Below are 56,128 nucleotides of genomic sequence, written 5' to 3'. Positions count from 1 at the left end.
CGCCGCTCCTGCGCGCGGCCCGCTGCTCGGCCTTGAACCGCTCCATGTCGGCCTTCCAGCGGTCCCGTTCGGCCCGCAACCCGCTGACCTGGCAGCTGATGCTTCTCATCAAGGGCATGTCCAGCTCCCCGTTCAGACGGTTCGGGCGGATCGACGGTACGAGACCACAGCGTACGAACCGAACGCCAGCAGCCAGGCGATCAGCACCGCCACCGCTCCGAGGTCCGGCGCCCGGCCCTCGGTGACCGAAACGCCCAGCTGCGCGAAGCGGCTCGTGGGCGTGTACGCCGATATCGAGCGCAGCCAGCCGGGGAAGAGGGCGAGCGGGAACCACAGGCCCCCGACCACCGCGAGCCCCAGATTGCACACCATGTTCGCGACACCCGCGGTCTGCGCGGTCATCCGGTAGCCGTTGCCGAGGCCCAGCAGGGTGAAGGGGACCGAGCCGAGCCACAGCAGCACGGCCGTCGCGGCCCACTGCCAGGCGTCCAGCCGTACGTCGTTGACCAGGCCGCCGGCCGCCAGCACCGTGACGATCGCGGGCAGCACCGTCACCGAACCGGTCAGCGCCCGCCCGAGCACCACCTCGCGCGGTGTCATCGGGGTCACCCGCAGCTGCCGCAGCCAGCCGGTCACCTTGTCCTCGGCGACCCCGCCACCGGTGTTCAGCGCCGAGCCGACCGCGCCGTACGCGGCCATGCCGACCATCGAGGCCGTCTTCCACGTGCCGTCGTCGTCGCCACCGCCGAGGTTGGTGAACAGCAGATACATCATCACCGGCATCGCGACACCGCCGATCACGAACCCGGTGTCACGCAGCGTCCGGCGCACTTCGAGCCGCAGATAGTCGAACATCACACCTTCTCCCGACCGTGTGAGGTGAGTGCCATGAACGCGTCGTCCAGGGACGCGGGGACGACCTCCAGGCCGCGTATCGCGCCCCGTTCGGCCAGCGCGATCACCGTCGCGTCCGAGTCGTCCGTACGCAGCCGGGCCCGCTCCCCGCGCACCTCCACGGCCACCACACCGGGCAGCAGCGCAAGGCCCTCCGCGGCGTGCCCCGCCAGGTCGACGGAGACCAGATTGCCGCCCGCCGACCGCTTGAGCTCCTCGCCGGTCCCGTTCGCGACGATCCGCCCCCGGTCGATGACGACGATCCGGTCGGCGTGCGCGTCTGCCTCCTCCAGATAGTGCGTGGAGAAGAGCACGGTGTGGCCGCGCCGGGCGTAGGCCCGCATCGACTCCCAGAACGCGTGCCGTGCCTCCACGTCGAGGGCGGCGGTCGGCTCGTCCAGGACGATCAGCGCGGGATTCCCGGCGAGCGCCACCGCGAACCGCACCCGCTGCGCCTGCCCGCCGGACAGCCGGTCGACGCGCCGCCCGGCCAGTTCCGGGATGCCCGCGAGCCGCAGGGCCTCGGCCACCGGCAGCGGCGCGGGATAGCGTCCCGCCACGAAGGAGACGAGTTCCTGGACGGTGACCCGCGGCACCGGCCGGGTGTCCTGGAGCATCGCGCCGACCCGTCCGGCGCGCACCGACTTCTCCGGACGGCCGCCGAAGAGCGCGACCGAGCCCTCGTCCGGCTCGTCCAGACCGAGCAGCAGCGAGATCGCCGTCGACTTGCCCGCGCCGTTGCGGCCCAGCAGCGCCACCGTCTCGCCGCACGCCACGTCGAGGTCGAGACCGGCCACGGCACGCACCTCGCCGAAGGTCTTGGCCGCGCCCCTGAAGGACACGGCCGGTGGTGCCCCCGTCGTCCCCGGCCCCTCCGACGTTCCCGCCCTCGTCCCCGCGGTGCTCCCCGCGGCCGTCCCCGTCGTCCGTGTCATGGGAACGACGCTAGGGGTCCGGGGCGCTGCCCCGGCAGATGCACTTGTCGGCGATCGGCCGGGACAAATGTCACGGCCGCCCGCCGCGGCGCGTTCACGTGGCGGGCCGCCGCGCCGGCTTGATCTGACATGGCGTCAGTAGTCTTCACAAGTAATGGGCGCTGGGCTATACAAGGGTTCGCCGGACTGGAACGCGTTCTAGAACGAGCGGGTTCCACGGCCCAGTGTCGACCTCGGTGCGGCCGACGGTGCGGACGGCCGCACCGAGGTCTTTCGCGCAGTCGAGTCAGGAGCCCCATGCCCATTGACGCCGCCAAGGCCGTCGCAGCGGAACCGCGGACCGGAGAGATCGCCTGGACCGCCAAGGACGTCCAGCTCTACCACCTGGGCCTGGGCGCGGGCGTTCCCGCGACCGACCCGGACGAACTGCGCTACACCCTCGAATCCAGGCTGCACGTCCTGCCGAGCTTCGCCACCGTCGCGGGAGCCGGCTCACCGGGCGTGATCAGCGGCCTCTCCATGCCCGGCGTCGACGTCGACCTCGCCCGCGTCCTGCACGGCGGCCAGACCGTCAGGCTGCACCGCCCGATCCCCGCCGAGGGCACGGCGACGGCCACCGGGCGCATCGCCGCCGTCTACGACAAGGGCAAGGCCGCCATCCTCGTCATGCGCACCGAAGTGGCCGACGCCGAGGGCCCGTTGTGGACGAACGACGCCGAGATCTTCGTACGGGGCGAAGGCGGCTGGGGCGGCGATCGCGGCCCCAGCACCCGCCTCGAAGCGCCGACGGGCCCACCGGACAGAACCGTCGAACGCCCGATCCGCGAGGACCAGGCCCTGCTCTACCGGCTCTCCGGAGACTGGAATCCGCTGCACGCCGACCCCGAGTTCGCCAAGCTCGCCGGATTCGACCGGCCGATCCTGCACGGGCTGTGCACGTACGGCATGACGCTCAAGGCCGTCGTCGACACCCTGCTCGGCGGCGATGTGACCCGCGTCCGCTCGTACACCACCCGCTTCGCCGGAGTCGTCTTCCCCGGCGAGACCCTGCGCATCCGGATGTGGCGGAGCGACGGCGGCGTCCGGGTGGCGGTGAGCGCGGTGGAGCGGGACGACGCGTCGGTCCTCGCCGACACCGTCGTCGATCACACCTGACTGTCGTACGAACCGTCCTGAGGGGAGCCGCACCATGCGCGCAGCCGTACAGCACGAGATAGGCCAGGACAAACTCGAAGTCCTCGACGACGTCGAGGCGGTGGGCTTCGGACCCGGCAAGGTGCGCATCAGGGTGCGGGCCACGGGGCTGTGCCATTCGGACCTGTCCGCGATGAACGGCGTCCTGCCGCAGCCCGCGCCGTTCGTGCCCGGACACGAGGGCGCCGGAGAGATCACCGAAGTCGGGGAAGGCGTCACCCACGTGAAGCCCGGCGACCGGGTCGTCATCTGCTGGCTCCCGGCCTGCGGCGTCTGTCCCGCCTGCAAGCGTGGCCAGACCGAACTGTGCCTGGCCGGATTCATGAACGCGGGCACCCCCAACTTCAAGCGCCCCGGCGGTGACGTCTTCGGCTTCGCGGGCACCGGCACCTTCGCCGAGGAGGTGGTCGTCGCCGCGGGCTGCGCCGTCCCCATCCCCGACGACGTGCCCTTCGACATCGCCGCCCTGATCGGCTGCGGCGTCACCACCGGACTCGGCGCCGCCCTCAACACCGCTGACGTGGAAGCCGGTTCATCCGTCGCCGTCATCGGCTGCGGAGGCGTCGGCATCTCCGCGATCCAGGGCGCCCGGCTCAAGGGAGCCGCCGAGATCGTCGCCGTCGACCCGGTCGCCTCGCGCCGGGAGGCCGCGCTCGGCTTCGGTGCCACCAAGGCGGTCTCGCCCGACGAACTCGCCGACACCAAGCAGTCGGTGACCGCGGGCGAGGGCTTCGACTACGTCTTCGAGGTCGTCGGCAAGTCCGCCACCGCACGCACCGCCTACGACCACACCCGCCGCGGCGGCACACTCGTCGTCGTCGGAGCCGGCGCCATGGACGACTTCCTCCAGCTCAACATGTTCGAGCTGTTCTTCGACGAGAAGCGCATCCTGCCCTCCATGTACGGCGGCGGGGACGTCCTTCGGTCGTACGAGCGCACGATCGCCCTGTGGCGGGCGGGCCGTATCGACCTCGAAGGCCTGATCACCCACCGGGTGCAGCTGGCCGAGATCAACGAGGCGCTCGACCAGATGCGTTCGGGCACCGCCCTGCGGACGTGCATCGAGATCTGACCGTCACGACCGGCGAGGGCCGCCACGGCCGCCGAGGGCCCCCACGACCGCCGAGGACTCCCAGGGCGCCGAGGACCTCCATGACAGCCGAGGACTTCCTCGGCCGCCGCGGACCTCGACGACAACGGCTGAGGAGCCTTCACGGCAACGGCTGAGGAACCTCCACGACAACCGCTAAGGACCTTGATGTCACTGCCACTTGAAGGGCTCACCGCGATCGTCACCGGCGCGGGGCGCGGGCTCGGCCGGGCCGAGGCGCTGGAACTCGGCCGGCTGGGCGCGGCCGTGGTCGTCAACGACTACGGGCAGCCCGGACGGGACGGCTCGGGCGAGGCCTCGGCCACCCCGGCCGAGGAGGTCGCCGCCGAGATCCGTACGGCGGGCGGCCGGGCCGTCGCCCACACCGGGGACGTCGCCGACCACGAACAGGCCCGCGAACTGGTCGAGTCGACGGTCACCGAGTTCGGGAAACTGGACATCCTCGTCAACAACGCGGGCATCCTGCGCGACCGGATGGTCTTCTCGATGACCGAGGACGAGTGGGACTCCGTGATCCGGGTCCATCTCAAAGGTCACTTCAACACCACCCACTTCGCGTCCGTGCACTGGCGGGCCCGCTCCAAGGCGACCGACGGGCCCGTCTACGGACGCATCGTGAACACCTCCTCGGAGGCGTTCCTCGCCGGCTCCGCCGGACAGCCCAACTATGCGGCCGCGAAAGGCGGGATCGTCGGTCTGACCACCTCGACGGCGCTGGCGCTCGCCAAGTACGGCGTCACGGCGAACGTCATCTGCCCGCGCGCCCGGACCCGGATGACGGAGGACGTCTTCGCCGGATTCGGACAGCCCGACGACGGCCTCGACCCGCTCGCCCCCGAGCATGTCGCCCCACTCGTCGGCTACTTGGCCTCACCCGCCGCCGCGCACGTCAACGGCCAGCTCCTCGTCGTGCACGGTGGCATGGTCGCGGTCGTCGAACGGCCCCGGGTGGCAGCGAAGTTCGACAGCAAGCAGGACACATTCAGCCACGACGAACTGGACGCGCTGCTCACGCCGTACTACGCGGACCGGCCGAGCGGCGAGACGTTCGCGGCGGCGGAGGTGCTGGGTCTCAAGCGGGACCGGGCGGGCTCGCCCCGCTGAGCAGCCGGCCGTCGGTGGACAGGGGAGGGTGCGCGAGCTGCGGCGGGTGGTGCCGTGGGGAGTCTCCACACGGATACGGCCCCGCTCGTCGGTGCGAGCGGGGCCGTATGCCGGTTTCGGCGTGCCGTGGGGTCCGTCGGGCCGTCGGCCGTCCCGTCCTCGGGCTGTCGTGCCTGTTGTTCGTGTCGTTCCTGCCGGGCGCTGTCCTGCCCGACCTGTCCTGCGGTCCGTCAGGCCTTCGTGGCCGACTGGCCGGACGGCTTGCGGTGGCGGCCCTGAGGGGTCGCCTCGTCGTCGTGGCCGGAGACCGGGCCGCGGTGTCTGCCGTGGCCTTCGGACCGGGTCGCCGACGTCTCGTGGACGTCGGTGCCCGGTGCTTCCATGGTGCTGAAGTCGTTCATTGAAGTGTTCACCCCGTATGCAAGATCCTTCTTTACAGCCGGGGGATTCTAACGTGCGGTCATCGTGCGGGAGTCGGAGGGTGACGTTTCTTCGCCCGCGCCGCCCTTTTCCTCCCCGTCCGTGCGGGCTGCCGCATCCGTACCCTCGGCGGGCGGGGCGGTCTCGTCCCCGGACACCGGCCCGGCCGGCCGGAGCGGACCTGTGCCGGCGTTGGTCGGACCGGCGTTGGTCGCACCCGCGTTGGGCGGACCCGCGTGGAGAGCCCGGCGGGCGGGGGGTGCGGTCCGTGGTCCGGCGTCCGCCTGGTACTCCGCGGGCGGCTGCGACACGGCGGCGAGCGCCGAGGCCGGTTCGGCCTCGAACCCCGGACGGCTCACCGCGGTCCTCAGGGCCACCTGGCCCCTGAACTCCCCGAAGACCGACGGCGCGTTCCCGTTCCTGGCCCCGGCCCCGAGGCCCGTGCCGGCCGGGAGTGTTCCGCCCGCCCTGGTGCCGAGACTCATGCCGGGTGGCGGAGTTTCGGCGACCTTGGTCCAGAGGTTCGGCTCGGTCGTGGGTGGTTCGGCGGCCCTGGTCCAGAAGTGCTCGGCGGGCGGGAGCGGCTCGGCGGGCGCGGCGCCGGGGCCTGCGGCGGCCGGGAGTCGTTGGCCGGTCCCGTGGCCGGGGCTCGCGACGGCCGGGAGTGGTTCGGCGGTCCGGACGCCGTGGCCTGTGAGGCCCGGGAGCGGACCGGCGGGCGCGATCCTGCCCCAACCGGCATCGGTACCGGCACCAGCGACAGGACCGGCACCAGCGACAGCACCAGCACTGTCACCAGCATCAGCACCGGCGCCTGAACCGGCTCGGGTGCCTGAACCGGCACCAGGACCAGCACCAGCGCCTGAACCGGCACCAGCACCGGCATCAGCCGTGACACCCGTACCGCCACCGATTCTCGTGACCGGCGGGAGTGGTTCGGTCGTTTCGATGCTGAGGGTCATGCCACCCGGGAGTGTTCCGTCGGCCCTGGACCTGAGGCGCATGCCGGGTGGGGGTGTTTCGGCGACCTTGGTCCAGAGGTTGGGCTCGGTCGTGGATGTATCGGTGACCTTGGTCCGGAGCTTCGGCTCGGTCATGGGTGTTTCGGACACCCTGGTCCAGCGGCTCGGCTGGGATGGGACCGTTTCAGCGGTCTCGGTGGGTCGCGCGACGGGCTTGAGCGGTTCGGCCTTCCCGGTGGTGAACCGTACGACGGGCGGGAGCGTCCCGGCTGTCCCGTCGCCAGGGTTCGCATCGGCCCGCCGCGCTTCGGCGGGCGTGGTCCTGGAGGTGAGGCTCGTCACCGGCGAAGGCGTCTCCGGCGCGGGGCCCGTACCGGCGGGCGATGCCCCGGCGCCGTCGACGTCGTGGATCGCTTCGTCTCTCGGGGAGCGAGCGGTGTCCGTTCTCAGGGCCAGGCGGACCGGGAGCGGTCTCGCCGGGCCGCTTCCCGGGGCCGGGTACGGCGAACCGGCCGGCCGGCTCTCCAGGGGCGCCTGCTGGAGGGGGACTGGACGCGGAGAGGGGCGTTCCCGGGGAGCCGGATCCCCCGTGTCCGGCTCCCCGGCCCCCGCGGGTGCCCCCAGCCGTGCGACGCCGCACGGGACGGCCCCCGTGGCGTACGGCAGTCGGAGCACCCCCTCCGCGGTCCACAGTCCGGTGCCGGGCAACCAGCCCTCGGGCGCCGGGCGATGGTGGATCCGCCGCTCGGACGGGCGCCACAGGCCCACCCAGGTGCCGCCCGGTCCGTCGATGCGCAGGGCGACGCCGCAGGACTCCGGCATCAGCACCTGGCCCGGCTGGATCGCGAACGGGGTGATCGAACAGCCCGTCGCGGTCAGGCAGTCCGGGAAGCGGACGGGCAGGGCGCTGCCGAGCACGCCCCAGCCGAGCCGGTCCCGGCCGGGGGACGGCGCGTCGGAACGGATGAGCAGAAGTCCGGTGTCCGCGTCCGCGAGGAGCAGCCGGTCGTTGCTGTGGTCGGCGATCTGGAGAAGCGGCGACACCTCTCCGCCGCGCTCCAGGTCGACGACCACCGTCTTGGTGCGGCCGTTCTGGAAGCGGTCCAGCGCGAGCAGGCGTCCCGTGTGGTCCAGCCACACGCCTCCCGAGCAGTGGCCCGGCACCTCGGCCAGATGCTCGGGGCCGAACGCGCCGCCCGCCACCAGCCACACCGCCGTCGACCCCCGGCCCACCGCGAGGGCATACGCGCGTTCCCCGTCCGGCGCGGGCGGCAGCAGCCGCAGCACGGTGCCGACGTCGGGGCACTCCACCGCGCCCAGGGGGAGCTCGCCGGTGCCCGGCCCGGTCGGGTAGAGGAGGGAGAAGGCGTGGCGTCCGTCGTCCGCGCGATGGATCAGCACCCTGCCGTCGGTCAGCGGCAGCACCTCGGTGCCGGGCTCCTCCGGCTGCGGGCCGGGCAGCGGTACGGCGTACGGCTCGGGGCCGTCCAGCGTCCAGCGCTCCGGGTACCAGGACTCGCCGTCGCGGGCGAGCCGTGCGCCGTAGGTGCCGTCGGCGGTGATCACACAGACGGGACGGGCGGCCCACCGACCCGCGTCGTCGCCGTACTCCGCACCGTTCTCGCGTTCGCTCTGCACCACGGGTTTTGTCGCACCGGCCGTCATTGTTCGGTCACCTCCGGCGACGAAGGTAGTTTTCGTACGCACAGGCGGGGGAGCGACGGGCTGGTGCTTCACACATAAGGGTGGCCATGTCGGGATTCGCCTGAGGGAACGGGGCGGATGTGCTGAACGATGGTGGGGAGACGGGGTCGGGGCGACGGGAGCCGCGTTCCGCCCGCCGCCCGAGCGCCGGCCCCGTGGCCCGCGACCGGTCGGACAGGGACATAAGACAGGTAGCCTTTCCCCGTGCCCCGTCTGTCTGAAGTCATCGCCGCGCTCGACGCCCTCTGGCCCCCGGAGCGGGCCGAGGGGTGGGACGCGGTCGGCACCGTCTGCGGCGACCCCGACCAGGACGTCACGCGCGTTCTGTTCGCCGTCGACCCCGTCCAGGACATCGTCGACGAGGCGATGAAACTGGACGCCGACCTGCTCGTCACCCACCACCCGCTCTATCTGCGCGGTACGACGACCGTGGCGGCCGGCACCTTCAAGGGCCGTGTCGTGCACACGCTGATCAAGAACGACATCGCGCTGCACGTCGCTCACACCAACGCCGACCGCGCCGATCCGGGAGTCAGCGACGCCCTGGCCGGGGCGCTGGACCTGCGGGTCGTACGACCCCTCGTGCCGGACGCCACCGACCCCGAGGGCCGCCGTGGCCTCGGCCGCGTCTGTGAGCTGGACCACCCTCTGACGCTGCGCGAGCTCGCCGCGCGGGCCGCCGAGCGGCTGCCCGCCACCGCGCAGGGCATCCGCGTCGCGGGCGACCCCGAGGCGCTGGTGCGGACCGTGGCGGTCAGCGGCGGCTCCGGGGACAGCCTCTTCGACGACGTGCGCGCCGCAGGCGTGGACGCCTTCCTCACCGCGGACCTGCGGCACCACCCGGTGTCCGAGGCCCGCGCCCACAGTCCTCTCGCGCTGCTCGACGCGGCGCACTGGGCCACCGAGTGGCCCTGGTGCGAGCTGGCAGCCGCCCAGCTCGACGAGATCTCCGACCGGAAGGGATGGGGACTGCGCGTCCACGTCTCCCGGACGGTCACCGACCCCTGGACCGCCCACGCGGCCTCACACACCGACACAACAGGAGCCCCCAACTGAACGCCGCGCCCGCCGACCAGATCCGACTTCTCGACGTCCAGACCCTCGACGCCCGCCTGCAGCAGCTCGCGCACAAGCGGAGGTCGCTGCCCGAGCACGCCGAGATCGAGTCGCTGAACAAGGACCTCACCCAGCTGCGCGACCTGCTCGTCGCCGCGCAGACCGAGGAGAGCGACTGCGCCCGCGAGCAGACCAAGGCCGAGCAGGACGTCGACCAGGTGCGTCAGCGCGCCGTCCGCGACCAGCAGCGCCTCGACTCGGGTGCCGTCACCTCCCCCAAGGACCTGGAGAACCTCCAGCGCGAGATCGTCTCCCTCGCCAAGCGCCAGGGCGACCTGGAGGACGTCGTCCTCGAGGTCATGGAGCGCCGCGAGTCCGCCCAGGAGCGGGTCGCCGAGCTGACCGAGCGCGACGCCTCCGTCCAGGCGAAGATCGACGACGCGACCGGGCGCCGTGACGCCGCCTTCGAGGAGTTCGACGGCGAGGCGGCCACGCTGACCAAGGAGCGCGAGGTCATCGCCGCCTCGGTGCCCGCCGATCTCCTCAAGCTCTACGACAAGCTGCGCCTCCAGCAGGGTGGCGTCGGCGCCGCCCGGCTCTACCAGCGCCGCTGCGAGGGCTGCCGCCTGGAGCTCAACATCACCGAGGTCAACGATGTGAAGGCGGCCTCCCCCGACACCGTGCTGCGCTGCGAGAACTGCCACCGCATCCTCGTACGTACGTCCGAGTCCGGTCTGTAGGGAGTTCGGCTCGTGCGGGAGTTCATCGTCGAGGCGGACGGGGGTTCCCGGGGCAACCCGGGGCCCGCGGGCTACGGCTCCGTGGTCATCGACGCGGCCACGGGGGAGACGCTGGCGGAGCGCGCCGAGTACATCGGCGTCGCCACCAACAACGTCGCGGAGTACCGGGGCCTGGTCGCCGGTCTTGAGGCGGCCCGCGACCTCGACGCGACCGCACGGGTCCGGGTCCGGATGGACTCCAAGCTCGTCGTCGAGCAGATGTCCGGACGCTGGAAGATCAAGCACCCGGACATGAAGCCCCTGGCGGCGCGGGCGGCCCGGATCCTCCCGCCCTCCCAGGTCACGTACGAGTGGGTGCCGCGCGAGCGGAACAAGCACGCGGACCGGCTGGCCAACGAGGCGATGGACGCCGGCAAGCGCGGCGAGGCGTGGTCGCCGTCGGCGTCGACGGCGGAACTGGACGCCCGGTCGGCGCGGTCCGCGGCGCCCGAGCCGACGGGCCCGCCCGGGGACGCGAGGGCGGGCGCGGCAAAGGCGCGAGCGGCGCTGGCCCCCTTGAAGGGCCGCGAGGAACCGCGCGACCAGCCGCAGACGGCCCCCAGCCGGACGACGACCGCAGGTCCCACCCCGTCATCCGGCGGCGAGGCCGCGAGGTCGGTGAGCGACGTGGCGCCCGCTGAGGGGCGCGAGGAACGGCGCGACCGGCCACAGGTGGCTGGCAGCCGGACGACGACCGCAGGTCCCACCCCGTCATCCGGCGGCGAGGCCGCGAGGTCGGTGAGCGGTGCGGCGCCCGCTGAGGGGCGCGAGGAACGGCGCGACCGGCCACAGGTGGCTGGCAGCCGGACGACGACCGTAGGTCCCACCCCGTCACCCGGCGGCGAAGCCGCGAGAACGGCAGACGGCGGGCGGGCTGTGAAGTCGGAGAACGATGTGCGGGCCGCGCAGAATGTGGCCGCCGCCGAGCCGGCCACCCCACCGACCACCGGCTGGGGTGCCGCCCCCGACATGGGCGCACCCGCCACCTTCGTCCTGCTGCGGCACGGCGAGACCCCACTGACCCCGCAGAAGCGGTTCTCGGGCAGCGGTGGCAGCGATCCGTCGCTGTCCGACGTGGGCCGGGAGCAGGCGGAGCGGGTCGCCGCGGCGCTGGCGGCGCGCGGCACCATCCAGGCGATCGTGGCCTCCCCGCTGGCCCGGACCCGGCAGACCGCGGGAGCCGTCGCCGCCCGGCTCGGCCTCGACGTCGCCATCGAGGACGGCCTGCGCGAGACGGACTTCGGCGCCTGGGAGGGACTGACCTTCGGCGAGGTGCGCGAACGCCACCCGGACGACCTGAACGCCTGGCTCGCCTCGCCGGAGGCCGAACCGACCGGCGGCGGCGAGAGCTTCGCCGCGACCGCGCAGCGCATGGCGGCCACCCGCGACAAGCTGATCGCCTCCTACGCGGGCCGCACGGTCCTGCTCGTCACACATGTCACCCCGATCAAGACCCTCGTACGACTGGCCCTCGGCGCACCGCCGGAGTCCCTGTTCCGGATGGAACTGTCGGCGGCGTCCCTCTCGGCGGTGGCCTACTACGCGGACGGCAACGCGAGCGTCCGGCTGTTCAACGACACCTCGCATCTGCGCTGAGCGGGACGCTGGTCAGACGCGCCGGTCGGCGCGGTCGCGAAGGATCCCGGCGGTCTCCCGGTCCGCCGGGAGGAACGCCTCCAGATGGAGTTCGGCGAGCGTGACGTCCACCGCGGTCGCGAACGACATCAGCGTGGTGAGCAGTCTCAACTCGCCCTCCGGGCACCGCAGTCGCAGCGGCACGGCGAACCCGAGATAGTCCGCGCCGGGCTCGCTCGCCGGAACGTACTCCGCCAACTCCTCCACCAGCGCGTCGAGATGCGGATCGGGGCTGCGCAGGGACCGGGCCCGCAGGTTCTCCACGATGTGCTGTCCCCAGGCGTCCAGGTTCACCACCCGTGACGCCATCCCGCGCGGATGCAGGGCCAGCCGCAGTACGTTCACCGGCGGCTCCAGCAGCTCCGGAGCGGCTCCTTCGGCCAGGACGTCGAACGCCGCGTTGGCCGCGACGAGTTCACCGCGCGGCCCCGCCACCACCGCCGGATACGGCAGATGCCCTTCGAGGATGCTGTCCAGCGCCTCCCGTACGGGCTTCAGCGCGGCCGCGTCGAGCGACGACTCGGTGAACGCGGGCGCGTAACCGGCCGCCAGGAGCAGCGCGTTGCGCTCCCGCAGGGTCAGCCCCAGCGACTCGGCGAGCCTGATCACGATCTCTCTGCCGGGCACCGAACGCCCGCGCTCGATGAAACTGACGTAACGCTGCGTCGTGCCCGCGCGGGAGGCGAGCTCCAACTGGCTCACCCGGCGCGCGTGCCGCCAGCGCAGCAGCTCCCGGGCGAAGGGAGGGGGTTCGGTGGAGATGCCGGTCGTCATGCGATCAGTTGTACGTCACGGGTACGACACCGGCACGGGAGCACTCGTCATACCTTGCCGGGAATTGAGCGGGGCACCCGTTCCGAACAGCATGGACGCATCCACTCGGGAGCCCACTCAGGGAGCGGACATGCGCGCCTATCACCTCGAAACGCTCGGCACCGTCGACGGGATCGTGCCGCGCGAGTCGGCCCGGCCCGAACCGGGGCCCCGCCAGATCCTCGTTCGTGTCCGTGCCGTCTCCCTCAACAAGCGTGACCTGCTGATTCTGAAGGGGACCTATCCGCTGAAGGCCGTGCCGGACGTGATCCCGCTGAGCGACGGAGCGGGGGAGGTCGTCGCGGTGGGGACGGAGGTGACCCGGTTCGCGGTGGGTGACCGGGTGGCGAGCACGTACTTCCCGAACTGGCTGGACGGCCGGATCACCCCCGACCGGTTCGACCAGCCAGGCGCCACCCTCGACGGCATGCTGACCGAGTACGCCTGCCTGAGCCAGGAGGCCGCGGTGCGCGTTCCCGACCATCTGACCTGGGAGGAGGCGGCCTGCCTGCCCTGCGTCGGGGTGACCGCCTGGCAGTCCCTGACGGGCGGCGAGCCGCTCACCCCCGGCCGGACCGTGCTCACCCTGGGCACCGGCGCGCTGTCCCTCTTCGTCGTGCAGTTCGCCAAGATGCTGGGCGCCGAGGTCATCGCGACGACCTCGAGCGAGGCCAGGGCGGACCGCCTCAAGGCCCTTGGCGCGGACCACGTCGTCAACTACGCCGAGAACCCCGAATGGGGGCTCGCCGTCAGGGAGTTGACCGGCGGTCGCGGCGCCGACCTCGTCGTCGAGACCAATGGACCCGACACCATCGAGCAGTCGATGCGCGCCGCCGCGCTCTACGGCCAGATCGTGCTGCTGATCACCGGCAACCCGCGCAGGCACGGTATCGAGATCTCCAACGAGGCGTACGCGGCGAGTCTGGCCACGATCCGCCGGGTCTTCGTGGGCAGCCGCGCCCACTTCGAGTCCATGAACAGGGCGCTGGAGCTGCATGGGACGCGCCCGGTCGTGGACCGCGTCCTCGGTTTCGAGGAGGTGCGGGAGGCGTTCCGCTACTACGAGAGCGGTGTGGCCTTCGGCAAGGTGGTCATCCGTGTGAACTGAGCGCGGAGCGCGCCGTGGCTACCGGCGCAGAGCCGACGCCTCCCGTGCCAGGTCCTCCACCCGGCGCCAGTCCCGTGCGGCGATCGCGTCGGCCGGAAGCATCCAACTTCCGCCCACGCAGCTCACGTTGGGGAGTGCGAGGTAGTCCGGCGCGCATTCGGGGCCGATGCCCCCCGTCGGGCAGAACCGCGCCTGCGGGAGAGGCCCCGCCAGTGACTTCAGATACGCCGTGCCGCCCGCCGACTGCGCCGGGAAGAACTTCATCTCGCGCACTCCCCGCTCCAGCAGCGCCACCACCTCCGAGGTGGTGGACACCCCCGGCAGGAACGGCACCCCGGACGCCTTCATCGCGTCGAGCAGTACGTCCGTCCAGCCGGGACTGACCAGGAAGCGGGCGCCCGCCGCCACCGACTCGGCCACGTGTTCCGGCGTCAGGACCGTGCCCGCGCCCACCACCGCGTCCGGCACCTCGGCCGCGATGGCCCGGATCGCGTCGAGCGCTGCCGGGGTACGCAGCGTCACCTCGATCGCCGGCAGTCCGCCGGCGACCAGCGCCCGCGCCAGCGGCACGGCGTCAGCGGCGTCCGCGACCACGACGACGGGGACGACGGGCGCGAGATCCAGCACGGAGGCATGCGGAGACGGGGGCGATGACGAAGTCATGCCCACATCCTGCCCGGGGTGTGCAGTGCGCGCAAAGGTCGTTGCGGATGTTGCAACGCCGTGGGTGGCTCAGTGGATCTCCTTCACCACCACGTCGAGCGCCCACGGCCTGCCCGCCGTGCCGGGGGCTTCCGCCTCCACCGTGTACCCGAGGTCCCGCAGCGCCTCCACCAGCTCGGCCGGGTTCTTCGGCGCCGCGTTCGCGGTGAGCAGGCTGCGGACGATCTTGCCCTTGGTCGCCTTGTTGAAGTGGCTGACGACGGAACGCTTCTCCACCCCGTTCACCAGCTGCGCGTGCAGCACCCGTACGGTCGCCGTCCGTCCCGCGACCTCGCCCTTGGGCCGCCACGCGGCCGTGTACGCGGAGGACCGCAGGTCCAGTACGAGCCCGTCGCCCGCGGCCTCGGGGAGCGCGGCGGCCATCGGCGTACGCCAGTGCGCGCCCAGCGCTCCGAGACCGGGCAGCTTCACGCCCATCGAGCAGCGGTACGAGGGGATCCGGTCGGTCACCCGCACCGCGCCCCACAGCCCCGAGAAGACAAGCAGCGAACGGCCCGCGCGCCGCTTGGCGGGGGTGTCCAGCGAGGCCAGGTCCAGGGCGTCGTACAGGACCCCCGTGTAGATCTCCCCGGCCGGGCGAGCACCCGCGGTCCGCAGTTCCGTGTTCTTCGCGATCTCGCCGCGCAGGCCCTCGCTCAGTCCGAGGACCTCGCGGGCCTTCTCCTCGTCGGCCACGCACAGCTCGACCAGCTCGTCGAGGACCGCCTGGCGCGCCTCCGTGAGACCCGGCAGGGACAGCGACTCCGGCTTGAGCGCGGTTCCCCGGCCGGAGGGCGCCTTGCCTTCGGAGGGCGGCAGCAGCACGAGCACGGTTGGTTCTCCTCACGGTGGATATGGCCGGCGCCAGCCTACGGGGTACGACCGAGCCGCTTTCTCCGCCCGTTCCGCTGCTCGCCTCGGCGTGCTCAACGGTCGGCCCCGGCCTACGCTCGACCCATGCCTCGCCGTCACGTCCGCGTCACCGGTGCCCCGGAGGCCCCGCTGCGAGCCGCCCTCGGCGCGTTGCGTACCGAGCTCGGCGTGCCCGGGAGCTTCCCGGCCGAGGTCCTCGCGGAGGCCGGGCGGCCGCCCCGTATGCCCACGTACGACGCGACGGACATCCCCCTCTTCACCGTCGACCCGCCGACGTCCAACGACCTCGACCAGGCGATGCACCTGTCACGCCGCGAGCGGGGCGGCTACCGCGTCCGGTACGCCATCGCCGACGTCGCCGCCTTCGTGGCGCCCGGCGGAGCCCTGGACGCCGAGGCGCACCGCCGCGTGGAGACCCTCTACTTCCCGGACGGGAAGATCCCCGTCCACCCGCCCCAGCTCTCGGAGGGCACCGCGAGCCTCCTCCCCGACCAGACCTGCCCGGCCGTCCTGTGGACGATCGACCTCGACGCCGACGGCCGTACGGAGACGACCGGCGTCCGCCGTGCCCTGGTCCGCAGCCGCGCCAAGCTGGACTACGCGCGGGTGCAGCGGCAGATCGACGAGGGGACGGCGGAGGAACCGCTCGCCCTGCTCAAGGACATCGGTACCCTGCGCGAGGCCCTGGAGGTCGAGCGCGGCGGCATCTCGCTCAACGTGCCCGAGCAGGAGATCGTCGAGAGGGACGGGACGTACGAACTCGCCTACCGGGCCCCGCTGCCCGCCGACGGCTGGAACGCGCAGATCTCCCTGCTCACCGGGATGGCGGCGGCCGACCTGATGCTCGCGCACGGCACGGGAGTGCTGCGGACTCTGCCCTCCGCGCCGGACGGGGCGGTCGGACGGCTGCGCCGTACCGCGAAGGCCCTGCGCATCGCCTGGCCGCACCACGTCTCGTACGCGCAGCTCGTCCGCTCCCTCGACCCGCACTGGCCGCACCACGCGGCCTTCCTCCAGGAGTGCACGACACTGCTGCGCGGCGCCGGATACACCGTCTTCCGGGACGGGGTGCTCCCCGAGGTCACCGCGCACGCCGCCGTCGCCGCGCCCTACGCCCACTGCACGGCCCCGCTGCGCCGGCTCGTCGACCGCTATGTGTCGGAGATCTGCCTCGCGGCCGCCGCCGGTGAGCCGTCTCCCGAGTGGGTCCTCGCGGCCCTCGACGCCCTGCCCAAGGAGATGGCGGACGGCAGTCGGCGCGCGGGCACCGTCGAGCGCGAGTGCGTCGACATCGTCGAGGCCGCCCTGCTCAAGGACCGGGTCGGCGACCTCTTCGAGGCCTGCGTGGTGGACGTACAGGAGCACGAGCCCACGGTCGGCACCGTGCAGTTGGAGTCCCCGGCGGTCTTCGCCCGGATCGCGGGCGGCACGACGGACCTGCCCCTGGGCGAACGCCTGCGGGTCCGGCTCACCCAGGCGGACCCCGGAACGGCGAAGGTGCAGTTCGCACCCGCCTGATCCCGGTAGCGAACCGTCGGCATGGAAACCGGGGACGCGCGTGTTGCCCTCGTAGCGGCGCCCGCGCGAACGCGGCGGCAAGGGGGAGAGGCGGCCATGGCCGGACGAGGAGAGACGACCGGGACCGTACGGGGAGAGACGACCGGTCCCGTACGGCGTGGGCCGACGGTGTCCGCATCGCGCGGGGCGACCGCGTCCGTGAAGAGCTCCGGGACCGCGTCCGTGAACGAATCCGCGAACGAATCCGCGAACGAATCCGCGAACGAATCCGCGAACGAATCCGCGAAGGCGTCCGCGAAGGCGTCCGTGAAAGAAGAGGCCCGTTGGACCCGGGCCATCCTCGGTCGGGACGGCCGGCCCCTGGATCTGCTGACCGCCCGGTTCGACCAGCACCGCTACGCCCCGCACGCCCACGACGAGTTCACCATCGGCGTCTGTGTCGGCGGTTCGGAGATCATCGACTACCGGGGCGGCCACATCCGGACCGGCCCGGGGTCCATCGTCGTACTGGCCCCCGGCGAGATGCACACCGGCGGCCCCGCGGCCTGCGACGGCTACGCCTACCGGGCCCTGTACGCGGAGCCGTCCCTGCTCTCCGAGGGTGCCGTCGGCGGCCTCCCGCACTTCCGTGAACCCCTCCTCGACGATCCCGAACTCGCCGCCGCCCTGCGCGCCGCGCACACCGAACTGAGCGCCTGCCCCGACCCGTTGGAGGCCGAGTCCCGCTTCCCGTGGCTGCTCGCCGCGCTGGCCCGGCGCCACTCCACGGCCCGCCCGGACTGCGACGAGATCCCGGGCGCCGCACGCATAGCCGACGCCGTACGGGACCGCCTGGCCGACGAACTCCAGGCCCCGCCCTCCCTCGCCTCCCTCGCCACGGACCTGGGCCTGTCCCGCTACCAGCTCCTGCGCGCCTTCCGTACGACGATGGGGATACCGCCGTACGCCTGGCTGGCCCAGCACCGGGTGCATCGGGCCCGTCGGCTCCTGGAGTCCGGACTGCGCCCCGCCGAGGTCGCCGGGCTCGTGGGCTTCGCGGACCAGGCGCATCTGACACGCTGGTTCCGCCGGGTGCTCGGGGTGACACCGGCGGCGTACCGCGCGAGCGTGTTCCCGTCGCCGTAAGGCAGACGGTCACGTCACCGTGCCGGAGCGCAACAGCGTTCAAGACGCCCCGCCGGACGGCGACCGAGACTGCCGGTATGACTGCACGCGGCTGGTTTCTGTTCTCCCTGATGGGAGTGATCTGGGGCATCCCCTATCTGATGATCAAAGTGGCGGTGGACGAGGTGTCCCCGTCGGTGGTGGTGTTCACGCGATGTGCGGTCGGCGCGCTGCTGCTGCTCCCCTTCGCGGTCCGTCAGGGCGGCCTGACCCGGACCGTACGGGCCCACTGGCGCCCGATGCTGGCCTTCGCGATCATCGAGATCATGGTCCCCTGGTGGACCCTGACGGACGCCGAACGCCATCTCTCCAGCTCCACCGCGGGCCTGCTGATCGCCGGGGTGCCGATCATCGGCGTGGCCGCGGCCCGCTTCTTCGGCGACACGGAACGGCTCGGCGCGCGGCGGATCGCCGGCCTCGCGCTCGGCCTGACCGGGGTCGCGGTCCTCACGGCCCCGCATCTGACCGGCGGCGACGCCCGCTCGCTCGTCGAGGTGCTGCTGACGGTCGTCGGCTACGCCACCGCGCCGGTCATCGCCGCCCGCCACCTCAAGGACGTGCCGTCGCTCCACCTCACCGCCCCCTGCCTGGCCCTGGCGGCGCTGGTCTACGCCCCGGCGGCGGCCGTCACCCGGCCGGACGCGATACCTTCCGGACAGGTCCTGGCCGCCCTCGCGGGCCTGGGCGTCATCTGCACGGCCGTCGCCTTCGTGGCCTTCCTCGAACTGATCAAGGAGGCGGGCCCGACCCGGGCGACGGTGATCACGTACGTCAACCCGGCGGTCGCGGTCGCGGCGGGTGCCGTCTTCCTGAACGAACGCCTGACCCCCGGAATCCTCGCCGCCTTCGCCCTCATCCTGGCGGGCTCGGTCCTGGCCACGGCGACGGCCGGTCCGCGGCGCCCGGCCCGCCCGGTACCATGGTCGACACGGCAGACGAGCCGGGCGGACGGCCGCGTGGAGTCCCCTTAGGGGGCTTCCCGAGGAACGTCCGGGCTCCACAGGGCAGGGTGGTGGCTAACGGCCACCCGGGGTGACCCGCGGGACAGTGCCACAGAAAGTAAACCGCCGAGAACTCCGGTTCCCGGTAAGGGTGAAACGGTGGTGTAAGAGACCACCAGCGCCTGAGGCGACTCAGGCGGCTAGGTAAACCCCACCCGGAGCAAGGTCAAGAGGAGCCGTTTTCCCGAAAGAGAAGGCGGCTCTGCGCGGACGTTCGAGGGCTGCCCGCCCGAGTCCGCGGGTAGACCGCACGAGGCCGGCGGCAACGTCGGCCCTAGATGGATGGCCGTCTCCCCGGCCGCCGCGAGGCAGCCGGGCGACAGAACCCGGCGTACAGCCCGACTCGTCTGCCCTCAGGGCTCTGACCTGGTCCTACGACCTGGGTCGGGGCCCTTCGGCATGCCTGGGGGAAGTCCGGCTCAGTTCTCGTCCCTTGAACTCCGGCTCCGCTGCCGTCCGAGCCGCAGCCCGCGACATGCCCCCAGGCGTCCCGCGCCCCGACCGTCGATCGGGGCGCGGGACCATTCGGGCGGCACGAGGCCCGGTTTCCGCAGCCTCAGTTCGTGACCGTGAACCAGGTGGCGCGGGACTTCTTCCACTCGTTGTGGGTCAGGTCCTTGGCCTCCGTGCCGTCGCCGTACAGATCGGCGGAGCCGTCGTCGGTGATCAGCTGGGCGCGGGCGCCGGACACGGTGAGGTCGGGGACGTCGACGATCGCCTCCCAGCCGCCGGGGTCCGAGGTGGGCAGGTCCAGGCGCTTGACCGGCGCGTGCGCCGGGTCGCCGTCCCAGGAGTAGAGGGCGTACGGGTCGGAGTTGTCGTCGGCGGCCCAGGAACCGGCCACGATCAGGTACTGGTTCGACGCGTTCTTGCGGATGTCGCGGATCGCCAGACCGCCGAGGTCGAGCTCGATCGGCGTACCGAAGGTGGCCGACGTGCCGCTGCTCAGCACCTTGTCGAAGTTGGTGACCGGCACGATGAGGGCCTTGCCGCCGGTCACCGCGGGGGCGAGCGGGGCGCGGAAGCCGACGTAGGCCGTGGTCGTCGAGCCCGGCGCGAACTCCAGGCCCTCCACGTTGAATCCGTTGATCTCCTTGGGGATCTGGCCGTCCGCGGTGCCCGCCGCGAAGCCGTAGCGGTTGTTGTTCGCCTCGTCCCAGGCGACGAGGTTGTCCCGCAGCTTCTTGTACGAACGGCCGTACGTCAGGGCGGTCGAGGCGCCGGAGCCGGTCACCGTCGTGGTGAAGACCGTGTTGCGGTCGGCCTTGTACACGCCGTCCTTGTTGTTGCCGAGCGAGCCCGTCCAGTAGATCGTGTTGCCGACGCGGGTGGCCCCCTCGATGTCGATCTCCTTGGAGGCGCCGATGTTCGAGGAGAAGTCCCAGGTCTTGACCGGAGCGCCCGACACCGAACGGTCGTACAGACGGAGGACGTTGGACTCGTCGTCCGCGACGACCGTGTAGCCGCCGCCCGCGTCGACGGCCGCCGAGGCGTCGCTGGAACCGGTGAAGTACCGGCTGTCGGCGGCGTATTGGACGGTGGCCGACGCGGCGTAGTGCAGCGTCTTGGTGGCCGTCTGGCCGTCGACCCCGGTCACCTTCACGGTGAGGTCGGTGTAACCCTCGCCGCGCGCGGCGACGACGACCTTGCGGGTGGCGCCCGTGCCGGTGACGACGGCGTCCGCCGTGGTCGCCACCGCGGTCTTGCTGCTCTTGGTGACCGTGACCGTGAGCGCGCCGGCGTCGGCCCCGCTCTGCGCGACGGTCACGTTCACGGCCGGATCGGCGGTCGCGCCCACCGCGCCCGACAGATACGAGGCCGACAGCGAAAGGCTCGGCGTGCCGTAACTCGCCGCCTGCGCCTGGCTTCCCAGACCCACGGCCGTGAGCGTCAGCACGCCACCGATCATGGCGACTGTCCTGCGGCCTGTGGAGAAAACGTAGTCCTGCACGGGGACCCTTTCGTCGGCTCTGCGTCGACGAGAAGGCTGAGCTGTGATCGCCAACTCCACACCGCGCACACGCATCCGCGGAGTGAACACTTCCGGTCACCGCAGGCACGGTGCCGAACCGGGCCGCCGACTCTCTTTCCACGTCAGGGAGTTGGAGCCGTGCCGAGCGAGCGGTCGGCGACGGAGGCCAGGTGGGCGGTGAAGACCTCGCGGGCGTCCGGCGCGAGCGTGCGCAGCGCCACCATCGCCGTGATCATGACGTCGCAGAGCTCCGACCGGACGTCGTCCCAGGTGTGGCTCACGCCCTTGCGCGGGTTCTGACCCGTCGCGCCGATCACCGCCTGGGCGACCTCACCGACCTCCTCCGACAGCTTCAGCACACGCAGCAGCAGGCCCTCCCGGCCGTCGTGCGCCCGGTTGGCGTCCAGCCAGGCGTGCAGCCGGTCGATCGTGTCCCAGACGTCTTCGACGTCTTCATCGGCGGCGCGCTCGGCCGGGGTGCCGGCGGCGCGTTCGGCCGGGGTGCCGGCGGCGCGTTCGGCCGGGGTGCAGGCGGCGCGTTCGGCCGGGGTGCAGGCGGCGCTTTCGACGGGAGCGTCGACCGTGCGCCCGGCCGGGTCATGGGTGGCAGGCATCGCCGTGTCGACGTCGGCGGCACGCCCCGCCATGTCGGCGTCGGCGGCACGTGCCGCCACATCGGCGTCGGTGGGCTCGGCCGGGTCGTCGGCAGCGTGATCAGCCATGGGACCAGCCTCCCCCACGTCAGGAGGGCCGACTCCTACTCGTCGAACAGGGTTTCCTGTTCGCCCTCCCGCGCCTTGCGTACCCGCTTGTTCCGAGCGCCCACGATGACCGCGGTGACCGCCGCCGTCGTACCGAGGGCGATCGGCACCATCCAGCCGCGGTTCACCGCGTGGCCCATCAGATGGTCGAGGGACAGCCGGCCCGGACCCGTCACCGCGAGGCCCGCCGCGGCCAGGCCGAGCGACGCGGCGTACTCGTAGCCGCCGCTCTGTGCGAAGAACCCGTTCGGTACGTGCACCGCCGCCGCGCCCGCCATCGCACCGGCCGCCGCGGCGCCGGCCGCGGGTGTGGCCAGCCCCAGCGCCAGCAGAGTGCCACCGCCCGCCTCCGCGAGGCCCGCCGCCCTGGCGCTCGCCTCTCCCGGCGAGTAGCCCATGGCCTCCATGGCCGCGCCGGTGCCTTCGATGCCACCTCCGCCGAACCAGCCGAACAGCTTCTGCGCTCCGTGCGCGGCCAGTACGCCGCCCGTGCTCAGACGGAGCAGCAGCAGTCCCAGATCACGCCGGTCGATACAGGTCACGGTGACTCCCAGTGCAGACAGCGGCAACGGTTCCCTCCCCGGTGTCCACCGTCGCACCGATCGGAGGGCCCCGGCCTCCCCGCGCAGCCGTTCGGGTGGCGGGTGTTGGGGACCGGTGTGAGTCTGACTCCCATGACGATTTCGGTAGCGAAACTCAGCGACCCGGCCGTCCGGGCCTTCGTCACCGCGGTGAACGCCCACGACCGGAACGCCTTCGAGGCGCTCCTCGCGCCCGGCGCCACCATGTCCGACGACGGCTCCGACCGTGACCTCGACGACTGGACCGACCGGGAGATCTTCTCCTCCCGCGGTCACATGGACGTCGACAACGAGTCCAACGGCGGGCGGTCCCTTGTCGTGCGGTACCGCAACGACACCTGGGGCGAGATGAAGACGAAGTGGAGCTTCATCGTCGACGACGGCGGCAGGATCAGCCGCTTCGAGACCGGCCAGGCGTAACCGGCCAGGCGTAACCGTCCGCCGTACCGGCGAGGCACCGGTCCCGGGCTCCCGCCCGGCCGCCCGGGCCGAGGAGAACGCGGGGACGATCGCCAAGGGCCGCTCACCGCCGCGCAGTCGACCGAGGTCGACGGCGTGCTCGGACGGTGAGCGGCCCGGGAGAGGCGCACCGGGGGCACGCAAGGGCGTGCGTACGGAAGGCGCGCGGCGGAGCGAGTACGGGGCCGGGCGCGGGGATGCGTGCACGGGCGGTCGGGGCCGCCGTGCGGTCAGTGGCCCTGAGCGGCGCCGTACTGCTGCGCGTACTGCTGCTGCCCGGGCAGCAGGGCGGACGGCTCGGGGGTGGCCCGGCGGGGGCCGCCCTGCTCGGTCAGGCTGATCTGCCCGGCCTTGATGGTCGCGAGGCGCGGCGCGCGGCGGGCGATGGACGAGTCGTGGGTGACCATGATGAACGTCAGCCCGTACTCGTGCCACAGCCCTTCGAGCAGGCCCATGATGTCGTCGCGGGTGCCTTCGTCGAGGTTGCCGGTCGGCTCGTCGGCGAGCAGCACCTTCGGCTTCTTGACCAGCGCTCGGGCGATGGCGACGCGCTGCTGCTGACCGCCGGACAGCTCGGTCGGGACGTGCGTGAGCCGTTCGCCGAGGCCGACCGATCGGAGCGCCTCGGCGGCCCGCTCGCGCCGCTCGGGGGGCTCCACCCCGAGGGGGACGAGAGCGGTCTCGACGTTCTCCTGCGCGTTCAGCGTCGGGATGAGGTTGAAGGACTGGAAGATGATGCCGATCTTCTCGGCCCGCAACCGGGTCAGCTTGGCCTCGCTGACGGAGGCGAGGTCCACGCCGTCCAGCTCGACGTTGCCCGAGGTCGGCCGATCGAGGCCGCCGATCATCTGGAGCAGCGTCGACTTGCCGCCGCCGGTGGGGCCCTGGATGACGAGCTGGTCGCCGTCCTCGATGGTGAGGTCGACGCCGCGCAGCGCCTCGACCGTCTCCTTGCCCCGCGTGTAGCGCTTGGTGACGCCGGTGAGCTTGTACATGAGGTTCTCCGAGGATGAAGGGGGTGGGGGCGCCGCGGCCCGGGGGGAGTGGACGCGGCGCCCCGGCTCAAGGGGTGTGGCCCGGGGGCGGGTTACGAGACGCTGCGGAGCGCGTCCGCCGGGCGCATCCGGGAGGCGCGCCAGCCGCCCATCGCGCCGGCGATCAGACCGCCGGTGATGGCCAGGCCCGCGGCGAGCGCGATGGTGGTCACCGAGACGGGCGCGGTGAGGGCGATGTCGATGGTGTTCTTGGCCGCGGAGGCCGCCTGTCGGCCGGGCCCGCCGCCGGGGCCGCCGCCCATGCCACCGCCGCCGGTGGAGCCGAGCTCCGCCGTCAGCTTCGGGCTGATCGCGGTGACGGTGTAGGCCGCGCCGAGACCGAGGGCGATACCCAGCGCGCCGCCGAGCAGTCCGTTCACGATCGACTCGCCGACGACCTGCCGGGTGACCTTGCGGGACGGCCAGCCGAGTGCCTTCAGGGTGCCGAACTCGCGCACCCGGCGGGAGACGGCGGAGGAGGTGAGCAGGGCCGCCACCAGGAACGCGGCGACCAGGACCGCGATGGACAGCCACTTGCCGACGCTCGTCGCGAGGTTCGAGGCGGTGGACAGCGAGCCGGAGACGGTGTCCGCGAGGTCGGCGGAGGTGGTGACCGTCGTGCCGGAGATGTTCTTCTGGATGGCCGCCTTGACCGTGGCGATCTGCTTCGAGTCGGTCGCCTTGACGTAGATCGTGGTGACCTTGTTCTTGGCGTCACCGAGCGTCTGGGCCTGCTTCAGCGGCAGGTAGACGTCGGTGGTCGACTCGCTGCTGTCGGGCGTCGCGATGCCGATGACCGTGTACTTGGTGCCGGAGATCTTGAAGGTCTTGCCGACCGTGTACTTGTTCTCCTTGGCGTACGACTTGCTGAGCACCGCGACCTTCGCGGAGGTCTGCGCGGCCGTGAACGTCCTGCCCGTGGTGATCTTCGAGGTGGCCAGCGGGCCGAGGTCCTGGTGGGCCACGTCGACGCCCGCGACGGAGTACGCGTTCACGTCGAAGGAGGCACCGCCGCCCTGCACCTGCGGCGCACCGGTGCCGCTGCCGCCGTTCTGGCCGCCGGGTCCGCCCTGCTGGCCGGAACTCGACGTCGAGGATTTCGCCTTGCCCTGGGTGAACGAGCCGTTGACCTTGGTGACGTTCAGGCTCAGCGCGCCCACAGCGCTCGCCACGCCCTTCTGCGCGGCGACCTCGGTGACGAGCGAGGACTTCAGGGACTGTCCGCCCTGGGTCATCACCCGGTCCGAGCTCTGTGTCGTGCTGCTGTCCGACTTGGCGTCGAAGTCGAACTTCGGGCGGCCCGAGGAGTTGCTCGTCGGTGCCGCCTGGGCCCTGGTGACCGTCATGTCTGTGCCGAGCCCGTACAGCGACTTCAGGACCTTGTCCTGAGCCTGCTGCATGCCGGCCGACACCGAGTTGACGGTGATGACCAGCGCGATACCGAGCGCCAGACCCAGGGCGATCACCAGCGCCGCCTTCTTGCGCCGGCTCAGCTCACGCTTGAGATAGATGCCAAACATCCCGTTCCTCAAAGGTTCTTGGCGCCCCTGTGGGCGCGGCCACAAGCTATGAAGGAACCTTTGAGCCGGGCTGAGTAGGAGATATGTGAAGGCTGAGAATCCGGACCTTGGAATCAATATTGGGTCAGACAGCTCATTCCCAGGTTTTCAAGGGCTCATTGCCAGGAAACGCCTGTTGAGTGGGCCCGCGGTGAAGATCGGCGGGTCCGCCGCACGCGCATCCCCGGTGGGACGGTGGACGATGCCGACGGGGCGGGCCCGCGCCCGCGCCCTGTTTTGCCGCCGCTTTGGAATCGGCGTTCCTTCTCTTTGTCACCCCGCTGTCAGGCTCCTCGGAGAGACTTTGTACGGTCCCGGGATGCGTGATTCTTCCGGGCTCTCCCGCCGTGCCGCTCTCGGCCTCGCCGCCGCCGTACCCCTCGGCGCCGCGACGGCCACGACCGCGTACGCCACGACGACGATCGGCGGTGCGAGACTGGCCCGCGCCGGGATCCAGGTGAGCGGCGGGTCGGGGCTGCCCAAGCGGCTCACCGCCCGCTCCTGGCTGGTCGCGGACCATACGAGCGGCGAGGTGCTCGCCTCGTACAACGCGCACCTGCGTCTGCCGCCCGCCTCCACCCTGAAGATGCTCTTCGCGGACACCGTGCTGAAGAAGTTCGAGCGCACCCAGACGTACAAGGTCGTCGACGCCGACCTCGCCGATGTCCCCGCGGGCTCCAGCATGGTCGGCGTGAAGCCCGGCATCACCTACACCGTCGACCAGCTGTGGCAGGGCGTCTTCCTGCGCTCCGGCAACGACGCGGTGCATGTGCTCAGCCACATGAACGGCGGCATCGAAGCCACGGTCGCCGAGATGCAGGCCCTGGCGAAGGACCTGCAGGCCCTGGACACCCATGTGGTCAGCCCCGACGGCTTCGACCACAAGGGCCAGCTGTCGTCCGCGTACGACCTGACGCTCTTCGCCCGGCACGGCCTGGCGAACGCCGACTTCCGCGGCTACTGCTCGACGAAGACCGCGGACTTCCCGGCCGGAGGCAAGAAGACCTTCCAGATCCAGAACACCGACCGCCTGCTGACCGGCGCGTGGGGCGTGCGGCCGTACGAGGGCCTGATCGGGGTGAAGAACGGCTACACCAGCCACGCCGGCAACACGTTCACCGGCGCGGCGACGCGCGACGGGCGGACCCTGCTCGTCACGGTGATGCACCCGAAGAGCGGCGGCAGCGGGGTCTATGAGGAGACGGCCCAGCTGCTCGACTGGGGTTTCGGGAAGGGGGCGCACGCCGAGCCGGTCGGCACGCTGGTCGATCCGCTCAGCGAGGGCGGCGCGAGCGCGAAGCCCACGCGGAAGCCGGCGAAGGGTGCGGCGGGCGCTCCGGCCTCGGCCGGGGCTTCCCCGTCGGACGGCCCGCCGTGGGGACTGGTCGGCGGGGCCGGGGCGGCGGTGGCGCTCCTCGCGGGCGGCGCGCTCGCGCTGCGCAACCGCAGGCGCCGGTCCGCCGAGGAGCCGGCCGAGGCGGAAGGCCACCGTCGGCGCCGATGACGGGACAGTCGCTCCGCGGTCCGGTGCACACCTCGCGATCCCCCGCGAGGTCCGCCCCCTCCCGGGCCGCGGAGCGACTGCCGCCTCCCCCCTCGGTGTGGACCGTGGTCGTACCGAAGTCTGATGCTCCAACTGTGAAGCTCTGATGGGGGAGATGCTGAGCATAAGCGCACTAACGGCTTATATGGTCCGGAGATTTAGCTTCCGTTTGTGTGGGTTGAGCCGTTGACCAGTTCTTGGTGAACCGCGGGCACTCGCCCTACGTATGCATCAACCGCGTCCCACGTACGGCATGGCCGTCGCCAGCACGGTCGCGAACTGCACGTTCGCCTCCAGCGGCAGCTCGGCCATGTGCCGTACCGTGCGCGCCACATCGGCCACGTCCATCACCGGTTCGACCGCCAGTTCGCCGTTCGCCTGGAGTGTCCCGGTCCGCATCCGCTCGGTCATGTCGGTGGCCGCGTTGCCGATGTCGATCTGCCCGCAGGCGATCCGGTACGGACGCCCGTCCAGGGACAGCGATTTGGTCAGGCCCGTCAGCGCGTGCTTGGTCGCGGTGTACGCGATCGACTGCGGGCGGGGCGTGTGCGCCGAGATCGAGCCGTTGTTGATGATCCGGCCGCCCTGCGGGTCCTGATCCTTCATCCGCCGGTACGCCGCCTGCGCGCACAGGAACGCGCCGTTCAGGTTGGTGTCGACGACATGCCGCCAGGCCTCGTACGGCAGCTCCTCGAGCGGCACACCGCCAGGACCGAACGTCCCGGCGTTGTTGAACAGCAGGTCGAGGCGCCCGAACCGGTCGTGCGCGGCGTCGAAGAGGGCGGCCACCTCGTCGGGGCGCGACACATCCGTCCGTACGACGATCGAGGGCCCCTCGGGCACGAGGGCCGCCGTCTCCTCCAGGGTCTCGGCACGGCGTCCGGCGAGCGCCACCGACCAGCCGGTGCGCAGCAGTTCGGCGGCCACAGCGCGGCCGATGCCGGAGCCCGCCCCGGTCACCACCGCGATCTTCGTCTCCAGGGAATGCAGCGGATGCAGGGGATTCATGGCGTTCATGCGCACGCAGCGTAGGGGAGGGGGCCCGGCGGGTCCGGCATCCGGACGCGAAGGGTCCGGCAACCGAGCCCCGGAGGGTCCGGCGACGGCGGGCGGCGACCAGGGGCTCAAGTCGGCCTGACGCCCTACGCGTTGGCCTCGCCCGGGTAGCGGACGCCGATGCGGTCCCGGATCGTGTCGAGCGTGCGCATCACGGCGAGGGTGCCGTCGAGCGGGACGAGCGGGGACTCGGTCTCACCGGCGCGCAGGGCCCGCATCACCTCGGCGGCCTCGTGCTTGAGGCTGTTGCGGGGGCCCGACGCGGCGTCGGCGCGGAAGATCTCCGGCTCGCGGCCGTCGCGGTGCAGGACGAAGTGGTCCGGGAAGAAGAAGCCGTCCGGGATCTCGATGCGGCCCGCGGAGCCGGTGACAGAGGCGGCGACGGGGGTGCCACCGTTGATGGAGCAGTGCACCGAAGCCAGAGCGCCGCTCTCCCAGGAGAGCAGTGCACCCGTCTGGAGATCGACGCCCTCGTCGGAGAGCACCGCTCTCGCGACGATGTCCGAGGGCTCCCCGAGCAGCAACTGCGCGAACGACACCGGGTAGACGCCGAGATCGAGCAGCGCACCGCCGCCCTGCGCCGGGTCCCGCAGCCGGTGCGAGGGCGGGAACGGCCCAGCGAGACCGAAGTCGGCCTGCACCGTGCGCACTTCACCGATCACACCGTCGTCGACGAGCGCCTTCAGCCGTCCGACCAGCGGATTGCAGTACATCCACATGGCCTCCATCAGGAAGCGGTCGTGCCGCCGGGCGAGCGCGACCAGCTCCTCGGCCTCCCGCGCGTTCAGCGTGAACGCCTTCTCGCACAGGACATGGCGCCCCGCCTCGAGACACATCCCGGCGGCCAGCCGGTGCGCCGAGTGCGGCGTGGCGACGTACACGATGTCGACGTCCTCGTCCGCGGCCAGCGACGCCCAGTCCCCGTACGCGCGCGGGATCCCGAACCGTTCCGCGAACGCCTTCGCCGAGGCGTCCGTCCGTGAGGCGACGGCCACCACCTCGGCGTCCGGCATGTCGACCAGGTCCGCCGTGAACGCCGCGGCGATCCCGCCGGTCGCCAGAATTCCCCACCGCACGCGTCCGTGCTCGCCCGTCATGCCCGCCCCTTGATCCGTGACCCCGAACACGCTGTTCGAACTGAGAGCATAGGGGTCGCATCTTTCGGAGAGGGGGGCACATGCCCGAGCGTGGCCGCATCACGCGGGACCAGGAAGGCCCGCGAGAGCACATACCGAACGCGGAAGCCACCGACACCACGGCGGCGGTCGCCGAGGCGGCGCGCCGGGCCACCGAAGAGGTATCCGGCGCCGCCCCGCGATCGCAGGCCGCCGACGCCCCACGACCGGCCACCGGACCCGGCGCCCCGGGCCGCACCGGACTCCTCGTCACCCTCGTCCTCGGCGGGCTCACCGCCACACCCCCGCTCGCGATGGACATGTACCTCCCCTCGCTTCCGGAGGTCACCGGATCGCTGCACGCCCCCGCCGCCACCGTGCAGCTCACGCTCACCGCGTGCCTCGCGGGCATGGCGCTCGGGCAGCTCGTCGTCGGGCCGATGAGCGACAGGTGGGGCCGCAGACGCCCGCTGCTCGCCGGCCTCGCCGTCTATGTCGTCGCCACCGTGCTGTGCGCCCTCGCGCCCGACATCGGCCTGCTCGTCGCCTTCCGCCTCGTCCAGGGTCTCGCGGGCGCGGCCGGGATCGTGATCGCCCGCGCCGTCGTCCGCGACCTCTACGACGGCGTGGCGATGGCCCGCTTCTTCTCCACCCTCATGCTGATCTCCGGCGTCGCCCCGGTCGTCGCGCCGCTCATCGGCGGACAGATCCTGCGCGTCACCGACTGGCGGGGCGTGTTCGTGGTCCTGACCGCCGTCGGCATCGCGCTGACCGCCGTCGTCTGGGCGAAGCTGCCCGAGACCCTCCGGCCGGCGGACCGGCACAGCGGCGGCGTCGGCGAGGCACTGCGCGCCATGCGCGGACTGCTCGCCGACCGCGTCTTCGCCGGATACATGCTCGCGGGCGGATTCACCTTCGCGGCCCTGTTCGCCTACATCTCGGCCTCCCCGTTCGTGATTCAGGAGCTCTACGGCGCCTCCCCGCAGACCTTCAGCCTGCTCTTCGGAGTCAACTCCGTCGGCCTGGTCATCGCCGGGCAGATCAACGGCAAGCTGCTGGTAGGCCGGGTCGCCCTCGAAAAGGTCCTCGCCGTCGGCCTCGCGCTCGTCGTCCTCGCCGCGACCGCGCTGCTGCTCATGTCCACCGGCGTCCTCGGCCCGGTCGGGCTCGCACCGGTGGCCGCCGCCCTGTTCGTGCTGATGTCCGCCATGGGCCTCTCCCTGCCCAACACCCAGGCGCTCGCCCTCATGCGCGTGCGGCACGCGGCCGGTTCCGCCTCCGCGCTGCTCGGCACCTCCTCCTTCCTCATCGGCGCGGTCGCCTCACCGCTCGTCGGCATCGCCGGAGAGCACACCGCCGTCCCGATGGCCGTCGTCCAGCTGGCCGCGGCACTGGTAGCCGTCGCCTGCTTCGTGGGACTGTGCCGTCCCCGGCGGACGGGACGCACTTCGAACAGAAAGGCGGCGGAGAGCTGAGCGCACCAAGACTGCGGACCGGCACACCGGAACGGGCCGGACTCGACACCGGTGAACTGCGGCAGCTCGTCCAGGAAGTCCGCGCCCTCACCCGCGGCGCCGATCCCTGGGCGGCGGGCGTCGTCGTGGTCGCGGGGCGGGGCCCGGTCATCGCCGTCGAGGAGGCGGCGGGCTGGGCGGTGCGCTACGCGTCCCACGACGAGGCGAAGGACACCGGGGTCGAACTGCCGCCGGGAGCGCGTGTGCCGGTGACCGTGCACACGCCCTTCGACCTGGCCTCCCTCACCAAGCTGTTCACGGCGGTCGCCGCGGTGCAGCAGCTGGAGCGCGGCACGCTGGGCATCGAGGCGCGGGTGGGCGCGTATCTGCCGGAGTTCCGCGCGGCCCGCCGGCACGGCATCACCGTACGACAGCTGCTCACCCACACCTCCGGGCTGCGCCCCGAACTCCCGCTGTACGACTGCTCGGACGACAAGGCCCGGATGGCGATGCTGCGGGCGGAGGCCCCCTCGTCCGAACCGGGCGAGTACCGGTACTCCGACATCAATCTGATCCTCCTGCAGTACGTGCTGGAACGCGTCACCGGCCGGGGGCTCGACATCCTCGTCCGGGACGGCATCACCCGCCCGCTCGGCATGAACGCCACCACCTTCGGACCCTGCCCCGGCGCGGCGGCCACGGAGGACCAGCGGCGGCCGTGGGCCAAGGCGGACCGGGGCATGCTGCGGGGCGTCGTGCACGACGAGAACGCCTGGGCGCTCGGCGGGGTGGCCGGTCACGCCGGTCTCTTCTCCACCGGGCGCGATCTGGCCGTGTTCTGCCGCACCCTGCTCGCGGGCGGCTCGTACGGTCCCGCCCGCATCCTCGGACCCGACTTCGTCGAACTCCTCCTCACCCCGCCCGGCCTCGGGTTCGCCCTCGACCAGCCCTGGTTCATGGGCACCCTCGCGGGCCACGGAGCGGCCGGCCACACCGGGTTCACCGGTACGTCCCTGGTCCTGGACCCGGCGACGGACACGTTCCTGGTGCTGCTCGCCAACACGGTCCATCCCCGCCGCCGCCCGGCGGACAACGCGCCCCGCGCGGCAGCGGCCACACGGCTGCGGCGGGCGGTACGGGGCACCTGAGGGGTCGCCTGTCCGGCGGGGGCTGTGGGGGTACCTCTGAGGGATCGCCTGCCCGGAGGGGCGGTGCGGGGCGACTGAGAGACCACCTGCCCGGCGCGGACGGTGCGGGGTACCTGAGGGGTCATCTGCCCGGCGGGGCTTGTGCGGGGTACCTCCGAGGGATCGCCTGCCCGGCGCGGGCGATGACGGGCATTTGAGGGGTCGCCGGGGCGGGCGCGGGCGGTGACGGGCATCTGAGGGGTCGCCGGGGCGGACGCGGGCGGTGACGGGCATCTGAGAGACCACCTGCCCGGCGCGGGCGGTGCGGGGTACCTGAGAGAATCGGGCCGTGAACGCCCCCGTACCCCCCGCCGAGACCCTGCGCGGCGCCCTCGCCGGGCTCCTCGACGGTCTGCCGCCGAAGGCCGCCGCGCAGGCGGTCGAGCGGCTGATCGTGAACTACCGGGGGACCACCCCGACCCACGCGCCGATCCTCAGGGACCGCTCGGACGTGGCCGCGTACGCCGCGTACCGGATGCCCGCGACGTTCGAGGCGGTGTGCGCGGCGCTGGAGGCGTTCGCGGACTCGGTGCCCGGCTGGGTACCGGGGAGCCACGTGGACGTCGGCGGCGGCACCGGCGCGGCCACCTGGGCGGTGAACGCGACCTGGGAGGGCACCCGCCCGGTGACCGTGCTCGACTGGGCCGAGCCCGCCCTCGCGCTCGGCCGCGAGATCGCCGCCGCCAACCCGGAACTGGAGGGCGCCGCATGGCAGCGCTCTCGTATCGGAGCGGCGCTCACCATCGAGAGCACTGATCTCGTCACGGTCTCCTACGTCCTCGGCGAGCTCACCGACGCCGACCGCGCCTCGGTCGTGGACGCCGCCGCGAGCGCCGCCCAGGCCGTCGTGATCATCGAGCCCGGCACCCCCGACGGCTACACCCGGGTCCTCGCCGCCCGCGAGCGTCTGATCGGCGCCGGCTTCCACGTCGCCGCGCCCTGCCCGCACAGCGCCGCCTGCCCCATCGTCCCCGGCCAGGACTGGTGCCACTTCTCCGCCCGGGTCGCCCGTTCCTCCCTGCACCGCCAGGTCAAGGGCGGTTCCCTGCCCTACGAGGACGAGAAGTTCAGCTATGTCGCCGCGACCCGCTTCCCGCCCGACCCGGCGCCCTCCCGCATCGTGCGCAAGCCGCAGATCCGGAAGGGGCAGGTCCTGCTCGACCTGTGCGAGCCGGACGAGGCACTGCGCCGGGAGACGGTGACCAAGCGCCACGGACCGCTGTACAAGGCGGCCCGCGACGCGGAGTGGGGCGACGCCTGGCCGCCGCCGGAGGACACGCCGTAGCTTTCCGCCCGGGAGCCCGGGAGCCCGGGAGCCCGGGAGCCCGGGAGCCCGGGCGTGCCGAAGCCCGGGGCCCCTAGCCCCGCAGCTCCTGGGTGCAGCACTTCACGCTTCCGCCGCCCTTGAGGAGCTCTCCGAGGTCGACGCCGACCGGTACGAAGCCGCGCTCCCGGAGCGGGTCGAATAGGCCCGTCGCCTCCTGGGGCAACAGCACGTGCAGACCGTCCGAGACCGCGTTGAGGCCCAGCGCGGCGGCGTCCTCGGCCGTGGCGGTCAGCGCGTCGGGGAACAGTCGGCGCAGGACCTCACGGCTGCCGGGGGAGAACGCCGGCGGGTAGTACATGATCTCGTCCGTGCCGTCGTCGAGGACGGCGAGGGCCGTGTCGAGGTGGTAGAAGCGCGGATCGACCAGGTCCAGGCCGATCACCGGACGGCCGAAGAACTCCTGTGCCTCCCCGTGCGAGAGCGGGCTCGAGCGAAAGCCGCGGCCCGCGAGCAGATACGACCCCGTGACGACGAAGTCACCCTCTCCCTCGTTGATGTGCGCCGGTTCGCGGATCTGCCCGAACCCGCGGGCGCGGAACCACTCCAGGTGCGCCGCCGCCTCCGGCTCACGCTGCGGGTACGCGAACCGGGCGCCCAGCACCCTGCCGTCCACGACCGTCGCGCCGTTCGCCGCGTAGACCATGTCCGGCAGGCCCGGCCGGGGGGTGAGTTCCTCGACCGTGTGGCCGAGGGAGCGGTAGCGGTCCCGGAGGTCCTCCCACTGGGCGAGGGCGAGCGGCACGTCGACCGGTTTGGCGGGGTCCATCCACGGATTGATCGTGTACGTGACGTCGAAGTGCGCCGGTGGGCACATGAGGTAGCGCCGGTGCGTGGCATGGCGAAGAGGGTGCAAGGAAGGCTCCTTACGCAACCGCAGGGGCAGTTGATGCTCATGGTGCGGTGCGCACGGCCCCGGGAGCGGGAGGCATGCGGGTCGTGTCCACCGGCCCCGTCCCCACCGAACGCCCCACACCAGACCGCGCCCCACCGGACCATGGCCCCCGGTCTGGTCTTCACCGGATCCCGTTCCCCGGGGCCTGGTCCTCACCGGACCTGTCTCCCGCCAAGCGGCCTTCACCGGGCGACATGGCCGGAGCCGCGGGCGGCAGTCCCGTGGGTGCCGTGGCCCGGGCCGGGCAGCCGGCCTCGCCGACCAAGGCGTGGGCGGTGGCGTGGATCGCGCGCCGTGACCTCTCGCCGCGGCGGGTGGCATCGGGGGTCGGCCGAGAGCCGGGACCGGGGAGGGACCGGGGTCCGGAACACGGACGCGCTTGTCGACTACGCCCTGCACGGCCTCGCTCCCCGCTGAGGGCCGAGAGGTGAAGAAATCGCCTCACATCATGTAATAACACCTGATCAGGGCCTGGCGAACGCATCGCCCCACCTACCCCGGTTGTCGGCTCCGGCCACCCGGGGCGCAGGATGGTGGGACGATGGGGCAAGGACGAGTGCACTACGGCGAGGCGAGGGGATAGATGAGCGCAGAGTTCGGCCGCCGCTCCGGCACGCAGGGCAGGATCTCGAAGTGGCTGCGCGGACGCCGGCCCAAAGCCCCTGCGGAGACAACCGCCGGCGGGCGCGAGGCCCTGCTGCTCGCCGCCGTCGCCGCCGGGCTGCCGCTCGCGCAGGCCGCGTACCCCTCCGGCTACCGCTGTTCCTGTGACCGCGTCGGCTGCCCCACCCCCGCGCGCCACCCCGTCTCCTTCGCCTGGCAGACCCAGTCGACGACCGACCGCGCCCAGATCGAGCGCTGGGCCCGGCACCAGCCGAAGGCGAACTTCATCACCGCGACCGGTCTGGTGCACGACGTCCTGGACGTGCCGCTGGACGCCGGGCGCGCGGCGCTGGAGCGGATCCTGGCCTCCGACATCGAGGTCGGACCGGTCGCGGAGACCGGCGACGGCCGCATGCTCTTCTTCACCCTCACCCGCGGTACGCCCGAGGACGAGGACGAGTGGTGGCCCTGCGAGCTGGACTGCCATCCCGAGACGATGGACGAGCACCCTGGCTTCCGCTGGCACTGCCGCGGCTCGTACGTCCTCGTGCCGCCGGCCCAGCTGCCCGGCGGTCTGAGCGTCGACTGGGTGCGCGGACCCGAGCATCCGCTGCCCGACCCGCTCACCCTCCTGGAGATCCTCACCGACGAGTGCGCCATCTACGCCGGGGAGAACGGCGCGGACCAGCTCGCCGCCTGGCCCCACCGGGGCTGAGCACCCGCCCGGCGGGATCCTCACGAGGGGTGCAGTGCGCGCACCGGGTGTGCGCGGGCCGGGTGTGCGCGGGCCGGGTGTGTGAATGTGCCCGGGTGTGCGCCGGGCGTGCGGGCACGGGCCCGGCTACTCCCCTTCGGCTCCCGTCAGCCCCTCGATCCGTCCGAGGACGGACACCTGCCCCCCGCCCGAAGCCTTCAGCGGGTCCAGGACGACCTGGTTGGAGACGAACTCCAGGGTGAGGGACTGCTTGATCTCACCGGTCGTCAAGGCCTCCACGTCCGCGCTGGGGGAGGGAATCGCGGTGCCCGCGGCGGCCGTCTCCTTCTCGTAGCGGTGCGTGGCGAAGAACACCAGCGCCCCGCCGTCCGCGGTGCGCAGACCCACCGGCGCGTAGTCGCCCGAGATCAGCGGCTGGTCGATGTACTGCCTGGCGAGGCCGGGCTTGCTGGCGAACTTCTCGCGCTGGGCCCGCCATTGCGAGGTGTGGACGCCCGCGGCGAAGGCGTCGCCGCCGGCCTTCAGATAGGTCGCGTACGACCGGCCGAGCTTCTCCGGCTCGATCGCGAGCGCCGGGTCGTCGGCCGTGACCGGCTGCGCCCAGCCGTCCTCGTCCTTCGCGAACTTCGGTACGTCACCGGCCCCGAGGACCGTCAGATACGAGGCCTGCCACAGCTCGTCGGCGCTGCCCCGGGTGAAGACGAGCAGCCAACGGCTGCCCGGCACACCCTTGTTGGCCGTCGCGTTCGCCAGGAACCAGCGCGGCCAGCCCGCCTTCGCGGGGATCGAGAACTCGGCGTCGCCGAACTCCAGCGCCGAATGCGCCGGATTCCCGGCCGGGTTGTTCTTGTGCCCGGCCTTCAGCTTGGCGCCGTCGATGGCCGCGAGCGGACCGGCAACCCGGTCCGCGTCGTCGGAACGGTCGTACGTCGCGTCCGCCTTGTTGTAGGCGACGCTGAAGTCCTTGAGCGCGCGGGCGGCTTCGGCCCGGGTCGCCGCCGGCACGACCTCACGCTCGCCGTGCACCACCACGCAGCCGCTCGCCGCCGAGGACAGGACGGTCACCGTCGCCGTCGCCAGGGCGAAACGGCTCAGCGCGAAACGGCTGAGGTTACGAGGCCTTCGTGGGCTGCGACCCGTGCGATCCCTGCTCATCAGGTGCCTTCACCTTCCCCTTCCCGGAGGCGAACCCTACCGGGGCGAGGAAGATCGTGAGCGTCGGGACCAAGTACAGCGCCCACACCGTGACCTGAAGGACGGTCGGGTCGGGCTGGAAGTTGAAGACGCCCTTCAGCAGGGTGCCGTACCAGCTCGTCGGGTCGATCGTGCCGCTGATGTCGAACGCCAGGTTCGTCAGGCCCGGGACGAAGTCGGCTTCCTGCAGGTCGTGGATGCCGTACGCGAGCACGCCCGCGGCGACGACGACCAGCATGCCGCCGGTCCAGGTGAAGAACTTGGCGAGGTTGATCTTCAGCGCGCCACGGTAGAAGAGCCAGCCGAGGAGGACCGCGGTGGCCAGGCCCAGTGCCACGCCGATCAGCGGGCGGGGCGTGCCGTCACTGGCCGCGTGCACCGACGCCCACACGAACAGGGCCGTCTCCAGGCCCTCCCGGCCGACCGCCAGGAACGCGGTCGCGACCAGCGCGCCGGTTCCCATGGCGAGGGCCGCGTCCAGCCTGCCGTGCAGCTCGGACTTCAGATGCCGGGCGGTGCGCCGCATCCAGAAGACCATCCACGTCACCAGGCCCACGGCGAGGACCGACAGCGAACCGCCGAGCCCCTCCTGCGCCTGGAACGTCATCTCCTGGGAGCCGAATTCGAGGGCGCAGCCGAAAGCGAGCGCCACGGTGATCGCGACGCCGATGCCGATCCAGATCGGCTTCAGGGCGTCCGTGCGCTCCGTCTTCACCAGGTAGGCGATGAGGATGCACACGACGAGGCTGGCTTCCAGGCCCTCGCGGAGACCGATCAGGTAGTTGCTGAACACGGCTATGCCTCCTTGGAGAACAGCGTCCGGCCCCACCAGTCGTCCTTGTCCCGGACGCCGGGCGGGACGGCGAAGACCGCCGAACTCACGTGCTGGATGTACTCGTTGAGCGCGTCGGAACGCGAAAGGCTGCGCTGCAGGGGGATGAACCCCTTGCGCACGTCCCGCTGGTACGCGAGGAAGAACAGGCCCGCTTCGAGGCGGCCGAGACCGTCCGTGCCGTCCGTGAAGGAGTAGCCGCGGCGCAGGATGGTCACGCCGTGGTTGGAGTCGGGGTGCGCGAGCCGGACGTGCGCGTCGGGCTTCATCGCCTTCAGGAACGGCTTGTCGTGCTCCTTGGCCTTGCCCGCGGGGGCGCCCTCGCCCTTGTCGCGGCCGAAGACGTCCTCCTGCTCCTGGAGCGAAGTACGGTCCCAGGTCTCGATGTTCATCCGGATGCGCCGGGCGACGAGGTAGGAACCGCCGGTCATCCAGGCGGAGTTCTTGCCGCCGTCCTTCTCGTCGGCCCACACGAACTTGTCCAGCCGCGCGGTCTCGGTGCCCGCGATGTTGCGGGTGCCGTCCTTGAAGCCCATCAGGTTGCGCGGGGTCTGCGCGTCCGGGGTCGTCGACGACGTCTTGCCGAAGCCGAGCTGCGACCAGCGGATGGCGACCTTGCCGAAGCCGATACGGGCCAGGTTGCGGATGGCGTGCACCGCCACCTGCGGGTCGTCCGCGCAGGCCTGGATGCACAGGTCGCCGTTGCTGCGGGCCTTGTCCAGGTTGTCGCCCGAGAACTCCGGCAGGTCGACGAGCGCCTCCGGCCGCCGGTCCGCCAGATCGAACTTCTCGAACAGCGACGGACCGAAGCCGATCGTCAGGGTCAGCCGGGAGGGCTTGAGCCCCAGCGCCTCACCGGTGTCGTCCGGCGGCGCCTCGGCCAGACCGCCGTACGCGCCCTCACCGACCGTGTGTCCGGCGGTCATCCGGGCGGCGGCCTGCGTCCAGTCCTTGAGGAGCTGGACGAACTCGGCGCGGTCGTCCGTCTTCACGTCGAACGCGGCGAAGTGCAACCGGTCCTGGACCGCTGTCGCGATACCCGCCTGATGCGCGCCGTGGAAGGCGACAGCGGCGCCGGTGTCGGCGGCGGCCGGATCGACGTCGTTGCCGGTACGGGTCATCGCGACGGCGCCGCCGGCCGCGGCGGCACCGAGCGCGAGCCCGGCACCGCCCCAGCCGATCAGCGAACGCCGGGTCGGCGCGGAGCCGTTGCCGACAGGCTTGGCGGCCCGCGCGACGTCGGTGCCCTCAGGGCTGTCCGTGCCGGCCTGGCTGTTCGTGCTGTTCGAGTTGTCCGTCATGGCGTTGCTCCTACTTCACGACGGCGGCGGCGAGCTTGGAAAGGGGCTCGGCGAGCGCGTTGACCGCGTCCGAGAGCTCCTTGCGGTCGGCCTTGCCGACCTTGTCGTACGACACGAAGCCGTCCGAGGTCTTTCCCGTCCGGTACGTGTCGAGCAGCGTGTTCAGCGCGGCGAACTGCTTGTCGAGCTCCGCCGTCAGCGCCGCGTCGTTCTCCGCGGCGACCGGCTTGAGCAGCTCGTACGCCTTCTGCGCGCCGTCGACGTTGCCCTTGAAGTCGCTGAGGTCGGTGTGCGAGTAGCGGTCCTCCTCGCCGGTGACCTTGCCGGTGGCGACCTCGTCGAGCAGTTCCTTGGCGCCGTTGGCCATGGACGTCGGGGTGATCTCGGCCTTGCCGATGCGCTCCTGCCAGTCGGTCAGGTCGGTGACCAGCTGGTCGGCGAGGGTCTTCTGCTCGGCGCCGATCTTCTTGTCCTCCCAGAGGGCCTTCTCCAGCGCGTGCCAGCCGGTCCACTTCTGGCCCTTCTCCAGGCCGTCCGCGCGGGTGTCGGTCTTGGGGTCGATGTCACCGAACGACTCGGCGATCGGCTCGGTGCTCTCCCAGCCCACACGCGAGGGGGCGTAGGCCTTCTTGGCGGCCTCGACGTCGCCGGCCTTGATCGCGTCGGCGAACGTCTTCACCTTCGGGATCGTGGCGTCCGCCTCCTCCTGCGCCCACGCGCGGTAGTCGGCGACGGCCTTGTCCAGGCGCGGGTCGCGCTTGGCGATCTTGCCGCCGGTGACCTTGACCGCCTCGCGGATGCCCTTGCCCTTCATCCCGGGCTTGCAGACGAGCGTGTATTCGCCGGCCTTCACCTCGGCGGTGACACGCTGCTTGGTGCCGGGACCGATGTTCTCGCGCTCGCTGACGATCCGGTCGTCCGGGAACAGCAGGTAGACCTCGGTGACCTTGGAGCCCTTGTTCTCGATGTCGAGCTGGATGTGCCCTGCGGGGAACTCCTTCGTGGACACCTTGCACGCGGTGTCGGTGGCCGTCACCTGAATGGCGTCGCCGTTCTTCGCGTCGCTCTTCTGGGTGCAACCCGTGACGGCGGCCAGAGCTGCCGCGGTGGCGGCAGCGGTGACGACGGAGAGTCGGACGGCTCGCATTTCAGGCTCCAAGAGAAGTCGGACAGCCGCGCGGTGCGGCCCGTTCGGCATGGTGAGGCTGGCCTAACTTATCTGAGGCTTGCCTCACTGATACCCAGTCGTTCGGTGATTCAGCTCTCATGGATGCCGGACAGGAACGGCTTGATCACGATGACTCAAAACGCACCCCATGAAAAGGTCAAGGGAGGTTCAAGGCTCCCGCTCGGGGGTGATCGGCGCGCCTCCGGTCCTGGGGTGCGGGAACACCTCGACGGGGTGCCGGTGGGCGTCGGTCGGCAGCCGCTCGGTGGAGACCTCGGCCGGCCGCGGTGGGCCGCGACACGACCGGCGCACGGAAGCGCGACCCGGTGCGCGCGGGCCGCCGCCGGACCCGGAGCGTGCGACAGCACGACCACCGCGTCACCGGCGTGCGCCCTTTCCCTTGCATCCGCGGCACCAACTCCTGGTGCCGCAGGTCGAGTGCGGCCGTCGGTTCGTCGACCAGCGGCAGCGGGGCGCGAATGCGGTGACCTCGGTGGCCGACATGGCCGCGGCGACCGCCGCGTCGTCGTCCGCCGTTCCCCGTGAACAGGGAGTTTTCGGGGAAGGGCGGTCCGCTCCTGCAGGCCACCGATCGCGCGGATGGTGTTTGAATGCCGGAGTGACTGACTACGACGTGCTGCGGGTCTTCTGTGGACCAGGCGGCGGGTATGGCAATGAGCTCGGAGTCGTGCGCGAGGGCTCGGTGATGCCGGACCGCGCGGAGCGGCAGGAGTTCGCCGCGAAGCTCGGCTTCAGCGAGACCGTGTTCGTCGACGACCCCGAGCGCGGGGTCATCGACATCTACACCCCGACGCTGCGGCTGCCGTTCGCGGGACACCCGTGCGTCGGGGTGGGCTGGCTGCTCGACGTGCCCGAACTGGTCACGCCCGCCGGTGTGGTGGGAGTCCGGCTGGACGGCGAGTTCAGCTGGATCGAGGCACGGGCCGAGTGGGCGCCGCCGCGCACGCTCCGGCGGTACGGGTCCGCGGCCGAGGTCGACGCGCTGGCCGTGCCGCCGTCGGGGGAGTGGATCTACGCCTGGGCCTGGGAGGACGAGGCCGGCGGCCGGGTGCGGGCCCGCGCCTTCCCCGGCCGGAACGACGGCATCGAGGAGGACGAGGCCACCGGAGCGGCGGCGCTGCTGCTGACCCAGCAACTCGGCCGGGCCCTCAACATCGCCCAGGGCGCCGGCTCCCAGATCCTCACGGCCCCCCAGCCGAACGACTGGGTCGAGGTCGGCGGCCGGGTCCACCTGGAACGCTGAGAGCCAGGTCAGGGGACACGGGGGCGGGGCGCGGAACCGCGCCCGTCAGCGGCGCGGAAAGCCACGCGCACGGCCCCGATCGGCCTGTGTGCCACGTGCCTTCCCGGAGGGCGTCGGGGCGGCGTCCAGGGGGGAACCCCGGGCAGGGCTCGGGAGCGGATGATCACGCGGTCAGCGGGAACTCCTCGCCGAGGGCCCGGAACACCCCGGTGTTCAGGGCGAACGCCCGCTTGCACTCCGTCACGATCCGCTGCTTCTCCAGATCGTCGGCCCGCACCCCGTCCAGCAGTTCGCGATAACTCCGCTTGAACGCGGCCGGGTTGGAGATGTCCTCGAACACGTAGAAGCGGACGCCGTCGCCCTTGCGGCTGAAGCCCCAGGTCTGCTCCGCCCTGCCGCGAATGATCTGGCCACCGGAGAGGTCGCCCAGGTATCGCGTGTAGTGGTGGGCGACATAGCCACCCGGCCACTCGCGGGCGCAGCGCGTGACCCGGTCCGCGTACGCGCGGGTCGCGGGCAGCGCGGTGAGCGTGCCGCGCCAGTCCGGGCCCCGGAGATGGGCGAGGTCGCGCGCGAGAGCGGTGCGGCGCAGCAGCTCGGGCCGCAGGAAGGGTCCGGCCACCGGATCGGCGGCCAGCCGCCCGGTCTCCGCCTCCAACGCCTCGTACACGAACCACAGTTGCTCGGTGTAGCGCGCGTACGCCTCGACGCCGAGCCGGCCGCCGAGCAGGTCGCTCATGAACGTCGAGGTCTCCGCCTCGGTGTGCTGCTCGTGCGACGCGGTGCGGATCAGCGTCGAGAAGGGTGTGCCCACCGTGCCCGCGGTGTCCGGCGTGTTCATCGTGTCCGACGTGTCCGACGCGTTCATGGGGCCTCCGGAGCCGATGAGGAAGGGCGGGAGCCGTTGCCGGGCCGGCCGCATCTTCTGTAGTCAGGCTTACCTAAGTCAACAACCTTCCCGACATCCTGTCGGTAAAACCGTACCCCGATTCCCGATCGCGTCCACATGAAGAAACCCGCCCTGTGGACAGGGCGGGCTCAGAGGACTCAGAGGGCTCGGAGAGTTCGGACGGCTCGGGAACTCCGGACGGCTACGGCAGGGTGAGGATCTCCGCGCCGCTCTCGGTGACGACGAGGGTGTGCTCGAACTGCGCCGTGCGCTTGCGGTCCTTCGTCACGACGGTCCACCCGTCGTCCCACATGTCGTACTCGTGCGTGCCGAGCGTGAGCATGGGCTCGATGGTGAAGGTCATCCCGGGCTGGATGACGGTGGTCGCGTGCGGGTTGTCGTAGTGCGGGACGATCAGCCCGGAGTGGAACGACGAGTTGATCCCGTGCCCGGTGAAGTCCCGGACGACCCCGTACCCGAAGCGCTTCGCGTACGACTCGATGACGCGCCCGATGATGTTGATCTGGCGCCCGGGCCTGACCGCCTTGATCGCGCGGTCGAGGGACTCGCGGGTCCGTTCCACGAGGAGCCTCGACTCCTCGTCGACGGCGCCGACCAGGTAGGTCGCGTTGTTGTCGCCGTGCACACCGCCGATGTACGCCGTGACGTCGAGGTTGATGATGTCGCCGTCGCGCAGGACGGTGGAGTCGGGGATGCCGTGGCAGATGACCTCGTTGAGCGAGGTGCACAGCGACTTGGGGAAGCCGCGGTAGCCGAGGGTCGAGGGGTAGGCGCCGTGGTCGCACATGTACGCGTGTGCCACCCGGTCCAGCTCATCGGTCGTCACGCCCGGCGCGATGAGCTTCGCGGCCTCGGCCATCGCCTGCGCGGCGATCCGCCCGGCGATCCGCATCGCCTCGATCGTCTCCGGCGTCTGCACCTCCGGTCCGGTGTACGGCGTGGGGGCGGGCTTTCCCACGTACTCGGGACGCCTGATGTTTCCCGGCACGGGACGGGTGGGAGAGAGCTCCCCTGGTACGAGCAGCGACTGGCCAGACATGGCAGCGAGTCTAACCAGCGGGCATGGGGGAACATGTCCCTGGCGAAAGGAGCTGGTGATGGCCCTGTTCAAGAAGCGGACGGTCGGCAAGCCCGGCGAGTGGTACTACTGCCTGGAGCACAAGAAGGTCGAGGAGGGCCCCGAGTGCCCGGCCAAGGACCGCTTCGGCCCGTACGCCACCCGCGAGGAGGCCGAGCACGCGATGGACATCGCGCGGGAGCGGAACCTCGAGTGGGAGACGGACCCGAAATGGCACGACGCCTCGGGCAAGGCGCCGGGCACCGAGGACGACTGAGGCGGCGAGCGCCCGAGGGGACCAAGACACCCGGCTCCGGGGGTGACGGTGGGCGACCTGGGTGACCTGGGTGACCTGGGCGCCCGGGTGACCTACCGAGCGGCCGTGCGGGTCGCGCCCGGGTCGGCCACCGAGCGGCCGTGCCGGTCGCGTCAGGACGGCCGCCGGGCGGCCGTGCGGGTCGGGTCAGGACGCGGTCACCGGGGGCGCGGGCGGGAAGTCGTCGGCTCGCGCGGAGCGCATCCGCAGCGCGTGCTCGTTCGTGCGGTCGTCGTACGACATCAGCTTCGGGAGACCTACGGCGAGCAGCCCCACCGCCCCGACACAGAGCGCGCCGCCGGCCCAGACCGACGCCCTCACGTTCGTCAGCGCGGCCATGCCGCCGGAGCGCGCCTGGCCCAGCTGGGGGCCGATGGAGTACGACAGCAGCTCGATCCCGGCGAGCCGTCCGCGCAGCTCGTCCGGGATCGTCCGGTTCCAGATGGCGGCGCGGAAGATTCCGCTGATCATGTCGCAGGCGCCCGCCAGGACGAGGCAGAGCAGCACCAGCCAGACGTCGTGCACCAGTCCGGCGCAGGCCACCGCGAGCCCCCAGCAGGCCGCCGCGAGCGCCACCATCCGTCCGTGCCGGTGCACGCGCGAGGTCCATCCGCTGGTGAGGCTGACGAGCAGCGAGCCGGCGGGGATGGTCGCGTACATCAGCCCCAGCGACCAGGCGGCGTGCAGGTCGTCCGCGAGGAACGGCAGCACCGCGAGCGGCATCGCGAAGAACATCGCCGCGAGGTCGACCGCGTACGTACCCAGGAGCTCCTTGCGGCTCCACGCGTAGCGCGCGCCCTCGGCGATGGACCGCAGCGAGGGTTTCGCCGCCTCGTGCGAGGCGGGCGACGCGGCGATCCCCACCATCATGGCCACCGACACGGCGAACGTCACCAGGTCGACGGCGTAGGCCCAGCCCAGTCCGGCGTACGCCACGACCACACCCGCCAGCGCCGGGCCGGCGACGCCGCCCACCGTCCAGCGCAGCGAGTTGAGCGCGCCCGCGGCCGTCAGGTGTTCGTGCGCCACGATCCGCGGAGTGAGCGAGTCCATCGCGGGGCGCTGGACCGAGCCGAGGGCGGCGGAGAGCGCGGCGACCACGTACAGGGGCCACACCGCGGGGTGCGGCACCGTCGCGTTGGCGAGCAGGGCGGCGCACAGCAGGCCCTGCCCGGTCTCCGTCCAGAGGATCAGCTTCCTTTTGTCGAGGGCGTCGGCGAGGGCCCCGCCGTACAGCCCGAAGACCACCATCGGGATCAGTTCCACGGCCCCGATCGCACCGACCGCCGCCGCCGACCCGGTGAGCACCTTCATCTGCACCGGCAGTGCGACGAACGTCAGAAAGCTCCCGAAGTTGGTGACGAGCCCCGCCACCCACAGCCGCCGGAAGTCGGCGGAGGTCCGCCAGGGCGCGAGATCGGGCAGCAGGGCACGCGGACGGGAGGAGGAAACGTCATCACTCACGACGGGCCATGCTCGGCGGGGCGGGCACGAGCGGCAACTGGTTTACGGCCCCGGCGCCCGCACCGGCAGCCTGTTCCGGCCGGTCCGGCCCCACCGGTGGTGGACGTGGGGCGCCCCCCACCGGCACCGGCGGGAGCATGCCCCTGCTACCACCGGTACGACGGTGGGGCCGTCAGCTGGTCCGCGATGCGGGACAGGCGGTCGCGGAAGCGGTGGCGGCCCCGGGGGGAGGGCAGCGCGTTCTCCCCGGCCGCCGCGCTGACCAGATGCTGCACGGTGTCGAGGTCGAGCTCGGGATCCGGCGGCACCGCGAGCGACTCGTGGGCCAGCGCCGGCAGCTCGCCGTCCCCCCGGGACAGCGCCAGTACCGTCGCCCCGGCCCGCCGGGCGTCGTGCACCCGCTCCAGCAGGGCGGCCCCGGGCGCGTCGGGCGCCACCACGAGCAGCGTCTCCCCGCGCCGGGCCGCCTCGATCCGTCCGAGCCCCACCGCCAGGTGAGCCGGATCGGACTCCCGCGCCCCGTGCCGCACCAGCGTCGGCGACAGCTCCGGCGTCCCCGACCACGCCGCCTCGTCCACCAGGTGCGCCGCGAGGTGCCAGGGCTCGTACCTCTCGGAGCCGACCAGCAGCAACCCGCCGCCGTACGACACCACGGATCCCCGCAGCGTTCCCCCGAACCGCCTTGTCGCTCCCAGCCATTCGGTCCCGGCAAGCACTTCGCGCAGTAACGCGACCCGTACGGCATCCATGGCCGCATCCTGCCGCAACCGGCCACTCGTGACCCGGAGTTCACCGCGAATTCGCCCAAGTTGGGCAGAAATACACACCACTCACCCCACGAGCAACCGCAGCAGGGAGCCCGGCCATGACACAGTCGAGCGCAGAGCCCAGCACCGGCACGGGCACGGAGACGGGCACGGAGACGGGCACGAATGCCGGCGCGAGCGTTCCCTTCCGGGCCGGGCGCGAGGGCTACGCCAGCTTCCGGATCCCCGCCGTCGTCGCCACCCGGACCGGCACCCTGCTGGCCTTCTGCGAGGGCAGGGTCGGCTCCGCGAACGACCACGGCCACATCGACATCGTGCTCAAGCGGTCCGCGGACGGCGGCCGGACCTGGGGCCCGCTCCAGATCGTCGCGAACAACGGGGCCGACCTCGCCGGCAACCCCGCGCCCGTCGCCCTGGACACCGGCCGCGTCCTGCTCGTCCACGTCCGCAGCGCCGCCGGCGCCTCCGAGGACGCCCTGCTCCGCGGCAAGGTGAAGGCGGCCGACGGGCGGCGCGTGTGGGTGCAGCACAGCGACGACGACGGGCTCACCTGGTCGGCGCCGAAGGAGATCACCGCGCAGGTGAAGAAGGCGGGCTGGCGGTGGTACGCCACCACACCCGGGCATGCCCTCCAGCTCGGCTCCGGACGGGTGGTGGTCCCCGGCAACCACACCCTGCCGCCCACGGGTACGGACAACGGCACCGAGGCGAAGTACAACAGCGGCCACTGTCTGCTCAGCGACGACCGCGGCGCGACCTGGTACCTCGGCTACCGCGACGAGAACACCAACGGCTACGTCAACGTCAACGAGACCACCGCCGCCGAACTCCCCGACGGCCGCGTCTACTTCAACACCCGCAACGACTCCCCGTCGCCGGGCAACCGCGCCGACGCCCACTCCCTCGACGGCGGCAGAACACTCGTCAAGCCGTTCCGCCCGCAGGCCGGCCTGGTCACCCCCGTCGTCCAGGGCAGCCTGCTCCAGCTCCGCGACCCGGACCTGCTCCTGTTCTCCGGGCCCGCGGACCCGGCGTTCCGCGCCCTGATGACGATCCGTGCCTCGGCCGACGGCGGCACCACCTGGCGGTCCGTGTACACGGTGGACGGGCTGCCCGCCGCGTACTCCGACCTCGTCCGCGTCGACACCAGGACCGTCGGACTCCTCTACGAGACGGGCGACTTCGGCGCGTACGAGACGATCACCTTCCGGCGCGTTCCGCTGACCGCGCTCGGGTGACCGTACTCACCCGGGACGCTCGGCCACCTCGGGCGCACGGCCGCGACCCGCGCACGTAAAGTCGGCCCATGACCTCTACTGACAGTGCACAGAAGGCCCCCGCCAAGGACCCCTGGGACCTGCCCGACGTGTCGGGGCTCGTCGTCGGCGTGCTCGGTGGCACCGGTCCGCAGGGCAAGGGCCTCGCCTACCGCCTCGCCAAGGCGGGACAGAAGGTGATCATCGGCTCGCGCGCCGCCGACCGCGCGCGGAGCGCGGCCGAGGAGCTCGGCAACGGTGTGGAGGGAGCCGACAACGCCGAGACCGCGCGGCGCAGCGACATCGTGATCGTCGCCGTGCCGTGGGAGGGCCACGGCAAGACCCTCGAATCGCTGCGCGAGGAACTGGCCGGAAAGCTGGTCGTCGACTGCGTCAACCCGCTCGGCTTCGACAAGCAGGGCGCGTACGCGCTGAAGCCGGAGGAGGGTAGCGCCGCCGAACAGGCCGCCGCCCTGCTGCCCGGCTCACGGGTCACCGCGGCCTTCCACCACCTCTCGGCCGTGCTGCTCGCGGACCCGGAGATCGAGGAGATCGACACCGATGTGATGGTCCTCGGCGAGGACCGGGCCGACGTCGAGATCGTCCAGGCCCTCGCGGGCCGCATCCCCGGTATGCGGGGCGTGTTCTCCGGCCGGCTGCGCAACGCCCATCAGGTCGAGGCCCTGGTCGCCAACCTGATCTCGGTGAACCGCCGCTACAAGGCACACGCGGGCCTGCGGGTGACGGACGTATAGGGCGCGTGGGGGACACTGGTGCGAAGCAGTGTCCCCCCGACAGGAGCCGACCCCATGCCCCGCCTCGCTCTCTACGCCCTCGCCGTCTGTGTCCTCTCCGTGGCCGCGGCCGTCGTCTCGTTCGTCCAGGGAAGCTGGCTGGGCGTCGTGTGGGTGCTGCTGGCGGGCCTGTCGTCGAACATGACCTGGTACTACGCGCGGCGGGGCAGGGCGTAGCAGCCGGTCGGGACGTCGGGCCGGTCAGGACGTCGGGCCGGCCGGGAAGTCGGGCCGCTCAGGACTTCAGGCAGATGTCGTTGTTCGCCTGCCAGAAGCGGTAGAGCCACTGTCCGCAGTCGGCCTCACCCGGGCCGATGCCCAGGCCGCGCAGGATGGCGTCGATCATGTCGAAGAACTCCCGGTTCACCGACGGGATCCACAGGATCGCGAACACCGCGAGCAGGCCGAACGGCGCGAACGGCTCGACCTGACGGCGGACGCCGTACGACAGCCAGGGCTCGATCACGCCGTAGCCGTCCAGGCCCGGGACCGGCAGGAAGTTCAGGATCGCGGCCGTGACCTGGAGCAGCGCGAGGAAGGCCAGCGCGTAGCGGAAGGCCGCCGGGACGCCGTCCAGGGCGTGCAGCCAGAACGGCGCCGTGCACACGATGGCGAACAGGACGTTCGTCAGCGGGCCCGCCGCCGAGATCAGGCTGTGCTTCCAGCGGCCCTGGATGCGGTTCCGCTCGATGAAGACCGCGCCGCCCGGCAGACCGATCCCGCCCATGATCACGAAGATCACCGGCAGCACGATGCTCAGCAGCGCATGTGTATAGGCGAGAGGGTTGAGGCTCAGGTAGCCCTTCGCGCCGACGGTGATGTCTCCGCTGTGTAGCGCCGTGCGGGCATGCGCGTACTCGTGCAGGCAAAGCGAGACGATCCAGGCCGCTGTCACGAACAGGAAGACGGCCACACCGGCCTGCTCGGCGAAACCGGTCCAGGTGGCCCAGCCCGTTACCGCCGTCACGGCGAGGATCCCGAGGAAGACGGAGCTGATCCGCTGATCGCTCGTGTGAGACGTGGTGGTCATGGACAGGGCTCCTGGTACGTGGCGGCCGATCCGGGAAGAATTCGACCGTGATGGTGAGCGTGGGGACGACGTTTCGAGAGGCTGTGGGCTTTTTAGGAGAAGTCCGGCGGCAGTACGTGCCCACCCGGCGTAAAACCTCGATTAGGCCACGAACTTGGCAAGCTGATCCTGGAAGTCTTCGGGAATCTCCAGGACATGGCCCCCGCATTCTCGTGGGTGACATCTGATCGTGATGCCGGAGTGGATCAGATCCGCACCGATGTCTGTGACCCCCATGTTCTCCCAGCGCTCGGCGAAGGTTGTACCCAGTGGCACGAACTGCCAGTGATCCTCATCGGCAATGTCTGACGGATGCTTCGACTCGCCCTCGGCCCCTGCTCGTTGGACGTACTCGCGGCGGGTGACGAGTACGTCCCCGATTGCGTGGACCAACATGCCCATGATGGGCGTGATGATCTCCTCGTCGGGTTGGAAGACGTATCCGGGGCATGCTGGCGAGCCGACGCGTGAAAGACAGCGGATCTTTTCGGTGACCCGGTACGTACCGTCCTTGCGCCGTTTCCTGGTTGTGTGCAGTTGGAGGTTCTTGCCGCACCCACCGCACTTGATCACGTTGAGGAGCGGGGTCCTGGGCGATGCGGAGCGTCGGCTGATCGGGGAGGCGGACTCGGCAAGGGCGTCTTGAAGGCGCTCGAAGACCTCCTGGCTCAGCACTCCTTCGGCCACGCGGACGGGATGGCCGGCCTGATCGCGAACCAGGACGCGCTTTTTGTACTTCTTGCCGGGAACGTCTTCGTTGCGTGTTTTCCAGCCCAGCAGCGTGGGTGACGTGAGGATTCCCTTCAAGGTGCGGGGATACCAGATGAAGTCCTTGCCCGACTTGTTGCACTGATACGTGTCCGCAGGCGAAGGCACCCCCCGTTCTTCGAGGTCTCGGCAGATGGCGCTGACCGGTTCGCCGCCGATGACGCGCCGAGCGGCTTCCCGGACGACATCGGCTGTCTCGGGGTTGACCTCCAGGTAGCGGGCGCCGTCTCTCGCGTACGTGCGATAGCCGAACGGTGGTGAACTGCCGCCCCACCGTGTGGACGTGAGCAGGTGCGCACGAGATGAAGCGACTCGCTCGGCGGAGGCATTGGATTCCATCTGGGCGAAGGTGGCGATCATGGTGGCTGTCGCCTTCCCCGTCGGACTCGTGAGATCGAACGGTTCGGTGGCGGACACTAGTCCCTTGCCGCCATGGCTCTCGGCCCACTCGATCATCTGGTGCAAGTCGTCGACCCGGCGAACGAACCGATCCAGTCGCCAGAAGACGATGACGTCGAATTCGGGGGCATGGTCGTCGAGCCATCGGGACAGTTCTGGACGCTTCCATGGCGGAACTGCGGTAGCGGAGACAGAAAGATCGCTGGCGACGCCCACGACCTCCCAGCCACGCAACTCACAGAAGGACTTGCATTCTTCGATCTGCCGTTCAGGGCTGGTCGTCGATTCGGTCTGGACGGTCAGGCGCGTGGTGATGAGTGCTCTCGGGGATCTTCCCATGACATTGGAGGCTAACTTATTAGTATCTAAGCTACTGAGAGTTTACAAAGTTAGCCCTCTGAGTCCTGGTGCTGTGCAAGGGAGGTCCGCCAGGATCACGGGGTGAGCGAGAATGACCCCGTGCGCTACCGCATCCTCGGCACCACCCAGGCGCTCCGCCCCGATGGCACGCCCGTCCCGGTCGGAGGGGCGCGGCTGCGTGCCCTGCTGACCGTTCTCGCGCTGCGGCCGGGACGGACCGTTTCCGCGGCCGTGTTGGTCGACGAGGTGTGGGACGGCGACCTGCCCGCCGACGCGACGGGCGCGCTGCAGGCGTTGGTCGGACGGTTGCGTCGGGCCGTCGGCGCGGATGCCGTCGCCTCGTCGGAGGGCGGTTACCGACTCGAAGCCGCGCCCGACGACGTGGACCTGCATCGTTTTGAGCGGCTCGCTGGTGAAGGTACTCGTGCCGTCGCCGACGGGGACCCCGCCAAGGCCGCCGTCATCCTCGACGACGCCCTCGCTCTGTGGAGGGGCCCCGCCCTCGCGGACCTCCCCGACCGCACCGCTGAGGCAGCCCACTGGGAAACCCGCCGCCTGCATGCCCGCTGCGCCCGTCTCGCCGCAGCCCTGGCCCTCGGCCACGCTGAATCGGCCCTCCCCGAATTGACCGCCTTGTGCGACACCCACCCCCTGGACGAGCCCCTTCAGGCCCTACGTCTCCGCGCTCTGCGTGATGCGGGCCGTACGGCAGAGGCCCTAGCCGCGTACGAGGCCGTACGGCAACTACTGGCCGATCGCCTGGGCTCCGACCCTGGCGCCGAACTGCAGTCCCTGCACGGGGAGTTGCTTCGCCCGACCCAGGGTGGCCGCGGGGCGCACGCCCAAGGCCCGGAAGCCCGATCGACGGGGGCCGATCGCCACCTCGCATTGGCCGGGCGTTCCCGCCCCGCGTCACCGCCGCCCGGCAACCTCCGCGCCCGGCTCACGTCGTTCGTGGGACGGGAGAAGGACATCGATGCCATCCGGGGTGATCTCGCGGCGGCCCGGCTCGTGACCTTGCTCGGGCCCGGTGGGGCGGGCAAGACGCGGTTGTCGCAGGAGGCGGCCGAGGCACTGGCCCCCACGCTCCGGGACGGGGTGTGGCTGGCCGAACTGGCCCCGGTGGACGACCCGAAGGCCGTACCCGAGGCCGTGCTGACCGCCGTCGGCGCCCGCGAGACCGTGCTGCGCGGAGCCGGTGCCGAGGAGATGCGGGCCGTGGCCGACCGGCACGACGACGCCCTCACCCGGCTCGCCGAACACTGCGCCAAGCGCAGCATGTTGATCGTCCTCGACAACTGCGAGCATGTCGTCGACGCCGCCGCGCACCTCGCCGAGGCGCTGCTGGAGCGCTGTCCGGGACTGACCGTGCTCGCCACCAGCCGCGAACCCCTCGGCGTACCGGGGGAGTTGCTGCGCCCGGTGGATCCGCTTCCGGAGCCCGTCGCGCTGCGGCTGCTCGCCGACCGGGGCGCCGCCGCCCGGCCCGGCTTCCGCGTGGAGGACGACCATGAGGCTGCCGCGGAGATCTGCCGGCGCCTCGACGGCCTCCCGCTCGCCATCGAACTCGCCGCCGCCCGGCTGCGGATGCTCACCCCGCGCCAGATCGCCGACCGGCTCGACGACCGGTTCCGGCTCCTCACCTCGGGCAGTCGCACCGTGCTGCCCCGGCAGCAGACGCTGCGCGCCGTCGTCGACTGGTCCTGGGACCTGCTCGACGAGGCCGAACGGGACACCCTGCGGCGGCTGTCCGTCTTCGCGGGCGGCTGCGACCTCGCCGCCGCCGAGGCCGTCTGCGGCCCGGCCGCGCTGGACGTTCTCGGCTCGCTCGTCGACAAGTCCCTTGTCGTCGCGGCCCCTTCGGGTGAAGGGGAGACGCAGATGCGCTACCGGCTCCTGGAGACCGTCGCCGAGTACGCGGGGGAACGCCTCGACGAGTCCGGCGCCCGCCACACCACCGAGCGCGCCCACCTCACGTACTACCGCGAACTCGCCCGCACGACCGACCCCCTCCTGCGCGGTCCCGAACAGCGTCACGCGATCGATCTCATCGAGCGCGAGTACGAGAACCTGCGCACCGCCCTGCGGCACGCGGTCGCCGAACGCGACGAGCAGGAGTCACTGTGCATGGTGCTCTCCCTGAACTGGTACTGGCAGATCCGCGACCAACGCCTCGACGCCCGTGCCTGGTCCCGCGAAGTGATGGCCCTCGGCCCCGACCCCTTCGCGCCGCCCGCGCGCCGGGCCGGCGCGCTGTACGAGCGCTGCACGGACGTCCCGCCGCCGATGCGCGAGGAGGTCCTCGAAGAGGCCCGGCGCGGTGTCCACCTCGTCCATCTCGCCTATATGGACATGGACATGGGAGCCTGGCAGACCCCGGAGGCCCAGGAGAAGCTCCGCATCATCGGCGCGACCTACGAGCCCGGCATGCCGCAGACCTGCCGCACCCCCGGCTACCTCTGGTTCTACGCCGTGCTGCTGACCGGCACGATGGAACGCTTCACCGAGGTGATCAACAAGACGGTCAGCACCTGCCGCGAACTCGGCTACGACTGGGAACTGGCCACCGCCCTCCAGATGCGCGCCAACATCTTCGCCAACCGCGCCGACATGGCGGGCGACGCCACGGTGGACGCCGACGAGGCACTGGAACTCTTCGTCCGCATCGGTGACGCGTGGGGCGCCGCCGAATCGCTCTCCGCGCGCGGCGAGGCCCATGAACGCAAGGGTGACTACCGGGCCGCGGCCGCGGACTACGCGGAAGCGGAGAAGTACGCCGAGCGGCTGGGCGCCCGCGCCCAGAGGGCGGTCCTCAACGTCCGGCTCGGCGGCATGTACATCGAGCTGGGGGACCCCGAGCGCGGCGAGCGGATGATTCGCGAGGTCCTGGCGACCGGACACGGTGCCCACAACGAGGCCATGCCGGCGGCCCATCTCTTCCTCGCGACCTGGCTCGGCCGCAGCGGTCGGGTCGCCGAGGGGCGCGAGCAGATACGGCTGCTCCGCCAGGACTTCGGGGCCGGTTCCTTCGTCGTCTTCGACGGGTTCATGCTCGGCATCGAAGCCTGGCTGGACGCGATCGACGGGCGGAGCGAAAGCGCCCTGGGCAAGGCGCGGCTTGCGATGGAACGCTCCACCGACCGGCTGTCGCGGATGATCGCGCCGCACATGCCCTCCGCCCATCTGACCACGGCCGCCATCGCCCTCACCGGTCTGGACGGCGGGCGTCGGGCCCGGGACGCGGCCCGGCTGCTGGGTGCCGCGGACGCGCTGCTGCCGCCGGGCCACTTCGCCGGTCCGATGGAGGCGGAGGTGCGCGCACAGGCCGAGTCGGGCGTGCGGGCCCTGCTCGACGACGGGGTGTACGAGGCGGCGTACGCGGAGGGCGGCGGCCTCTCCGAGGAGGAGGCCGCCGCCCTCATCTGAGGCGCGGACGCGAACCGGTGCGCCTGGCCCAGGTGTGCGGGGCCAGGCGCGTGCGTCAGTTCTTGGTACGGAACTTGTGGATGGCGATGGGTGCCATCACCACCGTGAGCACCGCGGTCCAGCCCAGCGTCACCCACAGGTCGTGCGCGACCGGGCCCCCCACCATGAGGCCGCGCGCGGCGTCCGCGAGCGAGGACAGCGGGTTGTAGTCGGTGAAGGCCTGCAGCCAGCCGGGCATGGTTCCGGTCGGCGAGAAGATCGACGAACCGAACTGCAGAGGCATCAGGACCAGGAAGCCCATCGCCTGCACGGACTGGGCGGTCTTCATCGTCACACCGAGGACCAGGAAGATCCACATCAGGGCCGAGCCGAAGAGGGTGGCGAGCCCCACGGCCTCGAACAGGCCTGTCCAGCTCTCGATGTGGAAGCCGACCAGCACGCCGACGATCATGAGGATCGTCGTCGCGACGAGCATCCGCATCAGCTCCACCACGATCTTGGCGAAGAGCACCGAGCCCTGGCCGATCGGCAGGGTGCGGAAGCGGTCCATGACGCCGGTCTGGAAGTCCTGATTGAAGCCGGTTCCGACGGCCGTGGCGATGTTCATGCCCATCATGGCCATCAGACCGGGCACCACGTACTGCACGTACTCGTGCTGTCCACCGCCCAGCGACTGCCCGATGGAACCGCCGAAGACGTAGACGAACAGCAGGGTGAAGACGACCGGCATCAGGACGGCGTCGAACATCGACTCGGGGTCCTGGCGGATCCACAGCAGATTGCGGCGGACCAGGGCGCCGATGTGGCGGGCGTGCGCGCGGGGCGAGATACGGGAGTCACCCTCGACGGCGAGGGGGGCTTCGACAACGGCGGAACTCATGCGGAGACCTCCTCGTAGGCGCGGGCGGGGTTCTGGTCCTGCGGGGCACCGGCCTTGTGGCCGGTGAGGGAGAGGAACACCTCGTCCAGACTGGGCAGTTCGGTGGAGATGGAAGCGATCGTGATGCCGCGCGCGGTGACCGCGCCGACCACGGCGGTGAGTTGCTCGTCGCTGAGGATCGGGACGAGCACGCTGCCGGTCTCACTGTCCACGATCGTCGTGGCGAGGCCGGTGAGCCCCAGCTCGTCGAACATGGTGGCCAGCGGCCGCAGTTGCAGCGGGTCCACCGGGCGGATCCGCAGCGTCCGGCCGCCGACCCGCGCCTTCAGCTCGTCGATCCGGCCACTGGCGATGACCTTGCCGCGGTCGATGACCGTCAGTTCGGAGGCCAGCTGCTCGGCCTCCTCCATGTACTGGGTGGTCAGCAGCACGGTGACGCCGTCGGCGACCATGCGCTTGACCTCCTGCCACACCTCGTTGCGGGTGCGCGGGTCGAGGCCGGTCGTCGGCTCGTCCAGGTACAGCACGGCCGGGCTGCCGATCATCGAGGCGGCGAGGTCGAGCCGGCGGCGCATACCGCCGGAGTACGTCGACGTCGGGCGCTTGGCGGCCTCGGTGAGGGAGAAGCGCTCCAGGAGCTCGTCGGCCCGCAGGCGGGCGTCCTTGCGGGACAGGTCGAGGAGCCGCCCGATCATGTAGAGGTTCTCCCAGCCGGGGAGCTTCTCGTCGACCGAGGCGTACTGGCCGGTGAGGCCTATCACCCGGCGCAGCTGCCGGGGCTGCTTCAGCACGTCGTAACCGGCGACCGTGGCCTGTCCGGCGTCGGGGGTGATCAGGGTGGACAGGCAGCGGACGAGGGTGGTCTTGCCGGCGCCGTTGGGACCCAGTACCCCGAGGACGGTGCCCTCGCGCACATCCAGGTCGACTCCGTCCAGCGCCTTGGTCTCGCCGTAGTGCTTGACCAGCCCCCTCACGGTGACGGCGCTGCGGCCGGTCGCAGCTTGTCGGGGCGTGTTGTCGATTCGCGTCATGTCCATCAAGATGCCAGCCGCCACCGACAAACGACCGACAGGATGCCTACAGGTCCGGGCCGCTACCGATAGGTCGCCGACAGTCGGCCGACAGGATGCGGGAAGGCCATGGACAGGACCTTGGGCAGGACCTTGGGCAGGACCATGGAAAGGCGACAACCCGCCGACGGGGGAAGATCGGCGGGTTGTCTCTGGTGCCGCAGTGGCTTGGGGGCCGTCGTGGCTCGGGGGCCTCGGCGGACGGACGCGAGGTCTAGCGGACGGAGTGCTCCTCCAGCGGGAACGTCCCGCCGACCACGTCCTCGGCGAACGCCTTCGCCGCGTCACCCATGACGCGGCGGAGGTCGGCGTACTGCTTGACGAACTTCGGCACCTTGCCGCCGGTCAGGCCGAGCATGTCGGTCCACACCAGGACCTGCGCGTCGGTCTCGGGGCCGGCGCCGATGCCGACCGTCGGGATGTGCAGGGTGCGCGTGACCTCCGCGGCGAGCTCCGCCGGGACCAGTTCGAGGACGACGGCGAAGGCGCCCGCGTCCTGGACGGCCTTGGCGTCCCGCAGCAGCTGCTGCGCGGCCTCCTCGCCCCGGCCCTGGACGCGATAACCCATGGCGTTCACGGACTGCGGGGTCAGGCCGATGTGC

At 71.6% G+C, this 56,128-nt stretch carries 49 protein-coding genes, 1 other RNA gene and 3 pseudogenes (2 of these 53 cut by a window edge); 23 read left to right on the top strand and 30 right to left on the bottom strand.

Features of this window, described 5'->3' with window-relative positions:
* The 3 genes in view from ACZ4N5_RS11430 to ACZ4N5_RS11420 are tightly spaced (at most 14 nt apart) and all read right to left on the bottom strand, a layout consistent with a single transcriptional unit that may run on beyond the window.
* A protein-coding gene (locus ACZ4N5_RS11430; RefSeq protein ID WP_467756866.1) for a sensor histidine kinase crosses the window boundary here: on the bottom strand, positions 1 to 118 show its 5' end (the start). 1,133 nt of this gene lie to the left of the window's left edge; the window shows 118 of its 1,251 coding nt (coding positions 1–118); its start codon is at positions 116 to 118; the stop codon falls past the left edge of the window.
* A 14-nt stretch (positions 119 to 132) separates the two neighbouring features.
* A complete protein-coding gene (locus ACZ4N5_RS11425) occupies positions 133 to 855 on the bottom strand; it encodes an ABC transporter permease (RefSeq protein ID WP_467756865.1) in 723 nt (240 codons plus the stop codon).
* Positions 855 to 1,736 (bottom strand): ABC transporter ATP-binding protein, encoded by an 882-nt coding sequence (locus ACZ4N5_RS11420; RefSeq protein ID WP_467757121.1) that lies wholly within the window; start codon positions 1,734 to 1,736, stop codon positions 855 to 857. Before ACZ4N5_RS11420 ends, ACZ4N5_RS11425 begins: the two co-directional genes overlap by 1 nt.
* A 390-nt stretch (positions 1,737 to 2,126) precedes the next feature.
* Between ACZ4N5_RS11420 and ACZ4N5_RS11415 the strand changes: the two genes are divergently transcribed.
* From ACZ4N5_RS11415 to ACZ4N5_RS11405, 3 genes are all read left to right on the top strand, one after another.
* Positions 2,127 to 2,984 (top strand): MaoC/PaaZ C-terminal domain-containing protein, encoded by an 858-nt coding sequence (locus tag ACZ4N5_RS11415; RefSeq protein ID WP_467756864.1) that lies wholly within the window; start codon positions 2,127 to 2,129, stop codon positions 2,982 to 2,984.
* Between the two features lie 34 nt (positions 2,985 to 3,018).
* A complete protein-coding gene (locus ACZ4N5_RS11410; protein WP_467756863.1) occupies positions 3,019 to 4,095 on the top strand; it encodes a Zn-dependent alcohol dehydrogenase in 1,077 nt (358 codons plus the stop codon).
* A 186-nt stretch (positions 4,096 to 4,281) separates the two neighbouring features.
* Positions 4,282 to 5,238: a 3-oxoacyl-ACP reductase gene (locus ACZ4N5_RS11405; RefSeq protein WP_467756862.1), complete on the top strand. Its 957-nt coding sequence runs from the start codon at positions 4,282 to 4,284 to the stop codon at positions 5,236 to 5,238.
* Positions 5,239 to 5,468: 230 nt separating this feature from the next.
* Here ACZ4N5_RS11405 and ACZ4N5_RS11400 read toward each other — a convergent pair whose 3' ends face one another.
* Together ACZ4N5_RS11400 and ACZ4N5_RS11395 are read right to left on the bottom strand one after the other, a co-directional pair.
* Complete coding sequence (locus ACZ4N5_RS11400; protein ID WP_261708426.1) at positions 5,469 to 5,639, bottom strand: hypothetical protein; 171 nt, start codon at positions 5,637 to 5,639, stop codon at positions 5,469 to 5,471.
* A 1,553-nt stretch (positions 5,640 to 7,192) separates the two neighbouring features.
* A pseudogene (locus ACZ4N5_RS11395) lies at positions 7,193 to 8,285 on the bottom strand (hypothetical protein); the annotation flags it as partial.
* A 243-nt stretch (positions 8,286 to 8,528) separates the two neighbouring features.
* Between ACZ4N5_RS11395 and ACZ4N5_RS11390 the strand changes: the two are divergent.
* From ACZ4N5_RS11390 to ACZ4N5_RS11380, 3 genes are read left to right on the top strand one after another with little or no spacing between them, the layout of a single operon-like run.
* Entirely contained in the window at positions 8,529 to 9,380 is an 852-nt protein-coding gene (locus ACZ4N5_RS11390) for a Nif3-like dinuclear metal center hexameric protein (protein WP_467756861.1), read from the top strand.
* Complete coding sequence (locus ACZ4N5_RS11385; protein WP_467757120.1) at positions 9,377 to 10,120, top strand: zinc ribbon domain-containing protein; 744 nt, start codon at positions 9,377 to 9,379, stop codon at positions 10,118 to 10,120. Before ACZ4N5_RS11390 ends, ACZ4N5_RS11385 begins: the two co-directional genes overlap by 4 nt.
* Before the next feature lie 12 nt (positions 10,121 to 10,132).
* Positions 10,133 to 11,755, top strand: coding sequence for a bifunctional RNase H/acid phosphatase (locus tag ACZ4N5_RS11380; protein WP_467756860.1), 1,623 nt, complete (start codon positions 10,133 to 10,135; stop codon positions 11,753 to 11,755).
* 12 nt (positions 11,756 to 11,767) lie between these two features.
* On the opposite strand, the gene ACZ4N5_RS11375 is transcribed toward ACZ4N5_RS11380, so the two are convergent.
* Positions 11,768 to 12,568 carry a helix-turn-helix domain-containing protein gene (locus ACZ4N5_RS11375; RefSeq protein WP_467756859.1) on the bottom strand — a complete coding sequence of 267 codons (801 nt, stop codon included), beginning with the start codon at positions 12,566 to 12,568 and terminating at the stop codon, positions 11,768 to 11,770.
* Positions 12,569 to 12,698: 130 nt separating this feature from the next.
* Here ACZ4N5_RS11375 and ACZ4N5_RS11370 point away from each other — a divergent pair, with 130 nt between their 5' ends.
* On the top strand, positions 12,699 to 13,715 hold the full coding sequence (locus tag ACZ4N5_RS11370) for a zinc-dependent alcohol dehydrogenase family protein (RefSeq protein WP_467756858.1): 1,017 nt from the start codon (positions 12,699 to 12,701) through the stop codon (positions 13,713 to 13,715).
* An 18-nt stretch (positions 13,716 to 13,733) separates the two neighbouring features.
* On the opposite strand, the gene eda is transcribed toward ACZ4N5_RS11370, so the two are convergent.
* Complete coding sequence (gene eda, locus ACZ4N5_RS11365; protein WP_467756857.1) at positions 13,734 to 14,378, bottom strand: bifunctional 4-hydroxy-2-oxoglutarate aldolase/2-dehydro-3-deoxy-phosphogluconate aldolase; 645 nt, start codon at positions 14,376 to 14,378, stop codon at positions 13,734 to 13,736.
* Positions 14,379 to 14,447: 69 nt separating this feature from the next.
* Positions 14,448 to 15,248, bottom strand: a complete 801-nt coding sequence (gene yaaA, locus ACZ4N5_RS11360; RefSeq protein ID WP_467756856.1) for a peroxide stress protein YaaA — start codon at positions 15,246 to 15,248, stop codon at positions 14,448 to 14,450.
* Positions 15,249 to 15,374: 126 nt separating this feature from the next.
* Between yaaA and ACZ4N5_RS11355 the strand changes: the two genes are divergently transcribed.
* The 4 genes and pseudogenes from ACZ4N5_RS11355 to rnpB all read left to right on the top strand — a co-directional run bounded on the left by ACZ4N5_RS11355 (position 15,375) and on the right by rnpB (position 19,323).
* The gene (locus tag ACZ4N5_RS11355; RefSeq protein ID WP_467756855.1) at positions 15,375 to 16,808 is read left to right on the top strand and encodes an RNB domain-containing ribonuclease; all 1,434 of its coding nucleotides are present in this window, start codon (positions 15,375 to 15,377) and stop codon (positions 16,806 to 16,808) included.
* Between the two features lie 306 nt (positions 16,809 to 17,114).
* On the top strand, positions 17,115 to 17,933 hold the full coding sequence (locus ACZ4N5_RS11350) for an AraC family transcriptional regulator (protein WP_467757119.1): 819 nt from the start codon (positions 17,115 to 17,117) through the stop codon (positions 17,931 to 17,933).
* Between the two features lie 77 nt (positions 17,934 to 18,010).
* Positions 18,011 to 18,790, top strand: a pseudogene (locus ACZ4N5_RS11345) (DMT family transporter); the annotation flags it as partial.
* 118 nt (positions 18,791 to 18,908) lie between these two features.
* An RNA gene (gene rnpB, locus ACZ4N5_RS11340) (RNase P RNA component class A) lies at positions 18,909 to 19,323 on the top strand.
* Positions 19,324 to 19,529: 206 nt separating this feature from the next.
* On the opposite strand, the gene ACZ4N5_RS11335 is transcribed toward rnpB, so the two are convergent.
* From ACZ4N5_RS11335 to ACZ4N5_RS11325, 3 genes are all read right to left on the bottom strand, one after another.
* The gene (locus ACZ4N5_RS11335) at positions 19,530 to 20,882 is read right to left on the bottom strand and encodes a DUF3616 domain-containing protein (protein WP_467757118.1); all 1,353 of its coding nucleotides are present in this window, start codon (positions 20,880 to 20,882) and stop codon (positions 19,530 to 19,532) included.
* A 185-nt stretch (positions 20,883 to 21,067) separates the two neighbouring features.
* Positions 21,068 to 21,373: a MazG-like family protein gene (locus ACZ4N5_RS11330; protein ID WP_467757117.1), complete on the bottom strand. Its 306-nt coding sequence runs from the start codon at positions 21,371 to 21,373 to the stop codon at positions 21,068 to 21,070.
* A gap of 329 nt (positions 21,374 to 21,702) precedes the next feature.
* On the bottom strand, positions 21,703 to 22,248 hold the full coding sequence (locus ACZ4N5_RS11325) for a DoxX family membrane protein (protein WP_467756854.1): 546 nt from the start codon (positions 22,246 to 22,248) through the stop codon (positions 21,703 to 21,705).
* 132 nt (positions 22,249 to 22,380) lie between these two features.
* Between ACZ4N5_RS11325 and ACZ4N5_RS11320 the strand changes: the two genes are divergently transcribed.
* On the top strand, positions 22,381 to 22,707 hold the full coding sequence (locus ACZ4N5_RS11320) for a nuclear transport factor 2 family protein (RefSeq protein ID WP_467756853.1): 327 nt from the start codon (positions 22,381 to 22,383) through the stop codon (positions 22,705 to 22,707).
* Between the two features lie 269 nt (positions 22,708 to 22,976).
* Here ACZ4N5_RS11320 and ACZ4N5_RS11315 read toward each other — a convergent pair whose 3' ends face one another.
* Positions 22,977 to 23,741, bottom strand: a complete 765-nt coding sequence (locus ACZ4N5_RS11315) for an ABC transporter ATP-binding protein (RefSeq protein ID WP_467756852.1) — start codon at positions 23,739 to 23,741, stop codon at positions 22,977 to 22,979.
* Positions 23,742 to 23,833: 92 nt separating this feature from the next.
* Complete coding sequence (locus ACZ4N5_RS11310) at positions 23,834 to 25,300, bottom strand: ABC transporter permease (RefSeq protein WP_467756851.1); 1,467 nt, start codon at positions 25,298 to 25,300, stop codon at positions 23,834 to 23,836.
* Between the two features lie 358 nt (positions 25,301 to 25,658).
* Between ACZ4N5_RS11310 and ACZ4N5_RS11305 the strand changes: the two genes are divergently transcribed.
* The gene (locus tag ACZ4N5_RS11305; protein ID WP_467756850.1) at positions 25,659 to 26,843 is read left to right on the top strand and encodes a D-alanyl-D-alanine carboxypeptidase family protein; all 1,185 of its coding nucleotides are present in this window, start codon (positions 25,659 to 25,661) and stop codon (positions 26,841 to 26,843) included.
* A 270-nt stretch (positions 26,844 to 27,113) separates the two neighbouring features.
* On the opposite strand, the gene ACZ4N5_RS11300 is transcribed toward ACZ4N5_RS11305, so the two are convergent.
* Together ACZ4N5_RS11300 and ACZ4N5_RS11295 are read right to left on the bottom strand one after the other, a co-directional pair.
* Positions 27,114 to 27,899, bottom strand: coding sequence for an SDR family oxidoreductase (locus ACZ4N5_RS11300; protein WP_467756849.1), 786 nt, complete (start codon positions 27,897 to 27,899; stop codon positions 27,114 to 27,116).
* A gap of 125 nt (positions 27,900 to 28,024) precedes the next feature.
* Positions 28,025 to 29,035: a Gfo/Idh/MocA family protein gene (locus ACZ4N5_RS11295; RefSeq protein WP_467756848.1), complete on the bottom strand. Its 1,011-nt coding sequence runs from the start codon at positions 29,033 to 29,035 to the stop codon at positions 28,025 to 28,027.
* Positions 29,036 to 29,115: 80 nt separating this feature from the next.
* On the opposite strand from ACZ4N5_RS11295, the gene ACZ4N5_RS11290 reads away from it, so the two are divergent.
* The 3 genes from ACZ4N5_RS11290 (at position 29,116) to ACZ4N5_RS11280 (ending at position 32,979) form a co-directional block, all read left to right on the top strand.
* Positions 29,116 to 30,528 (top strand): multidrug effflux MFS transporter, encoded by a 1,413-nt coding sequence (locus tag ACZ4N5_RS11290; protein WP_467756847.1) that lies wholly within the window; start codon positions 29,116 to 29,118, stop codon positions 30,526 to 30,528.
* Positions 30,474 to 31,655, top strand: coding sequence for a serine hydrolase domain-containing protein (locus ACZ4N5_RS11285; protein ID WP_467756846.1), 1,182 nt, complete (start codon positions 30,474 to 30,476; stop codon positions 31,653 to 31,655). Before ACZ4N5_RS11290 ends, ACZ4N5_RS11285 begins: the two co-directional genes overlap by 55 nt.
* A 328-nt stretch (positions 31,656 to 31,983) precedes the next feature.
* Positions 31,984 to 32,979: a small ribosomal subunit Rsm22 family protein gene (locus ACZ4N5_RS11280; protein ID WP_467756845.1), complete on the top strand. Its 996-nt coding sequence runs from the start codon at positions 31,984 to 31,986 to the stop codon at positions 32,977 to 32,979.
* 73 nt (positions 32,980 to 33,052) lie between these two features.
* Here the strand turns inward: ACZ4N5_RS11280 and ddaH are convergent, their stop codons facing one another.
* Complete coding sequence (ddaH, locus tag ACZ4N5_RS11275) at positions 33,053 to 33,874, bottom strand: dimethylargininase (RefSeq protein WP_467756844.1); 822 nt, start codon at positions 33,872 to 33,874, stop codon at positions 33,053 to 33,055.
* 622 nt (positions 33,875 to 34,496) lie between these two features.
* Here ddaH and ACZ4N5_RS11270 point away from each other — a divergent pair.
* A complete protein-coding gene (locus ACZ4N5_RS11270) occupies positions 34,497 to 35,231 on the top strand; it encodes a bifunctional DNA primase/polymerase (RefSeq protein WP_467756843.1) in 735 nt (244 codons plus the stop codon).
* A gap of 126 nt (positions 35,232 to 35,357) precedes the next feature.
* Here ACZ4N5_RS11270 and ACZ4N5_RS11265 read toward each other — a convergent pair whose 3' ends face one another.
* The 5 genes and pseudogenes from ACZ4N5_RS11265 to ACZ4N5_RS11245 all read right to left on the bottom strand — a co-directional run.
* A complete protein-coding gene (locus ACZ4N5_RS11265) occupies positions 35,358 to 36,386 on the bottom strand; it encodes an SCO2278 family lipoprotein (RefSeq protein WP_467756842.1) in 1,029 nt (342 codons plus the stop codon).
* Positions 36,343 to 37,218 carry an iron uptake transporter permease EfeU gene (efeU, locus tag ACZ4N5_RS11260; RefSeq protein ID WP_467756841.1) on the bottom strand — a complete coding sequence of 292 codons (876 nt, stop codon included), beginning with the start codon at positions 37,216 to 37,218 and terminating at the stop codon, positions 36,343 to 36,345. Before efeU ends, ACZ4N5_RS11265 begins: the two co-directional genes overlap by 44 nt.
* A 2-nt stretch (positions 37,219 to 37,220) precedes the next feature.
* Positions 37,221 to 38,558 carry an iron uptake transporter deferrochelatase/peroxidase subunit gene (efeB, locus tag ACZ4N5_RS11255; RefSeq protein WP_467756840.1) on the bottom strand — a complete coding sequence of 446 codons (1,338 nt, stop codon included), beginning with the start codon at positions 38,556 to 38,558 and terminating at the stop codon, positions 37,221 to 37,223.
* A 10-nt stretch (positions 38,559 to 38,568) separates the two neighbouring features.
* On the bottom strand, positions 38,569 to 39,705 hold the full coding sequence (gene efeO / locus ACZ4N5_RS11250; protein WP_467756839.1) for an iron uptake system protein EfeO: 1,137 nt from the start codon (positions 39,703 to 39,705) through the stop codon (positions 38,569 to 38,571).
* Between the two features lie 189 nt (positions 39,706 to 39,894).
* Positions 39,895 to 40,266, bottom strand: a pseudogene (locus ACZ4N5_RS11245) (hemin ABC transporter ATP-binding protein); the annotation flags it as partial.
* Between the two features lie 79 nt (positions 40,267 to 40,345).
* Here ACZ4N5_RS11245 and ACZ4N5_RS11240 point away from each other — a divergent pair.
* Positions 40,346 to 40,990 (top strand): PhzF family phenazine biosynthesis protein, encoded by a 645-nt coding sequence (locus ACZ4N5_RS11240; RefSeq protein WP_467756838.1) that lies wholly within the window; start codon positions 40,346 to 40,348, stop codon positions 40,988 to 40,990.
* Positions 40,991 to 41,153: 163 nt separating this feature from the next.
* Here ACZ4N5_RS11240 and ACZ4N5_RS11235 read toward each other — a convergent pair whose 3' ends face one another.
* Together ACZ4N5_RS11235 and map are read right to left on the bottom strand one after the other, a co-directional pair.
* Positions 41,154 to 41,831, bottom strand: coding sequence for a biliverdin-producing heme oxygenase (locus ACZ4N5_RS11235; protein ID WP_467757116.1), 678 nt, complete (start codon positions 41,829 to 41,831; stop codon positions 41,154 to 41,156).
* Between the two features lie 250 nt (positions 41,832 to 42,081).
* A complete protein-coding gene (gene map, locus ACZ4N5_RS11230) occupies positions 42,082 to 42,939 on the bottom strand; it encodes a type I methionyl aminopeptidase (protein WP_467756837.1) in 858 nt (285 codons plus the stop codon).
* A gap of 58 nt (positions 42,940 to 42,997) precedes the next feature.
* On the opposite strand from map, the gene ACZ4N5_RS11225 reads away from it, so the two are divergent.
* A complete protein-coding gene (locus ACZ4N5_RS11225; RefSeq protein WP_401326115.1) occupies positions 42,998 to 43,234 on the top strand; it encodes a hypothetical protein in 237 nt (78 codons plus the stop codon).
* A gap of 186 nt (positions 43,235 to 43,420) precedes the next feature.
* Here ACZ4N5_RS11225 and ACZ4N5_RS11220 read toward each other — a convergent pair whose 3' ends face one another.
* Both ACZ4N5_RS11220 and ACZ4N5_RS11215 read right to left on the bottom strand, forming a co-directional pair.
* A complete protein-coding gene (locus tag ACZ4N5_RS11220) occupies positions 43,421 to 44,737 on the bottom strand; it encodes an MFS transporter (protein WP_467756836.1) in 1,317 nt (438 codons plus the stop codon).
* A 146-nt stretch (positions 44,738 to 44,883) separates the two neighbouring features.
* On the bottom strand, positions 44,884 to 45,486 hold the full coding sequence (locus ACZ4N5_RS11215; RefSeq protein WP_467756835.1) for a hypothetical protein: 603 nt from the start codon (positions 45,484 to 45,486) through the stop codon (positions 44,884 to 44,886).
* A gap of 116 nt (positions 45,487 to 45,602) precedes the next feature.
* Here ACZ4N5_RS11215 and ACZ4N5_RS11210 point away from each other — a divergent pair, with 116 nt between their 5' ends.
* From ACZ4N5_RS11210 to ACZ4N5_RS11200, 3 genes are all read left to right on the top strand, one after another.
* Positions 45,603 to 46,742 (top strand): sialidase family protein, encoded by a 1,140-nt coding sequence (locus tag ACZ4N5_RS11210; protein WP_467756834.1) that lies wholly within the window; start codon positions 45,603 to 45,605, stop codon positions 46,740 to 46,742.
* Positions 46,743 to 46,810: 68 nt separating this feature from the next.
* Positions 46,811 to 47,515 (top strand): NADPH-dependent F420 reductase, encoded by a 705-nt coding sequence (npdG, locus tag ACZ4N5_RS11205; protein WP_467756833.1) that lies wholly within the window; start codon positions 46,811 to 46,813, stop codon positions 47,513 to 47,515.
* A gap of 54 nt (positions 47,516 to 47,569) precedes the next feature.
* Entirely contained in the window at positions 47,570 to 47,731 is a 162-nt protein-coding gene (locus tag ACZ4N5_RS11200; protein ID WP_167347425.1) for a hypothetical protein, read from the top strand.
* A gap of 58 nt (positions 47,732 to 47,789) precedes the next feature.
* On the opposite strand, the gene ACZ4N5_RS11195 is transcribed toward ACZ4N5_RS11200, so the two are convergent.
* Together ACZ4N5_RS11195 and ACZ4N5_RS11190 are read right to left on the bottom strand one after the other, a co-directional pair.
* Positions 47,790 to 48,584: a site-2 protease family protein gene (locus ACZ4N5_RS11195; protein ID WP_467756832.1), complete on the bottom strand. Its 795-nt coding sequence runs from the start codon at positions 48,582 to 48,584 to the stop codon at positions 47,790 to 47,792.
* Positions 48,585 to 48,725: 141 nt separating this feature from the next.
* Positions 48,726 to 50,129: a recombinase family protein gene (locus ACZ4N5_RS11190; protein ID WP_467756831.1), complete on the bottom strand. Its 1,404-nt coding sequence runs from the start codon at positions 50,127 to 50,129 to the stop codon at positions 48,726 to 48,728.
* Between the two features lie 102 nt (positions 50,130 to 50,231).
* Here ACZ4N5_RS11190 and ACZ4N5_RS11185 point away from each other — a divergent pair, with 102 nt between their 5' ends.
* The gene (locus ACZ4N5_RS11185; protein ID WP_467756830.1) at positions 50,232 to 53,576 is read left to right on the top strand and encodes an AfsR/SARP family transcriptional regulator; all 3,345 of its coding nucleotides are present in this window, start codon (positions 50,232 to 50,234) and stop codon (positions 53,574 to 53,576) included.
* Positions 53,577 to 53,631: 55 nt separating this feature from the next.
* On the opposite strand, the gene ACZ4N5_RS11180 is transcribed toward ACZ4N5_RS11185, so the two are convergent.
* The 3 genes from ACZ4N5_RS11180 to panB form a co-directional block, all read right to left on the bottom strand.
* The gene (locus ACZ4N5_RS11180) at positions 53,632 to 54,456 is read right to left on the bottom strand and encodes an ABC transporter permease (RefSeq protein WP_467756829.1); all 825 of its coding nucleotides are present in this window, start codon (positions 54,454 to 54,456) and stop codon (positions 53,632 to 53,634) included.
* On the bottom strand, positions 54,453 to 55,487 hold the full coding sequence (locus tag ACZ4N5_RS11175; protein ID WP_467756828.1) for an ATP-binding cassette domain-containing protein: 1,035 nt from the start codon (positions 55,485 to 55,487) through the stop codon (positions 54,453 to 54,455). The genes ACZ4N5_RS11180 and ACZ4N5_RS11175 overlap by 4 nt, the downstream gene beginning before the upstream one ends.
* Before the next feature lie 253 nt (positions 55,488 to 55,740).
* On the bottom strand, positions 55,741 to 56,128 hold the final stretch of the coding sequence (gene panB / locus ACZ4N5_RS11170; protein WP_467756827.1) for a 3-methyl-2-oxobutanoate hydroxymethyltransferase. Its footprint extends 500 nt past the window's final position; 388 of the gene's 888 nt are visible here — the last part of the coding sequence; the start codon falls outside the window, past its right edge; the stop codon is at positions 55,741 to 55,743.

It is taken from the genome of Streptomyces sp. NPDC026500, from assembly GCF_055567635.1.
Note: the sequence above shows the minus strand (reverse complement) of the source record. Positions and strands in the feature narration are given on the sequence as shown.

Coding starts and splice junctions, on each gene's coding strand:
- ACZ4N5_RS11425 (WP_467756865.1), bottom strand. CDS start 855: ATGTTCGACTATCTGCGGCTCGAAGTGCGCCGGACGCTGCGTGACACC.
- ACZ4N5_RS11415 (WP_467756864.1), top strand. CDS start 2,127: ATGCCCATTGACGCCGCCAAGGCCGTCGCAGCGGAACCGCGGACCGGA.
- ACZ4N5_RS11410 (WP_467756863.1), top strand. CDS start 3,019: ATGCGCGCAGCCGTACAGCACGAGATAGGCCAGGACAAACTCGAAGTC.
- ACZ4N5_RS11405 (WP_467756862.1), top strand. CDS start 4,282: ATGTCACTGCCACTTGAAGGGCTCACCGCGATCGTCACCGGCGCGGGG.
- ACZ4N5_RS11400 (WP_261708426.1), bottom strand. CDS start 5,639: ATGAACGACTTCAGCACCATGGAAGCACCGGGCACCGACGTCCACGAG.
- ACZ4N5_RS11375 (WP_467756859.1), bottom strand. CDS start 12,568: ATGACGACCGGCATCTCCACCGAACCCCCTCCCTTCGCCCGGGAGCTG.
- ACZ4N5_RS11370 (WP_467756858.1), top strand. CDS start 12,699: ATGCGCGCCTATCACCTCGAAACGCTCGGCACCGTCGACGGGATCGTG.
- eda (WP_467756857.1), bottom strand. CDS start 14,378: ATGACTTCGTCATCGCCCCCGTCTCCGCATGCCTCCGTGCTGGATCTC.
- ACZ4N5_RS11355 (WP_467756855.1), top strand. CDS start 15,375: ATGCCTCGCCGTCACGTCCGCGTCACCGGTGCCCCGGAGGCCCCGCTG.
- ACZ4N5_RS11335 (WP_467757118.1), bottom strand. CDS start 20,882: ATGATCGGTGGCGTGCTGACGCTCACGGCCGTGGGTCTGGGAAGCCAG.
- ACZ4N5_RS11320 (WP_467756853.1), top strand. CDS start 22,381: ATGACGATTTCGGTAGCGAAACTCAGCGACCCGGCCGTCCGGGCCTTC.
- ACZ4N5_RS11315 (WP_467756852.1), bottom strand. CDS start 23,741: ATGTACAAGCTCACCGGCGTCACCAAGCGCTACACGCGGGGCAAGGAG.
- ACZ4N5_RS11310 (WP_467756851.1), bottom strand. CDS start 25,300: ATGTTTGGCATCTATCTCAAGCGTGAGCTGAGCCGGCGCAAGAAGGCG.
- ACZ4N5_RS11305 (WP_467756850.1), top strand. CDS start 25,659: ATGCGTGATTCTTCCGGGCTCTCCCGCCGTGCCGCTCTCGGCCTCGCC.
- ACZ4N5_RS11300 (WP_467756849.1), bottom strand. CDS start 27,899: ATGAACGCCATGAATCCCCTGCATCCGCTGCATTCCCTGGAGACGAAG.
- ACZ4N5_RS11295 (WP_467756848.1), bottom strand. CDS start 29,035: ATGACGGGCGAGCACGGACGCGTGCGGTGGGGAATTCTGGCGACCGGC.
- ACZ4N5_RS11290 (WP_467756847.1), top strand. CDS start 29,116: ATGCCCGAGCGTGGCCGCATCACGCGGGACCAGGAAGGCCCGCGAGAG.
- ACZ4N5_RS11270 (WP_467756843.1), top strand. CDS start 34,497: ATGAGCGCAGAGTTCGGCCGCCGCTCCGGCACGCAGGGCAGGATCTCG.
- ACZ4N5_RS11265 (WP_467756842.1), bottom strand. CDS start 36,386: ATGAGCAGGGATCGCACGGGTCGCAGCCCACGAAGGCCTCGTAACCTC.
- efeB (WP_467756840.1), bottom strand. CDS start 38,558: ATGACGGACAACTCGAACAGCACGAACAGCCAGGCCGGCACGGACAGC.
- efeO (WP_467756839.1), bottom strand. CDS start 39,705: ATGCGAGCCGTCCGACTCTCCGTCGTCACCGCTGCCGCCACCGCGGCA.
- ACZ4N5_RS11235 (WP_467757116.1), bottom strand. CDS start 41,831: ATGAACACGCCGGACACCGCGGGCACGGTGGGCACACCCTTCTCGACG.
- map (WP_467756837.1), bottom strand. CDS start 42,939: ATGTCTGGCCAGTCGCTGCTCGTACCAGGGGAGCTCTCTCCCACCCGT.
- ACZ4N5_RS11225 (WP_401326115.1), top strand. CDS start 42,998: ATGGCCCTGTTCAAGAAGCGGACGGTCGGCAAGCCCGGCGAGTGGTAC.
- ACZ4N5_RS11215 (WP_467756835.1), bottom strand. CDS start 45,486: ATGGATGCCGTACGGGTCGCGTTACTGCGCGAAGTGCTTGCCGGGACC.
- ACZ4N5_RS11210 (WP_467756834.1), top strand. CDS start 45,603: ATGACACAGTCGAGCGCAGAGCCCAGCACCGGCACGGGCACGGAGACG.
- npdG (WP_467756833.1), top strand. CDS start 46,811: ATGACCTCTACTGACAGTGCACAGAAGGCCCCCGCCAAGGACCCCTGG.
- ACZ4N5_RS11200 (WP_167347425.1), top strand. CDS start 47,570: ATGCCCCGCCTCGCTCTCTACGCCCTCGCCGTCTGTGTCCTCTCCGTG.
- ACZ4N5_RS11195 (WP_467756832.1), bottom strand. CDS start 48,584: ATGACCACCACGTCTCACACGAGCGATCAGCGGATCAGCTCCGTCTTC.
- ACZ4N5_RS11190 (WP_467756831.1), bottom strand. CDS start 50,129: ATGGGAAGATCCCCGAGAGCACTCATCACCACGCGCCTGACCGTCCAG.
- ACZ4N5_RS11180 (WP_467756829.1), bottom strand. CDS start 54,456: ATGAGTTCCGCCGTTGTCGAAGCCCCCCTCGCCGTCGAGGGTGACTCC.
- ACZ4N5_RS11175 (WP_467756828.1), bottom strand. CDS start 55,487: ATGACGCGAATCGACAACACGCCCCGACAAGCTGCGACCGGCCGCAGC.